The organism is Achromobacter sp. NPDC008082 (genome assembly GCF_042957345.1).
Lineage (GTDB): Bacteria > Pseudomonadota > Gammaproteobacteria > Burkholderiales > Burkholderiaceae_B > Achromobacter > Achromobacter kerstersii_A.
Window position 1 is genome coordinate 1 of sequence record NZ_JBIBIB010000003.1, and the last position, 56901, is coordinate 56901.

49 protein-coding genes and 1 pseudogene (1 of these 50 only partly in view) are annotated in these 56901 nt (G+C 64.4%); 28 read left to right on the plus strand and 22 right to left on the minus strand.

Translation table 11 applies throughout. The annotated features are described in order from the left end of the window. The 4 genes and pseudogenes from ACFZAI_RS12230 to ACFZAI_RS12245 all read left to right on the plus strand — a co-directional run. Positions 1-606: pseudogene (locus tag ACFZAI_RS12230) on the plus strand (type VI secretion system tip protein VgrG); the annotation flags it as partial. Beyond that, a complete protein-coding gene (locus ACFZAI_RS12235) occupies positions 603-1541 on the plus strand; it encodes a hypothetical protein (RefSeq protein WP_391567118.1) in 939 nt (312 codons plus the stop codon). The pseudogene ACFZAI_RS12230 and the gene ACFZAI_RS12235, both read left to right, overlap by 4 nt. Next, on the plus strand, positions 1538-4840 hold the full coding sequence (locus tag ACFZAI_RS12240) for a T6SS effector BTH_I2691 family protein (RefSeq protein WP_391567120.1): 3303 nt from the start codon (positions 1538-1540) through the stop codon (positions 4838-4840). Before ACFZAI_RS12235 ends, ACFZAI_RS12240 begins: the two co-directional genes overlap by 4 nt. Positions 4841-5100: 260 nt before the next feature. Further along, positions 5101-5634, plus strand: a complete 534-nt coding sequence (locus ACFZAI_RS12245) for a DUF6708 domain-containing protein (RefSeq protein ID WP_391567121.1) — start codon at positions 5101-5103, stop codon at positions 5632-5634. A 77-nt stretch (positions 5635-5711) separates the two neighbouring features. On the opposite strand, the gene ACFZAI_RS12250 is transcribed toward ACFZAI_RS12245, so the two are convergent. Together ACFZAI_RS12250 and ACFZAI_RS12255 are read right to left on the minus strand one after the other, a co-directional pair. Beyond that, entirely contained in the window at positions 5712-6662 is a 951-nt protein-coding gene (locus ACFZAI_RS12250; RefSeq protein ID WP_391567122.1) for an adenosine deaminase, read from the minus strand. A 41-nt stretch (positions 6663-6703) separates the two neighbouring features. Further along, complete coding sequence (locus ACFZAI_RS12255; RefSeq protein ID WP_391567124.1) at positions 6704-7639, minus strand: LysR family transcriptional regulator; 936 nt, start codon at positions 7637-7639, stop codon at positions 6704-6706. 156 nt (positions 7640-7795) lie between these two features. Here ACFZAI_RS12255 and ACFZAI_RS12260 point away from each other — a divergent pair, with 156 nt between their 5' ends. From ACFZAI_RS12260 to ACFZAI_RS12285, 6 genes are all read left to right on the plus strand, one after another. Further along, positions 7796-8509 carry a hypothetical protein gene (locus tag ACFZAI_RS12260; RefSeq protein ID WP_391567125.1) on the plus strand — a complete coding sequence of 238 codons (714 nt, stop codon included), beginning with the start codon at positions 7796-7798 and terminating at the stop codon, positions 8507-8509. A gap of 70 nt (positions 8510-8579) precedes the next feature. Next, complete coding sequence (locus ACFZAI_RS12265) at positions 8580-9053, plus strand: sel1 repeat family protein (RefSeq protein WP_391567126.1); 474 nt, start codon at positions 8580-8582, stop codon at positions 9051-9053. 9 nt (positions 9054-9062) lie between these two features. Next, a complete protein-coding gene (locus tag ACFZAI_RS12270) occupies positions 9063-10439 on the plus strand; it encodes an MATE family efflux transporter (RefSeq protein WP_391567127.1) in 1377 nt (458 codons plus the stop codon). A gap of 79 nt (positions 10440-10518) precedes the next feature. Then, positions 10519-12111, plus strand: a complete 1593-nt coding sequence (locus ACFZAI_RS12275) for a lytic murein transglycosylase (protein ID WP_391567128.1) — start codon at positions 10519-10521, stop codon at positions 12109-12111. A gap of 98 nt (positions 12112-12209) precedes the next feature. After that, entirely contained in the window at positions 12210-12803 is a 594-nt protein-coding gene (locus ACFZAI_RS12280; RefSeq protein WP_391567129.1) for a GNAT family N-acetyltransferase, read from the plus strand. Positions 12804-12812: 9 nt separating this feature from the next. Further along, positions 12813-13004 (plus strand): oxidoreductase-like domain-containing protein, encoded by a 192-nt coding sequence (locus tag ACFZAI_RS12285; protein ID WP_391567130.1) that lies wholly within the window; start codon positions 12813-12815, stop codon positions 13002-13004. Positions 13005-13083: 79 nt separating this feature from the next. On the opposite strand, the gene ACFZAI_RS12290 is transcribed toward ACFZAI_RS12285, so the two are convergent. From ACFZAI_RS12290 to ACFZAI_RS12330, 9 genes are all read right to left on the minus strand, one after another. Next, positions 13084-13521 (minus strand): acetyltransferase, encoded by a 438-nt coding sequence (locus ACFZAI_RS12290; protein ID WP_054424794.1) that lies wholly within the window; start codon positions 13519-13521, stop codon positions 13084-13086. Positions 13522-13535: 14 nt separating this feature from the next. Next, on the minus strand, positions 13536-15275 hold the full coding sequence (locus tag ACFZAI_RS12295) for a peptidase M14 (RefSeq protein ID WP_391567131.1): 1740 nt from the start codon (positions 15273-15275) through the stop codon (positions 13536-13538). A gap of 70 nt (positions 15276-15345) precedes the next feature. Then, positions 15346-16215 (minus strand): ABC transporter permease, encoded by an 870-nt coding sequence (locus tag ACFZAI_RS12300; RefSeq protein ID WP_391567132.1) that lies wholly within the window; start codon positions 16213-16215, stop codon positions 15346-15348. Between the two features lie 5 nt (positions 16216-16220). Next, entirely contained in the window at positions 16221-17144 is a 924-nt protein-coding gene (locus ACFZAI_RS12305) for an ABC transporter permease (RefSeq protein ID WP_054424801.1), read from the minus strand. A gap of 140 nt (positions 17145-17284) precedes the next feature. Continuing rightward, complete coding sequence (locus tag ACFZAI_RS12310; protein WP_391567133.1) at positions 17285-18817, minus strand: ABC transporter substrate-binding protein; 1533 nt, start codon at positions 18815-18817, stop codon at positions 17285-17287. A gap of 53 nt (positions 18818-18870) precedes the next feature. Next, positions 18871-20724, minus strand: a complete 1854-nt coding sequence (locus ACFZAI_RS12315; RefSeq protein ID WP_391567134.1) for a dipeptide ABC transporter ATP-binding protein — start codon at positions 20722-20724, stop codon at positions 18871-18873. 9 nt (positions 20725-20733) lie between these two features. Beyond that, positions 20734-21246 (minus strand): winged helix DNA-binding protein, encoded by a 513-nt coding sequence (locus ACFZAI_RS12320; protein ID WP_391567135.1) that lies wholly within the window; start codon positions 21244-21246, stop codon positions 20734-20736. 44 nt (positions 21247-21290) lie between these two features. Then, positions 21291-23015, minus strand: a complete 1725-nt coding sequence (locus tag ACFZAI_RS12325) for an ATP-binding cassette domain-containing protein (RefSeq protein ID WP_391567136.1) — start codon at positions 23013-23015, stop codon at positions 21291-21293. 227 nt (positions 23016-23242) lie between these two features. Beyond that, the gene (locus ACFZAI_RS12330) at positions 23243-23728 is read right to left on the minus strand and encodes an Lrp/AsnC family transcriptional regulator (protein WP_391567137.1); all 486 of its coding nucleotides are present in this window, start codon (positions 23726-23728) and stop codon (positions 23243-23245) included. 127 nt (positions 23729-23855) lie between these two features. Here ACFZAI_RS12330 and ACFZAI_RS12335 point away from each other — a divergent pair, with 127 nt between their 5' ends. Continuing rightward, entirely contained in the window at positions 23856-25343 is a 1488-nt protein-coding gene (locus ACFZAI_RS12335) for an aminotransferase class V-fold PLP-dependent enzyme (RefSeq protein ID WP_391567138.1), read from the plus strand. A gap of 8 nt (positions 25344-25351) precedes the next feature. On the opposite strand, the gene ACFZAI_RS12340 is transcribed toward ACFZAI_RS12335, so the two are convergent. Beyond that, positions 25352-25741 carry a hypothetical protein gene (locus tag ACFZAI_RS12340; RefSeq protein ID WP_391567139.1) on the minus strand — a complete coding sequence of 130 codons (390 nt, stop codon included), beginning with the start codon at positions 25739-25741 and terminating at the stop codon, positions 25352-25354. 276 nt (positions 25742-26017) lie between these two features. Here ACFZAI_RS12340 and fmdA point away from each other — a divergent pair, with 276 nt between their 5' ends. After that, a complete protein-coding gene (gene fmdA, locus ACFZAI_RS12345; protein ID WP_391567140.1) occupies positions 26018-27247 on the plus strand; it encodes a formamidase in 1230 nt (409 codons plus the stop codon). Between the two features lie 10 nt (positions 27248-27257). Beyond that, a complete protein-coding gene (locus ACFZAI_RS12350; RefSeq protein WP_391567141.1) occupies positions 27258-27590 on the plus strand; it encodes an FmdB family zinc ribbon protein in 333 nt (110 codons plus the stop codon). A gap of 177 nt (positions 27591-27767) precedes the next feature. On the opposite strand, the gene ACFZAI_RS12355 is transcribed toward ACFZAI_RS12350, so the two are convergent. Both ACFZAI_RS12355 and ACFZAI_RS12360 read right to left on the minus strand, forming a co-directional pair. Continuing rightward, positions 27768-28262: a hypothetical protein gene (locus tag ACFZAI_RS12355; RefSeq protein ID WP_391567142.1), complete on the minus strand. Its 495-nt coding sequence runs from the start codon at positions 28260-28262 to the stop codon at positions 27768-27770. A 67-nt stretch (positions 28263-28329) separates the two neighbouring features. Then, a complete protein-coding gene (locus tag ACFZAI_RS12360; RefSeq protein WP_391567143.1) occupies positions 28330-29883 on the minus strand; it encodes an LGFP repeat-containing protein in 1554 nt (517 codons plus the stop codon). Positions 29884-30025: 142 nt separating this feature from the next. On the opposite strand from ACFZAI_RS12360, the gene ACFZAI_RS12365 reads away from it, so the two are divergent. After that, a complete protein-coding gene (locus ACFZAI_RS12365; RefSeq protein WP_391567144.1) occupies positions 30026-30946 on the plus strand; it encodes a LysR family transcriptional regulator in 921 nt (306 codons plus the stop codon). Here ACFZAI_RS12365 and ACFZAI_RS12370 read toward each other — a convergent pair. Both ACFZAI_RS12370 and ACFZAI_RS12375 read right to left on the minus strand, forming a co-directional pair. Next, positions 30943-31692: an ABC transporter substrate-binding protein gene (locus ACFZAI_RS12370; protein WP_391567145.1), complete on the minus strand. Its 750-nt coding sequence runs from the start codon at positions 31690-31692 to the stop codon at positions 30943-30945. The genes ACFZAI_RS12365 and ACFZAI_RS12370 overlap by 4 nt on opposite strands. 112 nt (positions 31693-31804) lie before the next feature. Beyond that, the gene (locus ACFZAI_RS12375; protein WP_391567146.1) at positions 31805-32230 is read right to left on the minus strand and encodes a copper resistance protein NlpE; all 426 of its coding nucleotides are present in this window, start codon (positions 32228-32230) and stop codon (positions 31805-31807) included. A gap of 198 nt (positions 32231-32428) precedes the next feature. On the opposite strand from ACFZAI_RS12375, the gene ACFZAI_RS12380 reads away from it, so the two are divergent. Together ACFZAI_RS12380 and ACFZAI_RS12385 are read left to right on the plus strand one after the other, a co-directional pair. Then, positions 32429-32662: a DUF3820 family protein gene (locus tag ACFZAI_RS12380; protein WP_054424837.1), complete on the plus strand. Its 234-nt coding sequence runs from the start codon at positions 32429-32431 to the stop codon at positions 32660-32662. A gap of 342 nt (positions 32663-33004) precedes the next feature. Beyond that, positions 33005-33346 carry a hypothetical protein gene (locus ACFZAI_RS12385; RefSeq protein WP_391567147.1) on the plus strand — a complete coding sequence of 114 codons (342 nt, stop codon included), beginning with the start codon at positions 33005-33007 and terminating at the stop codon, positions 33344-33346. 62 nt (positions 33347-33408) lie between these two features. Here ACFZAI_RS12385 and tssM read toward each other — a convergent pair whose 3' ends face one another. Genes tssM through tssH form a run of 5 tightly spaced genes read right to left on the minus strand, consistent with a single transcriptional unit; the run spans position 33409 to position 43792 of the window. Continuing rightward, entirely contained in the window at positions 33409-37371 is a 3963-nt protein-coding gene (gene tssM / locus ACFZAI_RS12390; protein ID WP_391567148.1) for a type VI secretion system membrane subunit TssM, read from the minus strand. A 15-nt stretch (positions 37372-37386) separates the two neighbouring features. Continuing rightward, positions 37387-38844 (minus strand): type VI secretion system protein TssA, encoded by a 1458-nt coding sequence (gene tssA / locus ACFZAI_RS12395; protein ID WP_391567149.1) that lies wholly within the window; start codon positions 38842-38844, stop codon positions 37387-37389. Continuing rightward, positions 38832-39635 carry a type VI secretion system-associated protein TagO gene (locus ACFZAI_RS12400; RefSeq protein ID WP_391567150.1) on the minus strand — a complete coding sequence of 268 codons (804 nt, stop codon included), beginning with the start codon at positions 39633-39635 and terminating at the stop codon, positions 38832-38834. The genes tssA and ACFZAI_RS12400 overlap by 13 nt, the downstream gene beginning before the upstream one ends. Continuing rightward, positions 39632-41185, minus strand: coding sequence for a sigma 54-interacting transcriptional regulator (locus ACFZAI_RS12405; protein WP_391567151.1), 1554 nt, complete (start codon positions 41183-41185; stop codon positions 39632-39634). Before ACFZAI_RS12405 ends, ACFZAI_RS12400 begins: the two co-directional genes overlap by 4 nt. A 9-nt stretch (positions 41186-41194) precedes the next feature. Then, on the minus strand, positions 41195-43792 hold the full coding sequence (gene tssH / locus ACFZAI_RS12410; protein ID WP_391567152.1) for a type VI secretion system ATPase TssH: 2598 nt from the start codon (positions 43790-43792) through the stop codon (positions 41195-41197). Between the two features lie 241 nt (positions 43793-44033). Between tssH and tssB the strand changes: the two genes are divergently transcribed. The 12 genes from tssB (at position 44034) to ACFZAI_RS12470 (ending at position 56728) form a co-directional block, all read left to right on the plus strand. After that, positions 44034-44543: a type VI secretion system contractile sheath small subunit gene (gene tssB / locus ACFZAI_RS12415; RefSeq protein ID WP_391567153.1), complete on the plus strand. Its 510-nt coding sequence runs from the start codon at positions 44034-44036 to the stop codon at positions 44541-44543. Between the two features lie 47 nt (positions 44544-44590). Beyond that, on the plus strand, positions 44591-46063 hold the full coding sequence (gene tssC, locus ACFZAI_RS12420) for a type VI secretion system contractile sheath large subunit (RefSeq protein WP_391567154.1): 1473 nt from the start codon (positions 44591-44593) through the stop codon (positions 46061-46063). A gap of 13 nt (positions 46064-46076) precedes the next feature. Further along, positions 46077-46505, plus strand: a complete 429-nt coding sequence (gene tssE / locus ACFZAI_RS12425) for a type VI secretion system baseplate subunit TssE (RefSeq protein ID WP_391567155.1) — start codon at positions 46077-46079, stop codon at positions 46503-46505. A gap of 29 nt (positions 46506-46534) precedes the next feature. Further along, a complete protein-coding gene (gene tssF / locus ACFZAI_RS12430; protein WP_391567156.1) occupies positions 46535-48301 on the plus strand; it encodes a type VI secretion system baseplate subunit TssF in 1767 nt (588 codons plus the stop codon). After that, positions 48265-49284, plus strand: coding sequence for a type VI secretion system baseplate subunit TssG (gene tssG / locus ACFZAI_RS12435; RefSeq protein WP_391567157.1), 1020 nt, complete (start codon positions 48265-48267; stop codon positions 49282-49284). Before tssF ends, tssG begins: the two co-directional genes overlap by 37 nt. After that, on the plus strand, positions 49281-50660 hold the full coding sequence (gene tagH / locus ACFZAI_RS12440) for a type VI secretion system-associated FHA domain protein TagH (protein ID WP_391567159.1): 1380 nt from the start codon (positions 49281-49283) through the stop codon (positions 50658-50660). The genes tssG and tagH overlap by 4 nt, the downstream gene beginning before the upstream one ends. After that, entirely contained in the window at positions 50657-51820 is a 1164-nt protein-coding gene (tssJ, locus tag ACFZAI_RS12445) for a type VI secretion system lipoprotein TssJ (protein WP_391567160.1), read from the plus strand. Before tagH ends, tssJ begins: the two co-directional genes overlap by 4 nt. Beyond that, positions 51817-53154 carry a type VI secretion system baseplate subunit TssK gene (tssK, locus tag ACFZAI_RS12450; RefSeq protein WP_391567161.1) on the plus strand — a complete coding sequence of 446 codons (1338 nt, stop codon included), beginning with the start codon at positions 51817-51819 and terminating at the stop codon, positions 53152-53154. Before tssJ ends, tssK begins: the two co-directional genes overlap by 4 nt. Position 53155: 1 nt before the next feature. Next, positions 53156-53983 carry a type IVB secretion system protein IcmH/DotU gene (icmH, locus tag ACFZAI_RS12455; protein WP_391567162.1) on the plus strand — a complete coding sequence of 276 codons (828 nt, stop codon included), beginning with the start codon at positions 53156-53158 and terminating at the stop codon, positions 53981-53983. 201 nt (positions 53984-54184) lie between these two features. After that, entirely contained in the window at positions 54185-55438 is a 1254-nt protein-coding gene (locus ACFZAI_RS12460; RefSeq protein ID WP_391567163.1) for an Hsp70 family protein, read from the plus strand. A gap of 314 nt (positions 55439-55752) precedes the next feature. Beyond that, positions 55753-56340: an NUDIX domain-containing protein gene (locus ACFZAI_RS12465; protein ID WP_175169406.1), complete on the plus strand. Its 588-nt coding sequence runs from the start codon at positions 55753-55755 to the stop codon at positions 56338-56340. Between the two features lie 13 nt (positions 56341-56353). After that, entirely contained in the window at positions 56354-56728 is a 375-nt protein-coding gene (locus ACFZAI_RS12470) for a 2Fe-2S iron-sulfur cluster-binding protein (protein ID WP_391567164.1), read from the plus strand. A gap of 22 nt (positions 56729-56750) precedes the next feature. Here the strand turns inward: ACFZAI_RS12470 and ACFZAI_RS12475 are convergent, their stop codons facing one another. Continuing rightward, positions 56751-56901, minus strand: partial view of a hypothetical protein gene (locus ACFZAI_RS12475; protein WP_391567165.1) — the 3' portion only. It continues 272 nt past the right edge of the window; only the last 151 of its 423 coding nucleotides appear in the window; the start codon falls outside the window, past its right edge; the stop codon is at positions 56751-56753.

Here is a 56901-nt window from a genome sequence, read left to right on the forward strand (position 1 = left end):
GAAGACGAACGGGACCAGGAAGAGATCTACGTCCATGCGCAAAAAGACCAGAACATTCATGTGAACCACAACGAAACCACCTTCGTCGGCCATGATCGCAGCGAACAGGTGGAGCATGACGAAACCATCGTCGTCGGTCACGACCGCAAGGAAACGGTGGGCAATGACGAACACGTGCACATCGGGCACGACCGGCGTCACGATATTGGACAGGATGACTTTCTGACGATCGGGCGCAATCACACGGTGATGACGGGCAAAGACCGCACCGAACACGTCGGCAACAACCGGCGTGACAAGACTGCGGCCAACCACTGGATCGACACCGGCGGGAATGTGGAACACACCGTGCAGGGGCATCATCAGCTGCATGCGGGTCAGCGCATTGCGCGCAAGACGGTGGTGTATGAATTGCAGTCCGCCCAGCGCGCTGTCATTAAAGGGCCGGGCGGGACGATCACGATTGATGGTTCAGGCATTACGTTCGAGGGCGTGGCGATCCACTTGAAAGGCCCGATTTCGCAGTCGGGCGGCGGCGGCAATTCGGTTTCCATGGCGGGGCAGTCGGTCGAAGGCCTGTTGGCGGACTGCCAGGAGCGTTCGTGATGGCCACTACAGTCATCGCAGAACGAATCGCCGCGCACAGGGCGCCTGACGATTTCGTCTATTTGCTCGTCGACCCGCTGGCGGGTTGTGCGCCGGAGTATGCGCTAAGCCCGTCATCGCTTGCGGCCACGTTGGGCGAAGACGCGCTCGTCAGCGTCCCCAGGCCGGACCTGGCGCATACGGTTGGAGCGTGTCCGATCTTGGTCCGGTTGGCTGGGCCGGGCCACGCGCCCGATGCGGATCTTCTGGATCGAACGGAACAGCTTGCGCTGGCCGAGACCGGCCATCGCAAGCGATATGGCTGTGGATGCCTGCTGAGCCCGCTGTCCGCCGACGCCTTGGCCGAGCATATTGCGGCGCGCTGTTTGACGTTCTCGGCCAGCGCGTCGGGCGGCATGTCGCCATGGTTCGAGCCGTTGCGGCTGGAGCTGCTCGCCGCCGCGATGCCCGACACGCTGAGCAGTGCGTTGTGGCCGATCCGCACGTGGCTGCTGCCCACCAGCTGGGGAGAAATCGCCATGGTGAACGGTGCGCCGGGCGCGTCATCCCTGGTTCCCGCGATTGCGTGCGATGCGCAGAGGGATGCAGCGCTCATCGCGTTGCTGTTGTCGGCATGGCGTCGAGCGTTGCAAGCGCCGCTGTCGTTTGCGCCCAGGCCATGGCAAGGCAGAACGCTGCTGCCGCCGCAGGCCGCCGCGTCGGCATTTCGCATGATCCGGCAGGCGCGTCAACGTGGCGTCACGGACAGCAAAGACCTGCTGGCACTCGCCCTGCATCAAGAGACGATTCATCCGCAGTTGCTGCGGTTTGAACCGTTGCGTGACGCATTGCATCGCGCGACGCCCGGACACGCATCCGGCGTACTGGCTGCTTACGGCAACGTGGCGTGGAGCCGCATCGCCGCCTACCTGAACGAAGCGGGGGAAGGCGCATGACGCTCAGCCAACAGCTTATCGACATCGTCGAAGAAACCATGCCCTTGCCGCCCGGCAGCTGCAACGCCTGCGAACGCAACGGCTTGCCGATCCTGCTGCTGCGCCCGGCGGTGGTGGCACAGAGTTCGTTCTTGCGCGCGCGCCATGCGCTGTCGCATCCCAGTCTGCAAGCGTCGCTGCGCATCTTGCGCAAGGGCTATGTCTATGTGCTGCTGGACCGCAGGGTCTGGCATGCCTATCAAGTCACTGACGCAGGCCATATGCGGCATTTCAATCCCTATGAAATGCCCCGCACCGAGCCCGCGCCGTTGGCCGAGCGCTGCATCCAGGCCGCGCACAATCTTCCGGCGTCATTCATCGGTATCGACATTGATAAGTACAAAATCGCCTGGATCGCGTATTCGCAAGACCCATGGCCAGCGGCCGTGCTGGACGCGTACAAGTCCGGCACGGGCTTGGCCGCTGATTACGCCCAGCGGTTTGTCATCGTCGACTTGCCGAAGCTGCGGGACGATCCCACGGCCGGTGGCACCGCGCTAGGCTTGGAACATACGCATCGGTTGAACGAACACGTGGCCGAATACGCCAGCGGCGTTGATGACTTCGGCAGTGTGCACGGCTGGTCATCGCGCGGGGAACAAGCCGCAGGCATGCGCAATTACCTGACGCTGATGGAACGGCAACACCGCTTGCCCCAAGGCGTAAGCGCGCTGATCCTGTCCGATCCCATCGGCATGGCGGAAGAGCTCAACAACGTCCGGCTCGCCGCCTACACGCAAAAGCGATTGTGGGCCGAGGCGCCGGAACGCCGGTACGCCTATTTGACCTCGCAGTGCCTGCTGGCGATTCAGCAACTGTACGCCGTACAGGCCGACGCCGAGACGATGGCTAGCACCGTGTCATTGATGGACCTGATGCCCAGCGAGTCCGGCACGCCGCCCGTGTTCCGGGACCCCGAGCTTGATCGGCAAGAGCGCATGCAAGCCAAGATCACCGACCGCGTCGAACGATTGAAGGAACGCTATTGGGAAACGAATCCGCCCACCGAACCGCGCCGCCAAGGCCGGGCAAGTTTTCAGGCGCGGTACGACCGGGACATCAAGCGCTTTGAAAACGACATCGACGCGTATGGCAAGGATTGGGCGCAGGTGATCGGCAGCGCGGCGTGGAAGCGCATCGTGGCGATGGATTATTCCGACACCGATGAACGTTCGCGGCAGTTGCGCTTGATGACGGTGAGTGCTTGTTTGGACGGCGGCATCACGGATGCCATGCCGGCGTCTGATGCCAAGTCGGATGAACCCGAAACCCTGGGCCCGACCGGCACCGCGTGGCGCGCGCTGCTAAGCGATCCCAACAGCGCCGCCTATCTGGCCTTGAACGGCCATCAAACCTTTTTGCAAACCACCTTTATTCCGATCTTCGGCGCGGGAACCGTGGCCAATGACGCCGGTAAAAAATACTTTGACGCCGTCAAAAGCATCATCAGCAGCAAGGAAATCGGCGCATGGCGAGAAGGCCGCGCCGCCGACGCCGCCGACCAACTGCTCACCGCCATGCACGGCGCCAGCAAGCGTCTGCATCAACACCTGAACGCCGGCTCCAAAGCCGCCGTCGACGCGGTCCAGATGAGCGGAGCGTGGCTGTACCGCAATGCGCAGATGACCCAGGTGGTGATTCAACTCACAGTGGGGGAGCTGCTGTCCATCTGCGCGGAAGAACTGCAACGCGCTGCCGAAACCTTGCGACAAGACGCCGGCCGGCGCGTACGCGCGTTTGTCTTCGCAGGCTTGATCAGCATCCCTGATCCAGCGGTGCGTAACGTGTTGATCGATGTGACGCTGTGGGTGGAAGGCAGTGCGGAAGACGTCAGAAAGCGAATCAACGCCTTCGCGACCGTCGCGGGAAATCAAGTAGAAAGCGCCGCGCGCCAAATCGGAAGCGTTGCGCGCCAAGTGGAAAGCGTTGCGCGTCACGTGGAAGGAGCCGCCCGCAAAGCAGAAGATGCGGCGCAAAAAGCGGCCCACGGCGCAATGCGCAAGATCTCGGCCGGCATGAAAAACCTGGAAGCCCCTGCTGCCCATTTGCTGAAGGGCTTGGAGCTAAGCGCGGCGCACGCGCAGGAGTTCGCCAAGAACAGCCTGACGAGCCTGAAGCGATTGTCGGTGGGATCGGGTTATGGCGCGCTGTCGCTCGTTAGCCTGTATTTCCTGCATGACAGCGTGCGTACCAGCCTGGACGCGGCGCGCGAGACCGTTGGGGCAAGGCACCCCGAAGCGATGGCCGCGTTGTACGGGGCGGGAGTGGGGTTGCTGGGAGCGGGCGTGGAGGCGGGTGGGTTGACGCTAAGGATTGGCGCGGAAAGCGTGCAGCCGTTTATGCGACGGGTGGCGGCGGCCGACGGCGGGGCGGTGGCGCGGGCGATTGGGATGGGGAAGAACCTGATCAAGGCGGGGGGAGTGATAGCGGCGTTGGGAGGGGTGGCGGATGGGATGGCGAGTTTTGCGGCGGAGAAGCGCGCCAACAGCGTAGGTGATATCAGCGCAGGACGGAGGTATCTGATTAGCGGCTCGCTTTCGATCGGAGGTGCAGTCTCTAGCGCAATAGGGGCCGCGAGGGGAGGTGCATTGCTAGGGGCGCTGGGTATTGGCATCGCACTCGGAATCACTGCATTTGTAATAGGAAAAATAGCCAAGAGATTGGAGTCGGATAGTTTCGAGTTGTGGGCCCGTTGCTCCTACTTCGGTAGGGCAGAGCGTGAACGACGCTGGGAAAATGCCGATCAAATGGACGCGGCAATGTCGGCATTGAATGCGGCTTTCATCGGCATGGACGCGACCCTGGGCTTTCATTCCGCCCAGCGCGCAATGGACGCAGATACGCTTTTGACGGCGGATATTTTGGTAATAAAGGCAACGGGTGGGATCGAATCGGGAACAGAGCTTGGCTATCGCATCGTGCTTCCTGGCTTCGATCCAATGATTTCGCGCTTCGAATTCAAGCTTCTGGTAGAACGCTTCGGCGTTGAACGTGGAGGGCGGCGTCTTCCAAAGTTGTCAGAGGATGTGCTGGCCGCTATGCATCACAACAGCACGACCGGAGCACCCACTTTGGGACAGTTTAGGCATCTGACTGCGAATGATCAGCGCTTACCAACTCAGGAGCTGCCAATTCTGAGTTGCCGGTATTGGCTTGGGCCATTGCACAGCATTAAGAGCGCTACAGCCGAAATTACATTTTGGCCAGATAAGGACGACCTTACCGGCTACGCCCGCATCAGCATGACCGAGGAAGCATAATGGCCAGATCAAAACTCCATCCGCCCTGCGCAGGATGGCAACGCGATCTACCGGGACCTAATGATCCCCCCGAGGCTGCGGCAACGTTGCGGGAGGACGCGCCCAACCATGTTGATGACATATATATGGAACTGTCGAGGCGTTCGTCCACCATTCGCGGCTTGTTGCTCTTGTTTGTGCCACTTTGCGCATATTTTCTAGGAAGGCGACCACTTATTCTCTTAAGTCGAGGAGGGGTTGAACACAGCTTTGACTTCATAGTGACAGAGCTGCTGTTCTTCGGAATACTCTCCACGACGGCCTACCTCGCTTATCGCTTCGACGTCTCCCCCCCACGCGACCTCCCCATCCGCTTCAACCGCGCCCGCCGCCGCATCTACGTCTACGGTTTCCACATGGTCTGGTGGAACCCCTTCACCCGCTGGTATGTCACCACCGCCAGCTACCCCTGGGACGACGTCCGTGCAGAAGTCTGGGAACAATGGGGCGCGACCTCCGGCGGCGGTTTGATGATCAAGTGGGGCGTATCGATTGCCATCGTCAAACCCAACACCAACGACGTCATCGAACGCTTCCACCTCAGCACCTACAACCAAGACCTGGACAACCTCTGGGCCTACGTCTGCACCTACATGCAGCAAGGCCCGCAAGCCTTGCCGCTGTGCGACATCGAACCGCGGGATGCGAACGACGTGCCGGCGTACAACCTGGCGTTGCGTTGGGCGCCCCGGGTGGAGTGGCCGGAAGCGATGGATAAGGAATCGCGCAGCGCGCCGTTAGCCGTGCGCCCTTAGCCGTGCGCCCTTAGCCGTGTGCCGTTAGCCGCGCTGGTGGCCCCGCGCCCTTGGCCATCCGCCTTCCGTCCGGCCCTTTACTTCGCGATGCGCGCATCCAGGCTGTTGTCCGCCAGGGCCTGCGCCTGGGCTTTCGACATGCCCAGATGTTCATACAGCGCGTGGAAGTTCTCGTTGACGTAGCCGCCGAAATACGCCGGGTCGTCGGAATTGACGGTGACTTTCACGCCGGCGTCCAGCAGCGACAGAATATTGTGCTCGCGCATGTGTTCGAACACGCGCAAGCGGGTGTTGGACAGCGGGCAGACGGTAAGCGGGATTTGTTCGTCGATCAGGCGCGCGATCAGGTTTGGGTCTTCGGCGGCGCGCACGCCGTGGTCGATGCGCAGCACCTTCAGCAAGTCCAGCGCTTCCCAGATGTATTCAGGCGGGCCTTCCTCGCCCGCGTGGGCCACGGCGGGCAGGCCTTCGGCGCGGGCGCGGTCGAACACGCGTTGGAACAGGCGCGGGGGAAAGCCTTTTTCGCTGCTGTCCAGGCCGACGGCGATGAAGGCGTCGCGAAAGGGCAGGGCTTCTTCCAGCGTGCGCATGGCTTGCGCTTCCGGCAAGTGGCGTAGGAAGCTCAGGATCAGTCCGCTGGTAACCCCAAGTTTTTCGCGGCCGTCTTTCAAGGCCTGGCTGATGCCGTTCAACACGACGGCGAAGGGTACGCCGCGGTCGGTGTGCGTTTGAGGGTCAAAGAAGGGTTCTGTGTGCACGACGTTTTGTTCGCGGCACTTCAGCAGGTACGCCCAAGTCAGGTCGTAGAAGTCTTGTTCCGTGCGCAAGACGTCTGCACCCCGGTAATAGAGGTCCAGGAATTCCTGAAGATTGCCGTAGTTGTAGGCGCCGCGCAGGGCGTCGATGTCTGGCCAGGGCAGCGCCACGCCGTTACGTTGCGCCAGCTGGAACAAGAGCTCGGGTTCGAGCGAGCCTTCCAGGTGCAGGTGCAGTTCCGCCTTGGGCAGTGCGTTGAGCCAGTCGTACATGGGTGCTCCGATCAAAAAGGTAAAGCAAAAACGTGGGCCGCTCAGGCGGCCAGGGCGATGTGGTCTGCCTGGATGGCAAGCTGCATTTGCGCCGCAAAGGCGCGTGCCTGGCGGGTGCTGGGGCGGTCGCGGCGCCAGATTGCGGCAAGCGGCGATTTCCGCAGGGCGGGGCGGGCCGGCAGCATGAACAGTTCGCCGCGCGCTTGCTGCACGGCGGCGACGCTGCCTGGCAGCATCCACAGGGTTTGCCCGTCCCGCAGCATTTCGCGGCCAAATTCCAAAGACAGGGCGCCGATCATATCCGGAATTCGCAGGCCGGCCTGGCGCAGTGACATTTCCAGCTCGCCTCGGATGCGGCTGCCGGGCAATGCGGTGAGCCAGGGGTAGGCGACATAGTCGGCCAGGGTGGTGTCTGGCACGCCCGCCAGCGGATGGTGGGTGGCGCAGCCCAGCACCACCGAATCTTCCAGCAAGGTGGTTGATCGATAGATCTGCGGGTTGACGGTGGATGTGAACCGGCTGATCAGCACGTCCACGCCGCCCGCGTCCAGATCTTCGATGAGCCTTTCGTGCGTGCCGATCTCGATGGTGAGGGTGATGCGGGGATAGGCTTGGCGGAACGCGCGGGCGGCTTCGGCCACGGGCCAGCCGGCGAACATGGAAAAGCATCCGACGGTCAGGCTGCCTTCATCGCCGCGCGATACCGCGGCCAGATCGATCTCTGCCTTGCGGAAGTCGGTGAGCAGCAGGCGGGCGTGACGGCACATGGCCTCGCCCAGCGGCGTACAGGTGGTGCCTTTGGCGGTGCGTTCGAACAGGCGCGCGCCAACCACTTCTTCAATTTCTGCGATGGCGCGCGACAGCCCCGATTGCGTGCTGTGCAGCTGCGCCGCCGCCTTGGACAAATTGCCCAGCTCGGAAACGGTCAGCACGATTTCCAGGTGCCGGATGCGGAGTTTGCCTCGGAACGGTGTCATGGCGCGGATCGGTGGCGATGTGCCGATTATTCTCTCCCGCCGGACGCTTGGCAACGGCGGGGCGGGATTCAGATATAGTTCGTCGCCGGGCAAACCGTGGGCGTCGCCATGCGAACCAAGGGATAACGCGGGGGCCGGAAAGGGAGACAGCGAGCCATGAATTCGACGATATCCGTCAAGCGGCCGCGGCGTGTGCTGCGGGTGGCCGGGGCGGGCGTGTTAGTGACAGCCTTGAGTGCTTGCGGCGTGTCGCGCGTGGACGAGGTGTCGGTCAAATGGCCGTCGTTCAAAAGCGGAACGCCGGTGGTGTTGCCGTCCGATCCGGCGCAATGCCCGGACCTGACGGGCACGTACCGGGCGCAAGGCGAATTCCGTTCGGGCGACCGCGAGACCACGGCCCTGAACGACCTGCGCAACTTCTTTTTGTATACGCTGGATCTGCCGGGTATGCGCGATACGCTTCTGCCTGAGTGGCGCTCGACGCCCGAGGCCACCGTGGCCTTGGCCCGCGTGGAAGGTGGATGGCGCGTGTCGGCGCAAGACGGGCAGGGCGCGCGTTCGACCGCACAGTTGCCGATGCTGAATGGGGCGCAGGACCCCGCCGCCTTGTCTGGCGACGCCAACGCCAACCGGCCCGACGGCGTCCGTCGGCACACCGGTTGCACGCAAGGCCGCTTGTGGGTCAGCGTGCGCAACGACTGGCGCCAGTACGAATCCATGGGCGTGATGCGGCACGTGGCAATATTCCGTCCGGACGCGGGTGGTTTGCTCGTGACCGTGCAACGGGAATCCGACAGCATCGGTATGCTGCCCTGGTATTCCAACGAAGGCAGCGTGTCCCAGGTTTGGTTTGCACGGGTCGCGCCCTGACGCCGCGGTTCCGGCATGTTGTGCGGCGTCCGCGGCGCGTGACGCGCTGATGACATTGGGCAATTGCGCCATGATGGAGTTGTCCTGTTCCGCAATCACCCCTTACGCAATTACCCCTTACGCAATCACCCCTTACGCAATCACCCCATTCCGCCATTCCCCCTGTTCCCCCCTCGCTTCAATGACTCGTAAAAATCTGATCCTTGCGTTGTTGTCCCTGCTGGTTTTCGTCGTGCTGATCGCACTCTTTTGGCGTGATCAATTTGCGCATACGCCGCCGTCCCTGCGTTCCCTCGTCGGTGACCAGATAGAAGGCGACATGCAGATCTACGGGGAGTCGCCGCGGCAGGATGCGCTGGCCCAGCGGGCGTTGCTGGCCGACGCGCAGCGGGGCAACCCAGACGCGCAGTTCATGCAGGGCATGATGCTGGAGCCGGTCGACATGAAGGAAGCGATGCGCTGGTATGAGGCCGCCGCCGCGCAGGGCGACGAAGGCGCGATCGCCCGCTTGCAGGCGCTGCGTGCGCAGCCCTCGGCCCGATAGGTCACGGCGTTGACCTTACCGGCCCAGCCCGCCACCGGCGACCCGCGCGCGCGCTTTGTGTCAGGGCCGCTGGGGCCGCACGTCTTTGAAATGATCATGACCGGCTGGGCCAGCATGCTCGCCGTGTTTGCGGTGGAGTTTCTGTCGCTGCTGTATCTGGGCACCTTGAAGGACGAAGCGGTGCTGGGCGCCGTAGGGTTCGGGTCGATGACGCAGTTCACGATTACGTCGATATGCATAGGCGTGACGGTGGGCGGCGCCGCGCTGGTCTCGCGGGCCTTGGGCGCGGGGGATGCGATGCGGGCGCGCACGCTGGCCGGCGCGTCGCTGGTGTTGATGGCGGGCGCGGCGCTCGCGGCCGGGGCGATCTTTCTGGCGGCGATCGGGCCGTTCACCGCCGCCATCGGGCTGGAGCAGGACGTGCGCGAACACCTGCTGTCCTACGTCCTGATCACCACGCCGTTTGCGATGGTGATGGGCGTGGGCATGATGCTGTCGAACCTGTTGCGCGCGTCAGGGCGCGGGCGCCAATCCATGTGGGTGCTGCTGGCCGGTACGGCGACGGTGGCGGTGCTGGACCCGATCGTCATTTTTGTACTGGATGGCGGCATGGAAGGGATTGCCTGGGCCAGTGGCGTGGGGCGGCTGGCCACCGTGGCGCTGGGCGCCTGGCTGGTGTTTGGCAAGCATCGTCTGGTGGTCTGGCCTGCCCGACGCGCGCTGCGGGCCGACCTGGCGGCCATCGGCAAGATTGCGCTGCCTGCTGCGCTGACCACCTTGGCGACCCCGGCGGCGGTCATCTTCACCGTGTCGACCTATGCCAGCTTCGGGCCGAGCGTCATGGCGGGCGCCACGGTGGTCGATCGCGTGCTGCAACTGGCGTATTCGCTGTTCTTCGTGCTGCCGGGCGCGATTGGCCCCATTCTTGGGCAGAACCTGGGAGCGGGCCAATGGGACCGCGTGAAACAGACTGTCAGCATCACGACGCGTTGGGCATTGTTCTATGGCTTTGCCGCAGCCGCCGTGCTGGCCGTGCTGGCGCCTTGGGTGCCGGACTGGTTCCAGGTCACCGGGCCGGGGCGCGACCTGATCCTGTTCTTCTGCCGCTACGGCAGTTTTGCGTGGGCGGTGAACAGCCTGTTCTTCGTGTCGATCGCCGTATTCAACAACCTGGGATACGCCACATATTCCACCGTGATCGGCTGGCTGCGGTCCACGGTGGGAACCTTGCCGTTTGTCTGGCTGGGCGCGCACTACGGCGGACCCGAAGGCGTGATGCTGGGCCAGACATTGGGCTTCGCGCTGTTCAGCGTGATCGCGATGGTCTACTGCCTGCGCGTGCTGCGCGCGCCGCCGGTTGTGCTGGGCGGGCGGCAAACCGCCTGATGGCTCAGCCGCCCCAGGGTTCGATTTCGGCGGCTGGTCGCGGTACGATCCGGGCTGACTTCGATTTTTCAGGAATACCATGCGTCAGCGTTCTTCAGGCTTTCGAATCGAACCCCTGTCCCGCGTGCTGCTAACCGCCGCCCTGATGGCGGCAGGTGCTAGCGCCGCACACGCGCAATCGCCATCGTCCGCGACGGGTTCGCGGGTGCAGACACCCGCAGCGCCGCAGCCCGCATTGACGCCCAAGCGCAGCTTCGACGACGTCGTCAAAGCGCAAGAGTCGGCCGCCACGCCGGCGGCGGCCCCTGCAACGGCGCCGGCCGCCGCGGCACCGGCCGCCACAGCACCGGCCACGGCACCCGCCACCGCACCCGCCACTGCGGCACCGGCCGCCGCGGCACCCGCTACCGCAGCACCCGCCACCGCGGCACCGGCCGCCACCGCTGCCCCCGCCGCGCCCACCGTCATCATCCCGAGCGAACTCGACACCAAGGCTTGCATCGCCAAGCTGCGCAAGGGCGCAACCGCCAACGGGCTGACCGTGGCCGATTGGGACAAGTACACCGCCAACGCCAAGCTGCTGCCCACGACGGTGGCGTCCGCCAAGGGCCAGCCCGAAGGGCGTGAGAGCTGGTGGGACTACATCGCCAAGACCGTCGATGATGAACGGGTCAACGATGGCCGCGCGGTGATGAAGAAGGTGGGGCCGCAGCTGGATGCGATCGGCCAGCAGTATCAAGTCGACCCCGCCACGCTCGTCGCCATCTTCGGCATCGAAACCAACTACGGCCGGCAGATCGGTAAGACCGATGTCTTGAACGCCTGGCTGACGCGCGCGTGCACCGAGAACAAGACGCTGTGGGAAAAGAATGCCTACGCGTCCGTCCGCCTGCTGCGCGACGGCACTGTGCCCGCCGATAACTTCGTGGGGTCGTGGAGCGGTGCGTTCGGCATGACCCAGTTCATCCCGACGTCCTTCTATGAATTGGCCGCCGATGGCGACGGCGATGGCCGGATCGATCTCTACAACTCCTTGCCTGACGCGCTGGCGTCCACGGCCAACCACCTGCGCAAGCGCCGCGCCAAGTGGACGCATGGCTTGCCGGCAGTGGTGGAAGTGCGCGTGCCGGCCGAGCTGGCCGCGGCGATTCCGCCCGAACCCGACGCGGAGTACGTGGGCTCGCAAGACCGCCGCACCATCGCGCAGTGGGCGCAGGCGGGCTTGAAGCAGGGCGACGGTTCGGTGTTGAAGTTGCCGTCGGGCAATGACGAGCAGGCCTATCTGTTCGCGCCCACCGGTTCCAAGGGCCCGGTGTTCCTGGCGACGGTGAACTTCGACGCCATCCTGCATTACAACCAGTCGCGCCGCTATGGCTTGGCCGTGTCGCTGCTGCTGAACCGCTTGCAGGGCCGCCCGGGCATCATCGCGGCCTGGCCAACGGACGACCCCGGCCTGTCCCGCGCCGAGATCAAGCAATTGCAGGAAGAGCTGTACGGCCGTGGCTATGACGTGGGCGAAGCGGACGGCATCCCCGGCGCCAAGACGCGCGACGCCGTGCGCGCCGAACAGGAACGCCGCAACCTGCCGCAAGATGGCCGCGTCGGCAAGCGCATCCTGGATGCGCTGAAGGCCGACAAGCCTGACGCGTTGCGCGCGCGTCCGTCCAAGTAAGCGGCGATAGGCGCTGCGCGGTATCTGCCACAAAGGCGGATGCCGCGCGCGGCCAAGCGCCGCTATGATGGAGCGTTTCCTTCTTTGTCGTATTTGTCATGCCGCACGCCGTCTTTCCTGACATTTTCCTGACTCCCCGGTTGCGTGCTCAGCGCATGCGGCAGGGGCATTTGCCCTTCATCACTCAGATGCACGCCGACGCCGACCTGATGGCGACGATGGGCGGCACCCGTGATGCCGCCGCCAGCCGGCTGTATGTGGCGCAGAACGTCTCGCATTGGGCGGAGTACGGCTACGGCATGTACGTGCTTGATGATCGGCGCACGGGCGCAATGGCGGGGCGTGCCGGCCTGAAGTACACCGTGTCCGACGAGCAGGGGGCGATAGAGCTGGCGTACGCGTTTCAGCCTGATTGCTGGGGCCAGGGTTATGCCGGCGAGATCGCGGCTGCGCTGATCGCGTTGGGATTCAAGCTGCTGCCGGTGGAGGTGTTGTCGGCCGTGGCCATACGCTCCAACGTGGCCTCGCGCCGCGTGCTGGAGAAGACCGGTTTGCGTTATGTGGGTGAAAGCGTGGCCGCGGGAAGTGCGTCGGATGAGGACAATATCAAGGTCCGCTACGAGATCCGCCGGGCCGAATGGCGGCAACGTCAGGCGCAGGCGGGCGCAGCATCGCTTGCGCAGCAGCGTTAACATTCCCGCATGAGCGCGACGACTATTCCCGACGACGACCCGCAGCCCGTTCCCCCGGAACGCCCCGCACCCGAAGAATGCTGCAACAGCGGCTGCATCCCTTGTGTCTACGACATGTACGACGAGGCGATGGAAAATTATCGCCAGGCGCTAAAGGCGTGGCGAAGCCGGCACGAAATGGCCGGCTCGCCGGGCGGATAAGCGGGTAAGCGGGTAACCCAATATCCGAATAACCGGATAAGCGGATACCCGAATCACCCGGTATCCGCTGAACCGGCGACTACCCCGCCAGCGTCATATGAATGATCGGGAACGGCCGCCCGGCGTCGTCGTGGGCGGAGCGGCCCACGTCCACAAACCCGTAGTGCTTGTAAAACCCATGCGCCTGCGGGTTCTGTTCATTCACGTCCACCTGTAAGGTGCCGTGCAGCGAACGCGCAAAGTTCAGCAGGCGGCGGCCCGCGCCTTTGCCGCGTTTGTTGGCGTCCACGAACAGCATTTCGACCTTGTTGCCCGTCAGGCCCATGAAGCCGGCGACTTCGCCGGTGTCGTCCTCACAGACCCACACGCGCACTGACGGCAGATAGGTGTTGAGCACCTGCGGGTACATGGCCTGGATTTCTTTTTCCGTCAGGAAAGAATGCGTGGCGCGCACCGAGCGGAGCCAGATGTCCGCCAGGGCCAGATCGTCGCCGTGATTGCGTTCTCGGATATTCATTTTCTTATTGATGCTTACAGCCCTGAACGGTACAGCTCGGTGGCCGCCAGGACGGTTTCCATTTGCACAGTATGCGCGAAAACGAAGCGGTCGCCGTAGACCGTTTCATCTGGAAATTCCGAAATCAGCGCCAGCGGCAGTTCCTCGCGATTGCCTTCCGTGATCTGCACCGGGATGCCATTCATGACGTCGAAACCGCTTTCCAGCGCATGCGCATGAAACAGTTCCAGCTGGCGCGCGTTGAATTCCACCAGGCCCGGCACATTGCGGGCCAGCCGGGCGGTGACGCCTTCGATCAGGCGGCGCGCGCGTTCGCCCCAGCCCGGGTGATGGCGCAGCACCAGGAAGAAGCCCTTGGGCACCGTCCACAATTCGAAATTGCGGGGCAGGTAGCCCGACAGCGGACGCGTCCATTCATGCGCGGGGTAGCCGTGCAGGTTGATGTGCAGCTGCGCGCCGCTGATCGCCTGCGCCTGGTGGCGGCCGTCGCGTTCAAAGTACGGCGCGTGTTCGCGGTATGCGATGTCGTCGCCCAGCGCGCTGTAGCGCGAGGCGTGCAGCATGTGGCGCGGATGGTGTTCGCGCAGCCGGTTAAAGAGCGCGTAACCGTCGGGGTTTTCGGCGGCGATCAGCGCGAAGTGCGCATTGCCGCTGGCAGCCAGCGCTTGCGCCGCCCGCAACGCGCCAACCACGCCCGACGTCTCGTTGGCGTGTTGCGCACCCGAGATGAATACCGCCGGACCCGGCCCGCGCACATAGGTGCCCAGCACCGGGCGGCCCTGGCGCGACACGGCCTGGAAGTCGTCTCCGCCAAACGCCGCCATGCAACCGGCAATCTGCGCGGCCGACAGCGGTTCACGGCGCGCCGCGAGCGGCGCATCCGGCAGCACCGGCGTGACGGGGGCAACGGCGGCGAACGGCTCCAGCGAGATCTGCACGCGCGCCGCGCCATCGTGGCGGCGGATGTCGGGAATGATCTGGCCGGGCTGCAAGCCCCGGTCACCGGACGGGCGGCCGGAATGTTGCTGGAAGTGTTCCAGCAACGAAAAATAAATATCTTCGTGCAGCGCTTCAAACGTGCTGACGATTTCTTCGTCCACCGGCAAGGCGAAGTCCATGCCGGGCAGGTCAACGCGAATTTCCAGGCGGTCGAAGTAGGGCTCGTGCGCGCCCCAGGCGTGGTTGCGCACCGTGTCGACGATGCTGCGGAATACCTGCTGGTATTCGGTGGTCTGGGCGGCGTCGGTCTGAATGGCGCCCTCGGCGTCGCGCACGCGCAGCCAGCCCGTGGGTGACAGTTCCGGCTTGCCGTCCTGCGCATGGCCAACGAGGTTGGGGGCGAAGACGCGCGTATCCACGCGGCGGCCATCGGCATAGGTCAGCGTGACGTCGTAGTGCAGGTCGGACGCGCCGGCTTGCATCGTGACGCGCACGCCTTCCATCAGCGCGACGAGCGGGTAGGCTTCGAGCGTGAAGCGCTTGGCCTGCGCGTGTTCGTGCAGCGGGTAGCGCACCAGGGCGGAGACCAGTCCGTCGCGGTCGGCTTCTTCCAGGAAGAAGTGCACCAGCGGCTTGTACGCGCTGCGAAAGCGCGCCGTGACGCCCGCCTGGGCCAGCCGGGCTTCCGCCGCGCGGCGGGCATCCACGCCTTCAAACAGCCAGCCTTCCACGACCGCGCCGCGCCAGGCCGGGGCCATGTAGGCGTGCGTCCAGGCGTCCAGCGTGCGGTCGAATGTTTTTTCAAGCAAAGACATGCTTCATGTTCCTTCGGGTTCTTGCGTATCTGATGCACAGACAAATGCCCCTTGCGGGGCATCTGATCTTTTACACCTTTCCGGTCGGGTCCAGACGGTCTCGCAACCAGTCGCCCAGCAGATTCAGGCCCAGCACGGTCAGCATGATCGCCAGACCCGGGAAGACGCTGACCCACCATGCGGTCTGCATATACGTGCGGCCATCGGCCAGCATGCCGCCCCAGCTGGGAATCATCGGGTCCACGCCCAGGCCCAGGAAGGTCAGGCTGCTTTCCAGCAGGATGTTGTTGGCGACGTTCAGCGTCATCAGGATCACCAGCGGGCCCAGCAGGTTGGGCACGATGTGGTGGCGGATCATGGCCAGGTCGCGCACGCCGAAGGCGCGGGCAGCCAGCACGAACTCGCGTTCACGCAGCGCCAGCACTTGGGCGCGGACCAGACGCGCATACTGCACCCATTGCGACACGATCATGAAGAAGATCACGTTGAACAGTCCGCCGCCCAGGATGGCGATGAACGTGATGGCCACCAGGATGAACGGCAGCGCCAGTTGCACGTCGGCAAAGCGCATGACGATCATGTCCCAGAAGCCGCGGTAGTAGCCGGCAATAAGGCCCATGACGATGCCCAGCAGCGCGCCGCCAATCACGGACGCAAAGCCCACCATCAGCGAGATCTTGCCGCCGACGATGACGCGGGCCAGCACGTCGCGGCCCAGCGGGTCGGTGCCGAAGGGATGGGCGGCCGACGTGAACGGCGCCATCAGGCGGGCGGCCAGGTCCATGGATTCGCCGCCATCGGGGAAAATCCACCCCGATGTCAGCACCAGCAGGATCATGACGCCGGTCAGCACCGCACCCAGCACGAATTCCAGCGAACGGTAGCGGCTGCGCGGCTTGATAGGCTTGGGCGCGGCGGCGGTAGTAGGGGTTGTCTGCATAAGGCTTACCGCGTGCGGATACGGGGGTCGACGATGCCGTAGGCGATGTCGACGATCAGGTTGACCAGGACGATGACGGTTGCCAGCACGGTGACCGTGCCTTGCAGAACCGGGTAGTCGCGGCCGGAAATGGCGTCAAACGCCAGCGTGCCCAGGCCGGGCCAGTTGAAGACCATTTCAATCACGACGATGCCGCCGATCAGGCCGCCAAATTGCAGGCCCAGATACGTGATGAGCGGAATCGCGCAATTGCGCAGCGCATGCTTGTACAGCACCACGCGTTCCTTCAGGCCCTTGCTGCGCGCCACCATGATGTATTGCGCCGACAGCGTTTCCAGCATCGTCGTGCGCACCAGGCGGATGTTGGTGGCACTAAGAATGATGGCCATCGTCAAGGACGGCAGCACCAGGCTGGCCGGGCCGCTCCAGCCCGATGGCGGCAGCAGCGGGAACGTGATTGACAGCAGCAGCACCAGCATCAGCGCCAGCCAGAAGTTGGGGAACGACAAGCCCACCAGCGACAGGATGCGAATGGCCTGGTCGGTGGACTTGCCGCGCTTGATGGCCGCCTGGATGCCCAGCGGCAGCGAGATCAGGATGGACACGATCAGCGACGTGAAGGCCAGCATCAGCGTGGCGGGCAGGGCGTCGCCAATCAGCTTGGCGACAGACGTGCCCCCCATGAAGCTGCGGCCAAAATCGCCGTGCAACAGGCCCTGCATGTATGACAGGTATTGCTCGTGGAACGGGCGGTTCAGGCCCAGCGCCTGGCGGATGTTGGCCAGGTCTTGTTCAGTGACGCTGCCCGAACCCTGGCTGAGCATCAGCGCGGGGTCGCCGGTCAGGCGTACGGCATAAGAGACAAGCAGTGTCACGGCGACAATCACGAAGACGGCCTGCAACACGCGTTTAATGAGAAATCCGGTCATGAGGCGCCGCCCCGGTTTGCACCCGGGCGGATCAGTAATGTTAATGCTGCGTTGCCCCGCCTGGAAGGTGCCGCGCGGCCGGCTGTGCCGGGCCGCGGGCATGCCCCTTGCGGGGGAAGCGCGCGAGCGCTTCGGGGGATTTACTCCACGCTGGTGTCAAGGAAACGGAAGCGGATGTCACCCGGAACTTCCAGATTCTTCACGCGCTTGTTCACGCCCACGATGGTGTTCAGGCTGTACAGCGGCAGCTCCAGCGCCTGGTCGGCGACATACGCGGCGATCTCTTGCAGCATGGCTTCGCGCTTCTTCACGTCATAAACGGTGCGTTGCGCTTCCAGCATGCCGTTGAGCTTGGCGTCGTTGTCATACGGGTTCCACTTCTGGCCCGTGTGATACATCAGGTACGCGGTGTTGTCGTAGTCATACGTCCAGCCGCCCCATTGGTTCTGCCACATCTCACCCGTCTTACCACCCGGGATGATGTCATTCAACAGCACGCCGGTTTCATACGGCTTGATGGTGGCGCGCACGCCCACGGCTTGCAGGTAGCCCGACACGGCCTGGGCCACTTCGCGGAAGTTGGAATCGCTGCCGCGCACGTCGATCTGCACGGTGGCGCCCGGCTTCACGCCGGCCGAGGCCAGCAGCTTCTTGGCTTCGGCGGGGTTGAAGGGCAGGGGCTTTTGCTCGGGGTTGTAGCCGAACGATTGCGGGCCCTGGAAGCTGGCGATGACTTTGGCCTGGCCCAGCAGCAGCTGCTTGACGATGGCTTCGCGGTCGACCGCCATGATGAGCGCGCGGCGCACGTCACGGTTCTGCGTGATGCCGCCCGTGGTCTTGTAGCGCAGGGCGAAGGCGACGGGGCCGCCGGTCGAGATGACGTCGGCGTTGCCGGACTTCTTCACGGTCTCGATCAGGCCCAGCGGGATCAGCGTGGCCACGTCGATGCGGCCGGCTTGCAGCTCGGCGACTTGCGTGCCGGGTTCGCTGATGAAGCGGTAGACCACCTTGTCCAGCTTGGGCTTGCCGCCCCAGTACTCATCGTTGCGGGCCAGCGTCACGTTGACCTTGGGCTGGTAGCTTTCAAACTTGAACGGGCCGGTGCCGACGGGGTTCGTGTTGAAGTAGTCCTCGCCCTTTTCCTTGATGTACTTCGGCGGCACGATCATGGCGCCGTAGCCGGCCAGCTTGGTCAACAGAACCGGGTCGGGCTGCTTCAGGATGAAGTCCACGGTGTATTCGTCCACGACCTTGATCTCGCCGATGGAGTCGTAGTTGGACTTTTGCGGGCCCTTGGCGCCTTCGGCGCCCAGCAGGCGTTCGAACGTGAACTTCACCGCTTCGGCGTTGAAGGGTTCGCCATTGTGGAACTTGACGCCTTCGCGCAGCTTGAAGCGCAGACGCTTGTTCTCGTCCAGGTACTCCCAACTGGTGGCCAGGCCCGGTTGCAGCTTCAGGTCGGCGCCGCGCATCGTCAGGCCGTCATACAGGTTGCCGCCCACGGAACCCCAGAAGGTCACGAAGGTGTCGATGGGGTCCCAGCTGCCCGGGTCCTGGTTGATGGCCACGCTGAGCGTGCCAGCGGCATGCGCGGTCGAGAAGACGGCGGGCATCGCGCCGCCCAGCGCCAGGGTCAGGGCGGTGGCGGTGAAGGTGGTGCGTAGGAATTGCATGTTCGCTCCAGGGACGGGAACTCGGATCACACCGAGGAAAAAAGAGGTTGTCTTCACGCCGCGCGGGCCACTTGATGGCCGGGCGCGAATTCGATCAGGGGAATGATGGCCGGCTCGTCGCCCACGCGGCGCACCGGGCTGGGGATTTCGCCTTCGATCAGCGACGTATCAATATGGCGGCCGGGCTCGGCCACCGGCACGGCGGCCAGCAGCTTGCGGGTGTAGGCATGCTGCGGCGATTCAAAGATCTGCCGGCGCGTGCCCAGTTCCACGATCTGGCCCAGGTACAGCACCGCCACGCGATGGCTGACTTTCTCCACCACCGCCATGTCGTGCGTGATGAACAGGTAGGACAGGCCGCGGTCTTTTTGCAGATCCATCAGCAGGTTCAGAATCTGCGCCTGAATGGACACGTCCAGCGCCGACACGGATTCATCGGCAATGATCAGCTTGGGGTTGCTGGCCAGCGCGCGCGCGATGCACACGCGTTGGCGCTGGCCGCCCGAGAATTCATGCGGGTAGCGCTTGGCGTGCTCGGGCTTCAGGCCCACTTGCTCCAGCAGTTCGCCCACGCGGCGCGCGATGGCGTCTTCGCCATGCAAAAGCCCGTGCGTGCGGATGGGTTCGGCAATGCTGAAGGCCACCGTTTTGCGCGGGTCAAGCGACGCGTACGGGTCCTGGAAGATGTACTGGATTTCCTGGCGCAGGCGTTGGCGGCCTGCGGCGTCCATCGAGAAAATGTCCTGGCCGTTGTAGCGCACGGCGCCTGAGGTCGGCGCGACGAGCTGCTGCAAGGTCTTGCCGATGGTGGACTTGCCGCTGCCCGATTCGCCCACCAGCGCCAGCGTTTCCCCGGGGTAGACGTCAAAGCTGACTTCTTCCACGGCGTGCACGCGGTGCGTGACGCGGCCGAACAGGTTGTGGCCCACGTCAAAACGGGTGGTCAGCTTGTCCACGCGCAGCACCGGTTCGTCGTAGCGCGCGGTGTCTTGCTCGCGGGTTTCGCCCACTTCGCGCAGCGTGTCGCCGTCCAGCACGGTTTGCGGCGTGCGCAGCGGCAGGTCGCGGCCGGTCAGGCTGCCCAGGCGCGGCACGGCGGCCAGCAACGCGCGCGTGTAGGGGTGCTTGGGCGCATTGAAGATTTCGTCAACGGTGCCTTGCTCGACCTTTTTGCCGCGCAGCATCACGACCACATCGTCGGCCATCTCGGCCACCACGCCCATGTCGTGCGTGATGAAGATGACGGCGGTGCCCAGGTCGCGCTGCAATTCGCGGATGGTGTTCAGAATCTGCGCTTGGATGGTGACGTCCAGCGCGGTGGTGGGTTCGTCGGCAATCAGCAGGCGCGGCTGGCACGACAGCGCCATCGCAATCATCACGCGTTGGCGCATGCCGCCGGACAGTTGGTGCGGGTAGCGGTCCAGCAATTGTTCGGCGTCGGGCAGGCGCACTTTCTCAAGCAGCTTGCGCGCCGATTGGCGCGCGGCGGAACGCGACAGCTGCTGGTGCAGCATGATGGCTTCCACAATCTGGTCACCGATCGTGAACACCGGGTTCAACGACGTCATCGGCTCTTGGAAGATCATCGCGATGTCGTTGCCGCGAATGGCGCGCATCTGCTCGTCGCTGGCTTTGGTCAGATCGGTTTCGCGGCCCTGGTCGTCGCGAAACAGGATCTGGCCCGTGGCGATGCGGCCGCTGGAGTAATCCGTCAGCCGCATGATCGCCATGGACGTCACGGATTTGCCCGAGCCGGACTCGCCAACGATGGCCAGCGTTCGGCCCGGCCGGACATCGAAGTCCAGGTTGTCGACGGCGCGGAACACACCGTTGTCGGTATTGAAGTCAACCGATACGCCGCGCACGGATAGCAGCGGGGCGGAGGAGGCGGGGGTAGTGCTAGACAACGTGGATTCTCACAGCGAGGTGGCGGCGCGGGCTGCCTGGTCGTACAGGCCCGAGAGCGCGCGCAGGGTGTTGGCCAACTGGTGGCTGGCGTCGTCCGCCGCGGGCGAGTCGATGAACGATTTGACGAGGCATTGCTCGCGCACTTCGGCGTAGCGCTGAATGGCGGCGGCGCCGGCGTCGGTGGTGGTGTAGAAGACTTCCTTGCCCGTCTTTGCGCTTTGCACCACACCCAGCCGCTCCAGTTTCTTCAGCGAATAGTTCACCAAATGCGTGTCTTCAACATTCAGCGTGAAGCAGATGTCGGCCAGCTTCTTGCCGCGGCCGCGGTGGAACACGTGGTTCAGCACCAGGATGTCCAGCGAGGTCAGGTCGGGCAAGCCCGCGCACGCCATGCAACGCACCATCCAGCGATTGAACGCGTGCGACGCGATGATCAGGCCGAATTCCACCTCGGACAATTGCGGGGCGGACGTGGCCAGATGGGCAGAGGAAACAATGGCGTCCCGAAGGGATACAGACATGGGCAGGCGGACCAGGGACGGATCGATGACAAAACGTTGGCGAATTATTGACGATTTGTTGGTATGGCGGCATTCGGGATAACCCCAGGAAATATAGGATCGTCTTCGAACAACGACCATTTGCCGTCCTGCTCCCATCGCAATTGGTGCGTGGGCGCCAGCGCCGCCAGGAACTCGGTGTCGTGCGACACGACGATCAGCGCGCCGGGGTATGTCGCCAACGCTTCCTCCAGGGCTTGCGTGGCGGCCAGGTCCAGATGGTTCGTGGGTTCGTCCAGCAGCAGCAGCTGAGTGGGGTGTTGTCTCCATAGCGCGCAGGCCAGGGCGGCCTTGATCCGTTCGCCACCGCTTAGCGTGGCGGCGGGCGCGTCAACCAGGGCGGGGCCAAGGCCCAGCAGCGCCAGCCGGCTGCGCAGTTCGCCTTCGGGCAGCGTCGCGCGTAAGGCGTTCAGCGTCTGCAATAACGACTGCGCGGCGGGCAAGCCCGAGGCGCGCTGGTCGAGCAAGGCGGCCGGCACGCGCACGTCGCACGTGCCGCGCAGGGGCGCCAAGTCCCCCGCCAGCATCGACAGCAGCGTGCTCTTGCCGCAGCCGTTCGGACCAAAGATGGCGAGCCGGAACGGGCCGCTCAGGCTTAGCGTCAAGGGCTGCGCGTTCAGCGGATAGGGCGGCGTGGCGTCTTCCAGATGCAAGACCCGCCGTCCCCGAGGCACGGCCGTGTCGGGCAGCGCCAGCGCAACGTCCGGGGTGGCGGCGACGCGCTTGGCGGCTTGCGTGACCGCGTCGTCCAGCGCGGCGGCCGTTTCCTGGCGCCGCAACCGGTCACGGCCCGCATGGCCTTCGGCGCTGGCTTTCTTCATGCCCAGCAGGATGGCCGCCTGATTGGTGTCTCGCGCATTTCGCGCATTGCGGGCGCTGCGCTGCTGTTGCGCGTCGTGTTGGGCGCGCAGCGCACGCCGCCCCGCCGCGCGTTCGTTGCGGGCATGCGCCAGCGCGGCCTGGGCGGCGCTCTGCTGCATGTCGCGCTGCGCGCGCCACGCACGGTAGTTACCGGCGTGCCCACTGAGCGTGCCGCGGTCCAGTTCAACGATGGCCGACATGGCGTCGAGCAAGCGGCGGTCATGGCTGACGACGATCAGCCCGCCGCGCCAGGCGTGGATTCTCTCCATCAGCCAGTCGCGCGCGCGCGCGTCCAGATGATTGCTGGGTTCGTCCAACAGCAGCCCGTCCGCGGCTTGCAAGAGTGCGCCCGCCAGCGCCACCCGGGTCAGCTCGCCGCCGCTTGCCGCGTGGGCGGGGTGTTCCGGCGCCCAGGCGGGCAGGGCGGCGTCCGCCAGCATGCGAGCCCAGTCTTGGCGGATCAGCCAATGGCCTTCGGCCAGATCGAAATCCGCGCCGTGGGTGCTGCCCGCTTCGATGCGCGAGAGCGCACGAAGTATCTCGCCGATGCCGGCGACGTCAGCCATCGTGGCGTCTGGTGCAGGCGTTTGGATTTGGGGAAGATAGGCGATTTGCCCGTGACGCACGACGCTGCCCGATTGCGCGGGCAGGCTGCCTTGCAGCACGCGTAACAGCACGGACTTGCCCGCGCCGTTGTGGCCGATCAGGCCCTGCCGCGTAAGCGCGAAGTCATGGCTGACGTCATCCAGCAAGACGCGGCCATCGGGCAGCGCGAAGCTGACGTGCCGCAAGCTGATGAAGGAAGACGCCGACGGCGGCGTGGGATGCGCCGGGTTCGGCGTCGTGGGTGCGTAGGAAGACTGGGCCATGGATAGCTCTCCGGGTCGACAAAACGCTTTGCGCGCAAGGCGGCAAAGGGCGACAGGGGGGAGGGCTTAAAGAATCATGGCCGTGCGGGTCTCCAGGAGGGCAGCCGTAGGTTGGGCAGGGGTAAGTGTAGGCGGGGGTAAGTCTGGGCAGGGGTAAGTCTGTGCAGTGCTAAGCCAGGGCGGTTCGAACCAGCCTGCCCGCGAAAGTTCCCCCGCTACCGGCTCGTTCAGTCTTCCAGCATCCGAAGGTCCGGCGGCCGGTTTTCAATAATGGCCTCCATGCTAAAGAACCCAGTCACGGTCGACAACTCAAAATCCGTGATCAGCCTTTGATAGAAGCGGTCATAGCCCGCCATGCCCCGGCACACGACCTTGATCAGGTAATCCCAGTCGCCGCCGATGCGATAGAACTCTGTCACTTCAGGCAGGCGTTCAACGTGCTGGCGGAACCCGTCGGCCCAGGCCTTGGCGTGGTGGCTGGTTCGGATCATCACGAACACCGTCAGGTCCAGGCCCAGCGCCACCAGACTGACCTCGGCGCGCGTGCCGCGGATGATGCCGGCTGCGTTCAAGCGCTGAAGCCGGCGCCAGCAGGCGTTCTGCGACAGGCCCACCCGATCCGCCAGCTCGCGTTGGGACAGCGCACCGTCTTTTTGCAGGCAACTGATAATGCTTAGATCAAGCTTGTCTATTTTTTCAAGTTTGTCGTTCATATGATCTGTTTTAGCGCGTTTTAAGCAAAAAAACGGTGATGTTTCAACTTGGCATCCATCGTATGATATTTCGCATCACATCGCACATTGCGCGTTCCCTCGCGCACCGCTCCGGAAATCCCATCTCATGACTACGCACCACGCAACGGCTCCCGTATTGACCGGGCCGTTGCAGCAGTTTCAAGACAGCCTCAACACCGGCGATATCGCCGCCGCGCTGGCCGATGGCCTGATCGGCAAGGACGCGATGATGGATGGCCCCTTTGGCGCCAAGCCGCTGGTCTACGCCGACTATGTGGCGTCGGGCCGCGCGCTGATGCAGGTTGAGCGCTTCGTGCTTGAGCATGTGCTGCCGTACTACGCGAACTCGCACACCGAAGCGTCCTATTGCGGCGGCTTCATCACGCGCCTGCGCCGTGAAGCGCGCTCGGCCGTCGCCCAATGCTGCGGCGCCAGCGATGAACACGCGGTGATTTTCGCGGGCTCGGGCGCGACAGCCGGCATCAACCGCCTGGTGCATCTGTTTGGCGTCGACGCGGCGGTGCGGGCGGGCAGAAAGGTGCGCGTCATCATCGGCCCGTACGAACACCACTCGAACATCCTGCCCTGGCGCGAATGCGGCGCCGAGATCATTGAATTGGCGGAAAGCCCCGAAGGCGGTCCCGACCTGGCCGAACTGGCCACGGCGTTGGCCGTCTCGGACGACACGCTGGTTGTTTGCGCGCTGTCGGCCGCTTCCAACGTGACGGGCATCGTCGCCGACGTGCCTGGCATTACGCGGATGGTGAAGCAATCGGGCGCGAAGATGCTGTGGGACTACGCGGGCGGCGCGCCCTACCTGCCCATCCGCATGTCGCCCGCCAGCGACGCGCAGATCGACGCCATCGTGTTCTCGCCGCACAAGTTCATCGGCGGCCCCGGCGCGTCTGGCGTGCTGATCGTGCGGCGCGATGCCGTGGTGACGGCGACGCCCACCTGGCCGGGCGGCGGCACCGTGAAGTTCGTGTCGCCCACGGGCCATGATTACAGCGGCAGCCTGGAATCCCGCGAAGAGGCGGGCACGCCGAATGTGGTGGGCGATATCCGCGCGGCGCTGGTGTTGCTGGTGAAGAACGCGCTGGGCGCGGACGTCATGCAGCAGCGCAACGCGCACTTCGTGCAGCAGGCGCTGGCCGCCTGGAAAGACAACGAACACCTGGAATTGCTGGGGTCCTTGACCGCTGCTCGTCTGCCGATCTTCTCGTTCCGCGTGCGCAACGGCAAGGGCGGCTACGTGCATCAGCAACTGGTGACGCGCATGCTGAGCGACCGCTTCGGTATTCAGGCGCGTGGCGGCTGCGCGTGCGCGGGGCCTTACGTGCATCGTCTGTTGGACATTGACGCGGAACAGTCGCAGCAGATGCGTCAGGCGATTCTGGATGGCCGCGAAATCGAAAAGCCCGGCTTTGTGCGCTTGAATTTCAGCGTGCTGCTGCCGGACGCCAAGGCGGCCTTCATTCTGGAATCGGTGCTGGCGCTGGCGTCGGATGCGACGGAATTCGAAAGCCTCTATGGCTTTGATCCCAGCCGCGCCATCTTCAAGCCGCTGAGCGCCCGCCTGGAAGTCGCGGCCTGATAGTCAGATCAGTCCTGCATTTGCTTGCCGCAGGTGCGTATCCAGGCGGCCTTCAGATCGGTAAGTTCGTCTGACGCCTGGGTCAGCGTGCGCACCACGCTGTCTGAAAACGTCACGCCCTTGCGGCGGCACGCTTCGAAGTCATCGCTTAGCGCGAAGCGGGCGTCCAGCAAGTCCAGCCGGCCTTGGCAGAGTTCGCGGTTCAGTTGCAGATCGTTGGCGGCTTCGCGCGTGCGCTGCACGTCTTGCGCGCGCTTGATGCTGGCCAGGCCTTCATCAATGCGGTCGGCGCAGTCGTCGGCGGCGTGGGCCGGGGCGGCGGAGAATGCGGCGGACGAAGCGGCAAGGGCGGCGATGATCAGAAGGGCGGCACGGGGCCGGCGGGGCGTTGCTGCCATGCGTAAAACCTTGGTGTGGCGGTAAGAATGCTCTGCATCATAACTGCTGCGAAATGGTGCCGCGTCATGTTGCGCCTCGCTTTCGGCACTGCATGGAAAACCAGTATGGCAAATCGCGGCAACGCGTCTACCATCGCTGACAGGTCAACGATCCCTATGCGCTGACCCAGAGATCCAACCCAGAGATCCAACCCAGAGACCCGACTCGCAAGGGATTGGACGCGCATCCGGCTGAAGTTCTGTTTTATCAACACGTTACGTTGGAGATGAAAGAGAATGGCGAACACGCTCATCGAAGTCGATCTGGACCAATCCCCTTACGAGAACCCGAAGATCCACAACCGTTGGCATCCCGACATCCCCATGGCCGTCTGGGTGAAGCCAGGCGACGATTTTGTGCTGGAAACCTATGACTGGACCGGCGGCGCAATCAAGAACGACGACAGCGCCGACGACGTGCGCGACGTGGATTTATCGACCGTGCACTTTTTGTCTGGCCCCGTTGGCGTCGAAGGCGCTGAGCCCGGCGACCTGCTGGTCGTAGACCTGTTGGATATCGGCGCCAAGCCCGATAGCCTGTGGGGCTTCAACGGCTTTTTCAGCCGCAACAATGGCGGCGGCTTCCTTACTGAACATTTCCCGCATGCGCAGAAGTCCATCTGGGATTTTCACGGCATGTTCACGTCGTCGCGCCACATTCCTGGCGTGAATTTCGCAGGGCTGATCCACCCCGGCCTGATCGGCTGCCTGCCCGACAAGAAGCTGCTCGACACCTGGAACCGGCGTGAACAGGCGCTGATCGACACCAACCCCAATCGCGTTCCGCCCTTGGCGAATCCGCCTGCGCCCAAGACGGCGCACATGGGGGCGCTGCAAGGCGCCGAGCGGGACAAGGCGGCGGGCGAGGGCGCGCGCACCGTGCCGCCGCGCGAACACGGCGGCAACTGCGACATCAAAGATCTGTCGCGCGGCGCCCGCGTGTTCTTCCCGGTGTATGTGAAGGGCGGCGGCCTGTCAGTGGGCGATCTGCATTTCTCGCAAGGCGATGGCGAGATTACTTTTTGCGGCGCCATCGAAATGGCGGGGTGGGTGCACATGCGCGTGTCGCTCATCAAGGGCGGCATGGAAAAGTACGCCATCAAAAACCCCATCTTCAAGCCCAGCCCGATCACGCCCGCCTATAAGGATTACCTGATCTTCGAAGGCATTTCAGTAGACGAAGAGGGCAAGCAGCATTATCTGGACGTGAACGTGGCCTACCGGCAAGCCTGCTTGAACGCCATCGAATACCTGAAGAAGTTTGGCTACTCGGGCGCGCAAGCGTATTCGTTGCTGGGGTGCGCGCCGGTGCAGGGGCATATCAGCGGGGTGGTCGACATTCCGAACTCGTGCGCCACGCTCTGGCTGCCCACTGAAATCTTCGACTTCGATATCCAGCCCTCGGCGGCAGGTCCCATCAAGCACATCAAGGGCGGGGTGGACATGCCGCTGTCGCGCGACCGCTAGGAGACTCACGATGCCCATGTATGACTACGCATGCGGCGGCTGCGGCGAATTCGCCGCGTTGCGTCCGCTGGCGCAATGGCGCGACCCGGCCGCCTGCCCGCAATGCGGGAAAATGTCGGGCCGCATTATTGGCGGAGCGCCTGCCATTTCGGCGCTGTCTTCCGCCGTGAACCGGGCGCGCGCCGTCAACGAGCGCAGCGCGAACGAGCCACGCAGTTCGCGCGCCGGCCACGGCATGAATTGCGGATGTTGTTCGGGCGGACGCGCATCCGGCAAGACGCGCACTGCCGCCGATGGCGCAAAATCATTCGCGGGCGCCAGGCCCTGGATGATCAGCCACTGACGTTGCAGGCGTTTCAACGGCAGGCTGTCTGCCTGCCTGTCTGTCTGTCTGCCTGCCTGTCTGTCTGACCGCGGCGCGTCCCGTTTTTGCCCGGGGCGCGCCGTTTTTCATGCGCGGATACGTGGCCGGATCAGCCGGGTGACCAACTGGCATGTCCGCGTGTAGAGGAAATGACGCCTAATTCGGCAAGGTCTCGAAATCCAACGCAAATGCCGGCATGCCGGACGCATACACCTGCAATTCCACACGGCGGTTCTCCGCCCGCTGCGCTTCGTTGGCCGGCGTCTTGTTGATCAGCAGCGCAGCCCCTTGAGCATTCCTGATGGTCAGGATGCGCGGCCAGGTTGCGCTGGCGTCCGGCGGCCCCACCAAGGCCGTCAATTGGTCGGCGAGCCATTGGCCCGCGCTGACGACCCGTTGCATCGACGCGTCGAGTTCGCTCTGGCGCCGTTGGTCCGGCGACATGTCCTGGCGATCCTGACGATCCGAGTGCGCGGTCACCACAAGGACCGCCGTCGCGCCTGGATGTTGCATGGCCGTGCTCACGCGCTGCACCAGCGCGGCCACCGCTTGCTGATCCCTGGCCGGCGCGCGCGCCAGGCATGCCCCGAAATCGGACTCACCGGATCGGTAGCCCGACAGCACATACAACGATTGATTCCAGTTGGCCATGGGAGGCTCCCTGAATTCGCCGGCGCCGCCGGCAGAGGTAAGGCGTCCAATGATGGCGATGCCACCGCTAGCGCGGGCGGATCGCGCTACGCGCAACAAGCTGATGGGCCGCGATGCGTCCGGGGTTTTTCAGTACATCGTTCATCTTCACCCCGGCGTTTTCCAGATCGAATCGCAGGATGATCTGGCTGGGCGGCCGTTGGTCAGACACTTTGCCCGTCTGCTGGTCCCACCACAGTTGCCCGCGTTCAAAGATGCTGATCCGGTCCAGCCCATCCGCCCGCATGCCTTGGATGGTCGCCTCGTCGGTGCGGGGGTATCCCAGCGGACCATCGCAATGCCCGCGCTTGAGGTATTCCTGGAATATCGCGCCGTACACGACATGCGCGCCCAGGTCGGGGTGCCAGAATATGCCGCCCGTCGGCCCGTTAGCGTTGGCAAACAGCTTGTACCTGCCCCCACGCGGTCCCCGGGCGTACTTGGTGATGGGCGTTGCCAGGTTGGCCTCTGGCACCCAGGGCGCCGCCCGTTCGTCGTGGTCAAGAATATCCCGCCACTTCACCTGTAGCGGGTCGCCCGCATCTTCCTTGCGCTTGGGCAGTTCAACCCTGACGGGCTGCGTGCCTTCCAGCGTGCAATGGGACAGATCCCGCGAACACTCGCCCGCCCGGGCAGCCAGCTTGGGCAGCAGCGCGTCCACGTCGCGGTACGCCGCTTTCAGTTTTTCAATGTCTGGCGTCTCGAACTGTTCCGGGTAACGCAAGATGAAATCAAGATGCGAGCGCAGCGCGATGCCCTCGACGATGCGCTTGCCGCATTCCTTGATGGTGTCGTCGCGCACCGCGCGTTCGGCCCAGCTTGGCCCGGCCGGCATGGGCAGATAGCGGAACTCTTTAAGCGTGCCTTTGAAATCCACCGGATCATCCCTGACCGCCTTGTTGAAGTTTCGGTACAGCTCTTTCAGCTCCTGCATGTTGGTCGGGTTTTCCTGGCCCGACCCACCCGCCATGACCACGCGTATCTGCATCGACGACCGCTTCTTGGCTTCTTCGATGGTGTTCTGGAACGCGATATTGATGTCGCCGCCGGCCATGAAATTGCCAATCGACATGTCCAGCGATGTCTTCAGCGCCGAGCGGCTGGTTTCATCGAAGGTCTCGAACACGAACACGCCGTAGAAGTCGCCGCCGCTGTACACCTCGTCAATGAAATAGTCTCCGTACGTCAGACGGAATGCTTCCGGGTCGTTGCGATAGGCCTGTGCGGCGGCCGGCGTCAGGCGCGCGCCCGCCATATGGCGCGGCGCATTACGCACGCTAGCTGAAAACAGGATGTAGAGGGAATAGTGATTCACCGAATGCTGCTGCGCCAACGAGAACTTGGCGTTGGCCTCGCCCACCGGCAGGTAATGCACGCTAGCCGCGACCGACAGGTTCATCGATTCCATCAGCGATTCTTGCGATTCAATGATGCGCACATCTGATGTGACGAACTGCCCGCCCTGGCCATCGCTGCCCTGCACAACGGCGTCAAAATCGATGGCGGTGGCGCGGGCCTCTTCGGTCAGACCGTCTACCCCGATGCCAAAACGCATGCCTTCGGTCAGGTTGATCACTTTCATGACATCCTCCTGGGCGCGCGGGCCAGAGGGTTGCGGCCGCGCCTGATAGAGATAGAATCAGATTGCCTTCGCAGCCATTATTCCGAAGGCCGTCTTCCGTGGCGATCCCTGCCGGCGGTATTTCAGAATTACGCATTCTGCAATGACGGACATTCAACAGCTGCGGGTCGTGGTGGCAGTGGCCGATGCCGGCGGGTTCGCGCAGGCGGCCCGGCAATTGGCGATTTCCGCGCCGGCGGTCACACGCAGCATCGCCGGCCTGGAACGTCAACTGGGCGTGCGCCTGATTGAACGCACCACCCGCAAAGTCCGCCTGACCGAGGCCGGCCTACGCTTCACCGACGACGCCCGGCGCATTCTGGCCCTGATCGGCCAGGCCGAAACGACGGCGCGCACCGCGCAAGCGCTGCCCGAAGGCGAAATTTCCATCACCGCACCTGTTTCGTTCGGCCGCCTGCACGTGGCGCCGCTGCTGCTCGACTACCTTGCGGCCTATCCGACCATGCGCGTGCGGGCGTTATTCACGTATCAGGTGCTTAATCTGGTTGCCGACGAGATCGACGTGGCGGTGCGCATTGGCCACCTGTCAGACTCCGGCCTGACTGCCGTGCACGTCGGCGCGCTCAGGCATTTGGTGGTGGCCTCGCCAGACTATCTGGCCAGGCACGGCGAGCCGCGCACGCTCAATGACCTGTCCACGCACCGCGCCGTGGCGATGGCGTACGACGTGCGCATGGCCCAATGGCTGTTTCCCGCGCCCAAGGGCGCGCGCACATACCAGCCGCCGCAACCCGACATCCGCTTGACCGTGAATTCGCAGGAAGTGGCGATTGAGGCGGCGCTGGCCGGACACGGCTTGATTCGGGCGCTGTCGTATCAGGTGCAAGATCTGCTTGCGCAAGGGCGGTTGCAGACGGTGCTGACCGACTATGAACCTGCACTGGTACCCGTGCATCTGGTCTATGTGGGCGGCGGCAAGGCCCCGGCGCGCGTGAAATCTTTCATCGAGTTCGCGGCGGCGCGATTGCGCAAGAGCCCGGCGTTGAAACAGCGCGGCGTTTAAATGTTTGTTGACGCTTCCAGCGGCGCAACCGCCGCGCCCTGGATCTTGTGGCGCGTCAGCGCTTCGGCCACAAATCCCGACTTCTTCATCGCTTCCACATAGGCGGCCAGATACGCGCTGGCCTTGTCGCCACGGCTCTTGGGCACCCCCATGGCCTGGCGGATCAGCATGAAGTGGCCGTCCAGCAAACGCAGCCCGCCCAGACGCTTTGCATCCGCTTCCAGCTGCTGCTTCACGCCAGCGGCCACTTCCATGTTTTCCTGCATGAACGTGTCCACGACGGCGGGAGACGTCGGGGCGCGGAAGATCTCGGCTTGCTTGAGTTCGCGCGTCAGGTAAAGGTCATAGGCGCTGCCCTTGCCGACGACGACGCGCTGGCCTTGGGTGTCCACCTGATCCATGGCGGTGATGGGCGAATCCTGACGCACCAGGTACGCGCCTTCGATCACTACGTAGGGCGCGGTGAAGGCGATCTGCTCGCCGCGCAGCGGGTCAATGGCGAAGAAGCCCACGTCCGCCTGTTCGGCGGCCACCGCGTTGACGGATTCGCCGGCGGACTTGAACACCACGAGTTCCAGTTTCACGTCCAGGCGCCGCGCAAGTTCCGTGGCCAGGTCCACCGATACGCCGCCGGGTTTGCCGGTGGCGGGGTCGGTGTTGGCCAGGATGGGGTTGCCCAGGTTGATGGACGCGCGCAGCGCGCCGGTGGGGGCGAAGGCGGAGAGCAGCTCGTGGTCGGTCTTCATGGCTTCCTTGGGGTGGGGGCAGCGCGCCAGGCGTAGGCGATTGCAGAAGAATAGCCGGAAGCGTGGGCGTTGCGCGATGTCCGGCTTGCGCTCACATCGCGCTGAAAGTTTGCTATTGCGCGCGGCGCAGCACGTAGTGGGGGGCGAGCGGGCCGGTCGGGCGCGTGCCATCGCGATACAGCATCGTGACCTGGTTCTCACCCACGAAGTAGCGCTGGCTGTCGCCTGCGGCGTCCAGGCGTATCGTGCTGCCATCGGACTCCCAGTTGAACGTGCCGGTCACGATTTCCGGCTGCGGCTCGCGGTCCAGGTATTGGGTCTGGCGTTCGTAGCGGTCGCCCTTGAACAAGGTCAACCGGGTCTTGATGCCCGGGCAGTCCGCGCAAGGCAGCGTGCCGTCATAGCTGCCCGGCCAGTCCAGCGCGTTGCGCGCCGTGTGATTGTCCGCCGGCGTATCGCGGGCATTCGGACTTTTCGACGGGGCGCAGCCAGCAAGCAAGGCAAGGCTCAGGGTGCAGGTCAGGGTGGTTTTCATCATGGCGAGCTCCTGTGGATAAACGGGTTCACGATACGGACAGTAACGGGCCCATGCTGAAACGGGATGTAAAGCGGAAGTGCGCTACGCTTGGCGTCTTTCCAGCCAGGTTCGCGCGCGCCGACTGCCCGCTCGACTGCCCGACTGCTTGACCGCTCGACCGACCGCCCGACCGACCGCCCGCCTGCCATTGCCGACCCTATGGACCCTGAACTGTTGAATTTGCTGGTGACCCGCGACATGCCTTTCGGCAAGTACAAGGGGCGCCTGATCGCCGATCTGCCGGGTCCGTATCTGGCGTGGTTTGCTCGCAAGGGGTTTCCGCCCGGGGAACTGGGCCGCTTGCTGGCCTTGATGCATGAACTGGACCACAACGGCTTGTCGTCGCTGCTGGCGCCGCTGCGCAAATCCCGGCCCGCTTCGCCGCGCGGGTAAGCCGGCTTGGGCATTGCCGGCGATGCATGTCCGGCGGCGTTTTGCATGCGATGGATGGACGGCGGCGTCTGGCCATTGCAGCCCGCTTCGAAACCTAGGGAAACAACTCTGGAAGGTGCTGCCGCATTTTGACCAGTGCCCGGCGCTACGATAGGCCGGCGCGCCAGGGTGGACCCCAGGCCAGGGCGGACCCAACGCCAGGGCGGACCCCGCGCAAGGGCTGACCCCCGCGAAAGGGCGGACCCCGCGCAAGGGCTGACCCCCGCGAAAGGGCGGACCCCGCAAAAGGGCGGACCCCCGCATCCCCGGCTCCGCGCGCTTGTTCATCGAAGAGAGGTTGCCATGAAGAAACACCCCATCACCGCCTTCCTGCTTGCCGCCGTGTGCACCGCTGGCGTCGCTGGCGCCGCGCAAGCCCAGTACGCTCCGGCCGCCCCAGCGTCACAGGAAATGCAGTTTCCCAGTATGCCGTCCAAGGACGGCAGCCAATCGCCGCCGTCGACTTTGCGCATGACCGTCACGCCGGAACAGGCCCCGCCTGCGGTGATCCGGGACTCGGCGGAAAGCCAGGCGCAGTATGTGCGCTGCCGCGAGGTGTCTGACCGCGCGGCCGTGTCGAATGCGCAGATGCAGGCGGGCGTGGCGCAATGCCTGAAAGAACTGGAGCAGCGCCGCCAGCAATAAGCGGCCGCGCTGTTGGCAGTCTCCCGCGGCGCGGCGCGCATTCAACGGCCACCCGAAAGCACTTATCGCGCCGCCATTTCGATACCCCTTCGGGCTGGCCCGGCATCGGCCTTCGGGGGCGATTTCATCGGCCCCTTGGGCGGCGCCGCGCGCGGGCCTGAGCGGGTGCCGGTGATGGGAGTTGGCTTCGGAGCGCCGCGCGGCGCGGCCTTTGGCAGGCCGGGCTCAAGCGGCGGCGAAGCCGGCGCGGCCACGGAAGCCTCGGCCAGTAACGTGCGTGGCAACGCGAAGCCGTCGAAGCTGGCCTGCGTGAACGGGTTGTTGGATTTTTCGGCGGTGATCCGGTAGCGCATCGCGCCGTCATTGGCCGAAAAACTCAAATCAACGCTGTTGGCCGTCGCGCTTTCCAGCCGCGCCTGACTCAACAGGCGAAACATCGACCACGACCCCCGGTACGCCAGACCGCTGCTGGTGCCGGTTGCACCTACCAGCGTGATTCGGCTTTCGGTGGAGTCGCCCAGGTTGTTGGGCCAGATCAGGCCGACGCTGTTGCTGGCGCCGTGGCGATAGGCAATCAGCTGGCCTTCGACGCTTAGCACGCTGCTGCGCCGGCTAGAGGTTAGCCCCAGCGGCGTGATGCTGAACTGCACGCCCAGCGCGCCGCGGCTGTTGAAGAAGGCGTCTCGGATGCGGTCGGCGGCTTCCAGCTGCGTCAGCACATCCATACGCACCAGGTAGCCACCGCGCCGCTCCGAATACAGCGCTTCAAGGTTCTCGTCAAAGAACCGCTTCAGATATTGCTCGTGGAACTGCGCCAGCCGGCCCTGCGGTCCGAAGAGTGCAGTGAAATCTTCCAATGACGCATCGACGCGGCTGGCCGGGTTGAACGGATAGCGGCTGGCCAGGCGCTCGTGGTAGTAGCGGTACACGTCGGTTTCCCAGCGCCGCTCAAGCTCTTTCAACGCTTCGATCAACAGCACTTGCGACGACTCGTCGGCCAGCTTCTTGACCTGCCGGTTCAACGGTTCCGGCAGCCCTGCCGCCACGCGTTGCAGGTTGGCGATGGGGTCGTCGCCCTTCAGCGCGAAGCGATCCAGCACCACCGCCAGCGCCGCCTTGCCCGGTTCGGGGCTGTCGTGCACACGCTTCATGGTTTCGTGCACGCGCGCCACGGCGGCCATGCTTTCGTCCAGATAGGAAGGCTTGTCGCCCTTGGCCACCAATAGTTCAGACAGCGGCGCAAACGGGCGCGCAATGGCGGCCACCTGCGGCACGTTGGCGCCTGTTGCCGCTGCCGTCGCCGATCCCGCTGCCGTGGATGTCGACCCGGCGGCGGACATCGACGCCGCCGCGCCGGCAGCCACGCCCCGATCGGCAGGTTCGCCCGCCGTGGCGACCGCAGGCAGTGGCGGATTCAGCACGGTGTTGTCGCGCACGGTTTCCACCAGCCGGCGCAACGGCGCCGCGGGGCTCGTCACGCTGCCCAGCACATCCACCGCCTGGCCCAGATCGTCAAAGTCCACCACTTCCAGATGGTTCAAGCTGCGCTGCCACGAGTTGATGTAATCGCTGCTGTAAAGCGCGCGCACGCGTTCGGCCAGCACCTGTTTGTCGGCTTCTGAATAATCAATGCGTTGGCGTTCGCCCAGCGTCCAGCGGTCGATCAGGGCAAGGTCGGTGAAGTCTTTGCCGTGCGCCGCGAAGTAGTTGTGATAGCCCGTGGCCGTCAGCAGCGGGTCGATGCGTGTGGCGGGATCGGTCTGGGCGGGCTGGGGCGCGGCCGCCTTGTAGACGATGTCGAAGGCGGGGCCGACTTCATTGCGCAAGTCCAGCGGCGTGTGCAGCATTTTCCCGGCTTGTTCGCGCATGGTCATGTAGACACGCTGCGGCATGGGGATTTGACGCAGGCGCTGCTGCACTTCCTCGACGCGTGCGCGATGCTGCGGCAAGACCGCATCCGCGTACGCCAAGGCGTAGTCCAGATGGCGGCGCAAGCCGTTTTGCACGGCGCCTTCACCGGGAAACGCGGCTTGCCATTGCTGCGTCATCCAGTCTTCCACGATGGGCGAACGGCGGTTGTGGCGATCTTCGATCATGCGGTAGACGCGCAGCGCCGCCAACTGCTGATTACTGCCCGAGGGCGCACTGTTGATGGCGTTCATGACACCGCTGGCCAGTTCGGGCAGAAAGCGCTTGGACAGCAGCTGCAGATAGGCCTCGTCAACCTTGGGGCCGATCTTGCGGCCTTGGTACAGGCCCAGCTCGGATACCAGCGGCCACGCCTGACGGTAGTCTCCCACCACGGCGACCGCGCTGCGTATCTGATCCAGCGGCTCGAGCAGGTTGCGCCCCGTCGGGTCGCTGCCGCTGTCGATTTTGTGCGTGCTGAATTCGCGGCTCTTGTCCAGCACCGCCATCGCCATTTGCCGGTTCACGCCGTGGTAGTGATACCAGCCGCCTGCCAGCAACAGGCTGCCCAAGGCCGCGACGCCAAAGCCCACCACCAGCGTGCGGCGTTTGTCGGCCATGACCTTCAGGTTGTCGCCGGCCAAGCCGGCCTCGGGGTAGATGACGCGCTGGAACACCTGCTGCGCGAAGTACACGACCGAGCGGCCACTGGGCTTTACGTTGGTGGCGGGCGGGGTCAGGCTGTAGGAAGCCGACGCCGCGCTGATGAAGGCGTCGCACAACAAGCCCTGCTGATACACGGACGAAAAATACACGCCGCGCGGCAAGGCGGGCGTGATGTAGCGGTCGCTGCCCAGCACGTCTTCCAGAAACCCCAACAGCACCGGCCGCATGCCCGCCAGCTGCCGCACCAAAGAGAACAGGGCTTCGCGGGCTTGCATGTTGGCCGCCTCCGGCATGGCGTCGAAGATCTGTTCATTCAGATGCTGGATGAAGCCGTCATAGCGTCCGGCCAGCTCATCAAGCCAGGCATCGTAGTCATGGACGGAATCCAACGTAAAGGTAAAGCCGAAAATATCTTCGCGCACGGCGCGCGGCAGCCGCGCGAAGAAAGGCTCGAAGCCATTGAGCAGATCGAATTTGCTCAGCACCACGTACAGCGGCGGGCGCGTCCCCAGATGGCGGCTGAGCTCGGACAAGCGCGTGCGCAGCAGAATCGCCAACGCCTTGCGGTCGCTGGCCTTCTGGTTCAGCAGCGTCACCAGATCCACCATCAACACCACGCCATTGAGCGGGCGGCGGCTACGGTTGCGGCCCAGCCAATCGACCAGACCGAGCCACAGGCGCGCGTGCGCGCCGATGGGCAGCGCCACCCGCGAGGCGGGGCGGGCGGGGCCGGCGGCGTCAGCGGTGGAATCTGGCGGCGCACCGCGAACCGGATCGGCCGCGGCGTTCGAGCCTGGGCCGGACTCAGGCCCGGCTGCGGTTTGGGCCTGCGGCTCAGGTGCAGACGCGGTTTCGATCTGGCTGATCAATTCGCCTGGCGGATCGATCAGCACGGCCTCGTCGCCCATCCACCAGTCGATGTCGTAAGCCAAGTCCGGGTCGGTAAACGCGCGCCTGGCCCCAGCCTTAACCTCGTTGCTGAGCGAGAAGCTTTGGCTGGAGCGGTTGATGAAACTCGTCTTGCCGATATTTTCCTGGCCCAGCACCAAATACCACGGCAGTTGGTACAAGGCGTTGCGGCCCTTCAAGTGACTGCGCAACACATGCAGGCTCTGATCCAGCGCGCGGTCCTGCGCCTGCACAAAGCGCAGCACCGGATCTTCTTCGCGCTGCTCGGCCGCGCCGCGTTCGGCTTCCAGGCGGTGGTTGCGGCGGCGTAGCGTCCAGACCCAGGCCAGCACCGGCAGCATCAGAACGACGAGCGTGCACAGCACGCGCATGGACAGATCCGCCAAGGGCTGGTGGTTGCGCCACGTCCAGTGCGGGCCTAGCCACCAGATGCCGACCAGTACGAAAAGGATCGCCAACGCGGCCAGCGCGGGCATCGCGCTCTTGAAATGGCTGGCTACCGGCAGACCGTAGCGCTTGAGATACGACCACACATTCTTCATCGGGAGACTCCTTCCTTAGCTCTTGCGGTCCGCCTGGGCGGCCGGGCGCGCGGGCAGGTATTTGTTCAACTGTTCGGACAACTCGGGCTCCCATTCGTGGGCGGGCAGCGTGTGCAGGGTGGTGCCGACGTTTGCGTAGAGCGTGTCCGCCAGCCAGGACAGGCCGCGCGCGGCCAGCAGATCAGCCGCGATGACGGCGGCGTATGAGCGCTGGCGCGGCGATTCGGAATGGCCCTGCATGTCCTGCAAGCGGCGCAGCACGGTTTCCACGCCTTCGGTGTCCAGCTGCGCGACCAGCTCTTCGCGCAACGCGCCGAATTCCTGCAAGGGGCCGCTGGCCGCGCCGTCGGCGTCAGCACCGCTTAGCCAGGCCAGCGTCTCGCTGTCCACAAAGGGGCGGCCGTCGTTAAAGCTCAGATCGACCAGCGAAGGGATGCGGCGCACGAAGCGTTCCGTGGCCAGCCGGATCGCCGTCGCCACATCTTTCATTTCCAGCCGCGCCGCCATGCCTGCCGCCAGAAAGCTGCCGCGTATCCAATAAGGCGAGGCGACAACGCTTTTCTCCACGCGCTGCAACAACGCCGGATTGACGGCATTGCCGGCCAATGCCTCGCTGTAGCCGTCCGCGATGTCGGCAGGCACCGCCATGAGTTCCGTGCGCATGCCATGCCGCGTGGGCGGCGCGGCATGCAGATGCGCCCACAGCGCGAAGCGGCGCAACTGGTAGCCGGTGGGGTCGTACGCATCCTGCTGGTTGACGAAGTCGGCCACCCCCAGCAGCGACCGCCGGTTCTCGCGTTCGTCACCCGGCTTCAAGCGGGTGTTGTCCGTGTTGAAGAACGCTTCGGTGATGGCCTGCCCGCCTTGTTGGCCAGCGCTTCGGGCGGGCGGCGGGCTTTCCGGAAACCGGGTTTGTTCAACGCGGCGCGAGAAGTGCGCTTCCAGCCCGGTCAGTTGCGCTTGATCCAGTTGGGCGGCAACGGCGCAGGCTTGCAGGCGGTCCAGCGCTTGCTGCGCGCGGGCATGATCCGCCTTGCTGAAACCGGCGGCGGGCAAGGCGTCCAACGCGCTGCGCAGACGCTCCGCCTGCACGGCGACCAGCCGGCGCTTGCCCAGGTAGCCGGTGGGGCCGGGCTTGGGGTGCCCGGTCTCCCAGAAGTGTTCGACCATGCCCGCCAATACCTCCGCGGCCTCGGCCCAGCGTGGCCAGGAGGGGGCTTTCAGCCGCGCGGATATCAAATGGCCGGCGATGCGGAAATGCTTGCATTGCGTGCTCAGGTATTGGCGCGACGCTTCATCGACGTACAGCCAGTCCAGCCGGGCTTCCTGCAAGCCGCCCAGCTTGATCATTTCGTGGTCGATCGCCTGAAAAGTTTCATCTTCGGGATCAAAGTGGCCCGCCGGATGGCGCGCGTCCAACGGGGCCAGCAACGCGTCGATTGCTAGAGGGGCGTAGTCCGTCACCAGTGACATGCCTCGCGCTGGCGGGCCAGCAGGGCCTGCAAACCGGTGGCGTTGAACGTCAGGCCGTTCAAGGGGGCGTAGTCGCTTTCCACCCGCAACTGCGCGCCGGCCACAAAGGGGCGCAACTGTTCAATGGCCACCAGGCCGCGGCCGGCATCCACGACGTTGCCTTCATCCAGCACGCGCCATCGCCGGGCGGCGGACAGCGGGCGTTCATCGATGTGAAGACGGATGCTGATTTGATCGCGTTCGATCGGCTGCTCGGCCACCAGTTGCAGGCGCGAGATATTGGACAGGCAACTGATCGCCAGATACGTGGGCGGGCCGGCGGCTTGCGCGGGTGCGGAGATCATGACCCGGTGTTGCCCCGCCTGCTGGTCCAGCGTGTGAGACAGCAGAAATTCGGTGTCGCCGGCCTGGCGCGAGGCTTCGTTCATGCGGACAAGATCGGACGCCAGCGTGGTCCCCGGGGTGGTCCCCAGGTTGGGAGCGGGCAAATTGGGCGGTGGCTGGTCGGCGGTGACGGGCGGTGCGATGTCGAGGGCCAGCGCCGGCTCATCGGGCAATAGGCCCGGCAGGCCCATCGGCGCGGGGTCGATTGACCCCGTGCGTTCCGTGCGCTCAACCGGACGGGGTGGGGTGCCCGCCTGCGCGTCAAAGCAGGCCAGTCTTTCAATGGCCGAGATGATTTGCGTGCAGGCGGCGGCGTCGGGGCCGGACACGGACACCGCGTGGCTGGCCGACGGCGCCAGCAACAACGGCGTCAGCAACAACAGCGGCAAAAGGGTGAAACGCTTCATAAGGGGTGGTCCTCCCGGTCCAGATTCCAGGCTTGGCAGCGGCGTGCCAACGTACGTTTGGGGATACCCAGGCTCTGCGCGGCGCGGCTGCGAGATCCATTGACTTGGCGCAGCCGGGTTTTGATTACCAGGCTTTGAAAGGTGTCCAGCGCCTGGGGCAGGTTGTCGGTATGCAGCAGCCCGTGCAGCATGGCGCTGCCCGCGTCGGCAAGAGGCGGGGCGTCCAGGTCCGGCTGCGACAAGTCCAGGATGCCGGCGCTGATCGCTTGCCCGGGCGGGGTGCGTTCAGCCGCCACAAGCACCATGCTGCGCAACTGCCGGACATTGCCGGGCAAGGCCTGCGTCGCCAACATCGCCAGCGCTTCTGGCGTGATGCCGGCGACGCGGGTCTGGCGTTCACGGTTGTGCTGCAACACCGTATGAAAGGCCAGCGCGGGAATGTCCTCGGGGCGGTCGCGCAGTGCGGGCAGCGCCAGCGTCAGTTGCCGGATGCGGAAGTACAGGTCTTCGCGAAAAAGCCCATCGCGCACGCGTTGGGGTAGCGGCTGATGGGTGGCGCAGATCAGGCGAAAGTCGGAACTCAGAAGCGGCCGATATTTCTTTTCGTTCAACAGGCGCAGCAGCGTGCCTTGCAGCGCCAAGGGCATGTCGCCGATTTCGTCCAGGAACAGCGTGCCGCCATCGGCTTCGGCAACCAGTCCGGACCTGGCCTGCATGGCGCCCGTAAACGCGCCGCGGACGTTGCCGAACAGCTCCGCTTCAATCAGTTCTTTCGGGATGGCGGCGCAATTGACCGGCACGAACTTGCCTCGGCGCGGCGAGGCTTGATGAATCAGCCACGCGGCATGGTCTTTGCCCGTGCCGGTTTCGCCGGTCAGCAAGACGGCCAACGCGGAATCCGCAAAGCGCAGCATGTCTTCGCGCATGCGCCGGGCCGCAGGGCTTACGCCGATGAACTCGGCCGCCAGCAGGCGCGCCGCGCGCATCCGGCCTTGTTCGACGGCAGGCTCCACGTGCTGGCTGCGTTGGTAGCGCGCGTCATCGGCCGCATTCACCTGCCGATGCAGACGCGCGTAAAGGGATTCGTGGGCCGCAAGCAGGGCGCGCCAGAGCGGGTCATCGCGCCACGCCGACAGCACCGCGGGTGGCCCGGCCAGCGCAAGCACGGTCAAGGGCTGGCGGCGCTCGTCGCGCTGCGGTATGGCCAACAACCCAAGTTGCGCACCCAGTTCGTCGCGCAGCCGTTCAAAGCCTGCGCCCACATCCACCAGTGCGGACATCTGATCGATCAGACAAGGCTTGGCGCTGGTCAAGGCGTAGACCAGGGGGTCGTCAAGAGCATCCATGCTGATGTCGGGAAGGGGATTGGCCGCCGACCCCGCCTGCGCAAGCGGAAACAGCCGGTCTCCTGTGGCGTCACGGGCATACAGGCATGCGCCGGCCATGCCCGCCACGTTCAGGCACGCGTCGAGGAATACGCGCGACAGCGCGTCCACACGCGTCGCCATGGCCATGTCCCGGGCGAAATCCGCCACGCGTTGCGCATCCATGGCGGCCCTTCAATCCAGCGTGGCGGCGAAACCGCCTCGCGACCATTCCAGCCGGGCGCTGTCAAAAGAGCGCCCGGCGGCCATCCGTTGCAGCACCGCCAGAGAAAGCGGCGGCAAGAGTTCGCCGTCGAGGGTGGCGTCCAGCAGACGCGCGCCGTTCTCGTGGCGCGCGCAGCGGCTGCGCAGCTCATCGCGCGCGCTGGCGCTCAGATGCAGCGCGGCGTTGTAGCGCGTGGAGAACTGAGCGCGCAAACGTTCCAGCCGGCTTTGGATGATTTGATCCAGCACACTTTCGTCCAGATAGCGGTAAGGCACCACCTGCATGCGCGCAAGCAATGCCGGCTTGAAGAAGGCGGCCAGCCGCGCGCGCAGCGCGTCTTCGGACAAGTCGGCCAGATCGCCGTCTTGTTGGTCGAACCCGAGGTTGGAGGTCAGGAAGAACAGCACATTCTTGCAATCAATCTGACGCCCTTCGCCGTCAGCCAGTTCGCCCTTGTCGAATGCCTGGTAGAACAGGCTCATGACTTCGGGGTGCGCCTTCTCGACTTCGTCCAGCAACACCACCGAATAGGGCTGCCGGCGAATCGCCTCGGTGAGTACGCCGCCTTCGCCATATCCGACATAGCCGGGCGGCGCGCCCAGCAGGCGCGACACCGTATGCCGCTCCTGGAATTCGGACATGTTGATCGTGGTCAGGAACTGCCTGCCGCCGAATAGTTCGTCGGCCACCGCCAACGCGGTTTCGGTCTTGCCAACCCCGCTAGGCCCCACGAGCAGAAATGCGCCCAGCGGCGTGCCGGGTCGGCGCAAGTCGGCCATGGCCGTCAGCAGATGCTTGTGCACGCGATCGATGGCGCCGTCCTGCCCCTTGATGCGTTCACCCAGGACGGCAGGCAAGCGGGCCAGACGCTCCATCTGGCCACGATTGAGCGTGGTGGCGGGAATGCCGGTCCAGTCGGAGATGACCTGGGCGATCTGCGCGTGGCCGACATCAGCATGCAATAACGCGCCGTCGCGTTGAACCGCCTTCAGCGCCGCCACCTGTAGACGCAATTCACCGGAGGCAGGGTGGGCCGGCGAATCCGGGTCATCGTCATCCAGCGCGCCGCGCAAGCGCAAGATGTCATCGACCAGCGCCTTCTGCTGTTCCCATGCCTGTTGCAGCTGCGTGATGCGGCCCGCAAGCGCGGCGGCGTCGGCCTCGAGTTCGGCCAGACGGCGTGGCGCGGCGTCGCGGCCGGCGCGAGCATCGCGATGCAACTGCTGGAGTTCGGCCGCGATTTGCAATTGTTCGTGCTCCATCGCCGTGAGCCGGCGCGGAGGCTCCGCCAGCGCCGTCGCCACGCGGGCGCTGGCGGTGTCCAGCACATCAATGGCCTTGTCGGGCAATTGCCGCCCCGACAGGTAGCGCGCCGACAACGCCACGGCCGCCTGCAAGGCGTCGTCGCCGATGTAGACACGATGGGCCTGTTCGTAAAGGCGGCGCAAGCCACGCAAGATGTGAACCGCCTGTTCCTGGCTGGGCTCGTCCAGCTTCACCAGCTGGAATCGTCGCGTCAGCGCCGGGTCTTTCTCGACGTATTTTTTGTATTCGGTCCAGGTGGTGGCGGCGATGGTGCGCAATTCGCCGCGCGCAAGCGCCGGCTTTAGCAGGTTGGCGGCGTCGCTGCCGCCGGCGGCGTTGCCCGCGCCGATCAGCGTATGCACTTCGTCGATGAACAGGATGATGCGCTGGGCCGATGCCTTGACCTCGTCAAGCACGGCCTTCAAGCGCTTTTCGAATTCGCCCTTGACCGACGCGCCCGCCTGCAACGCGCCCAGGTCCAGCCCCCACAGCGACACGTGACGCAAAGGCGCCGGCACACGTTCTTGCACGACGCGCAACGCCAGGCCCTCGACCAAGGCGCTCTTGCCCACGCCCGCGTCGCCCACCACGATGGGGTTGTTTTTGCGGCGGCGTGACAGGATGTCGATCATCTGGTCGATCTCGGCGTCGCGGCACAGCACGGGATCGATCTTGCCCGCACGCGCCTGGGCGGTGAAGTCGTGGCCAAACTTCGCCAGCGCGCCGTCCGATGACACCGAAGCCGAATTGACCGCGCCGGCGCCTGCCGCGGCGTCGCCCGAGGGGGCTTCGCAGGAGTGTTCAAACAGGCTGGTGAACTGTTTGCGCAAGGTCTCGCGGTTGACGTGCTCGAACAGCGTAATCGCAGATAGGGGCAGATAGCGCCCCGGATTGAGCAGCGCGGCCAGCATCAGGCTGCCGCCGCGCAACTGTGTGTGGCCAAGTTCCAGTGACGCCAGCAGCCAGGCTTCTTGCAGCCATTCGATCAGCAGCGGCGAGAACGTCGGGTATTGGCCCGGCGTGTCACTGCGATAAGGGCTGTCATTGGCCAGCGCCTGCCGAACTGAATCGGGGTCAAGGTCAGCGTGCTTGATCAGCACGCGCATATCCGACAAGGGCTGGCCGATCAGTTTGAACAGCACGTGCGCCACGGTGATCTCGGCGCAATGCTGGCTGATGCACAGGCTGGCGGCTTCTTCCAGGGCCTGGCGGCTGATCGGGTTCAAGCGCTGGATCAGGGCGGAGAGGTCAATTCTGATCATTGGGTCGCACGCGTTCGCTGAATCCACAACGAGACCACGCCACTCGAATTAATTCCATAGGAGGACTATGAAACCGCGCCCGAAACGCGTGCACCGTGTCAAAGACGTCTCACTTGGCGCAGGGGCTTACGCACATTTAGTAGTCGTCCTATTGCGACTCAACCTTCGGCCCTCTTAGCATCAGTCCACGGGTTCGAGGCCGCCCCAAAACGGCTTCGCAAACTCTCCACAGGAGCTTTTCATGGCGAAGAAAATGGTGTCCGTCGCCCCGCCGGAACGGATCAACATCAAGTACGTGCCCGCCACGGGCGACCAGCAGGCCGAGATCGAGCTTCCCCTGAAATTGCTGATCACGGGCGACTTCAAAGGGCATGGCGAAGAAACGCCGCTTGAAGAGCGCCCGGCCGTACGCATCGATAAAGACAACTTCGACGATGTCATCGCCGAAGCTGGCATCGCCTTGACGATGCAGGTGCCGTCGCGGCTAGGAGAAGCCGGCCAGGAAGACGACACCTTGAACGTGTCGCTGGACTTCAAACGCATGCGTGACTTTTCGCCCGACGCCATTGCGCGGCAGGTGCCGGAGTTGAACAAGCTGCTGGAATTGCGTGAAGCGCTGGTGGCGCTGAAAGGCCCGCTGGGCAACGTGCCGGCGTTTCGCAAGCAGCTTCAGACCTTGCTGGCCGATGACAAGGCGCGCACCGCGCTGGCCAAGGAGCTGAATCTGGTCCTGGAAAGGCCGGCCGCCTGAGCCCGCCGTTTCGCTGCAATGCCAACCCGCAAAACAAGGATATGAGCATGAAGGCTCAAGCTGCCGCCAAGCTAGATGAAAGCCAGACGATCGGCCTGTTGGACCAGATCATGGCCCAAACGCGCATCGAACCCAGCCACGAAGGCTATGCCGTTGCCGAACGCGGCGTCGCGGCGTTCATTTCAGAAATACTGAAAACGCAGGAACGCGAGCAGCCCGTCAACAAGCAGCTGGTGGACCAGATGATCGCGCAGATCGACCGCAAGCTTGGCTTGCAGATGGACGCCATCTTGCACCAGCCGCCGTTGCAAGCGCTGGAATCAGCATGGCGCGGGCTGAAGCTGCTGGTTGACCGCACCGACTTCCGCGAAAACATCAAGATCGAAATCCTTCACGTCACGAAAGAAGAGATGCTGGAAGACTTCGAAAGCGCGGGCGACATCACGCGCAGCGGTCTGTACAAGCACGTCTACACGGCGGGGTATGGCCAATTCGGCGGCGAGCCGGTGGCCAGCATCGTCAGCAACTACACGTTCGGCCCGTCGTCGCCCGACATCAAGCTGCTGAGCTATGTGGCGTCCGTGGGCGCCATGTCGCATGCGCCGTTCCTGGGCGCGGCGGGCGCAGAGTTCCTGAACATCGATGGCTTTCAGGAACTGCCCAACCTGAAGGAAGTGCGCGACATCTTCGAAGGCCCGCGCTTTACGAAATGGCGCGGCTTGCGCGAGTCCGAAGACGCGCGCTATCTGGGCCTGACGATGCCGCGCTTCCTGCTGCGGCAACCCTACGATCCGCTGGAAAATCCCACCAGCAGTTTCGTCTACCGCGAAACCATCGACGGTGAGCACGACAACTACCTGTGGGGCAATACGTCGTACCTGCTCGCCAGCCGCATCACCGACAGCTTCGCCAAGTACCGCTGGTGCCCCAACATCATCGGCCCGCTGTCTGGCGGCGCGGTGGACGATCTGCCGGTTCACCTGTACGAGTCGCTGGGTCAGCTGCAAGCGAAGATTCCCACTGAAGTGCTGGTGTCCGACCGCAAGGAATTCGAGCTGGCCGAAGAAGGGTTCATTGCGCTGACGATGCGCAAAGACAGCGACAACGCTGCATTCTTCTCGGCGAACTCGGTGCAAAAGCCCAAGCTGTTCCAGAAGACGCCGGAAGGTCAGGCCGCGCAAACGAACTTCAAGCTGGGTACGCAGTTGCCCTACATGTTCATCGTCAACCGTCTGGCGCACTACATCAAGGTGCTGCAGCGCGAGCAAATTGGCAGCTGGAAGGAACGCCAGGATCTCGAACGCGAATTGAACACGTGGCTCAAGCAGTACATCGCGGATCAGGAAAGCCCGTCGGCGGATGTGCGCAGCCGCCGCCCGTTGCGCGCCGCGAAGGTGCAGGTGCAGGACGTCAGCGGTAACCCCGGCTGGTATCAGGTGTCGCTCGCCGTGCGTCCGCACTTCAAGTACATGGGCGCCAACTTCGAACTGTCGCTGGTCGGCCGTTTGGACAAGGAATAAGGAGGCGCCCGGCATGCCGAGGTCGCGGGGGCAGGGCAGTTTGTTTGAACGGCTGGCGCCCGACGCCCCGCCTCGGCGCAGCCGCTCCCGGCAAGAGCTGGCCGCCGAGCGCGTCCTTGCCATCAAGCGGCATCTGGAACGCATCCTCAATAGCCGCCGGGGCTGCTCAATGAGCAGCCCCGGGCTGGGCTTGCAGGACTTCAACGACGCGTCGATGGGCAGCGCCGACTTGCTGTTGCAGGTCAGCCAGGACATCCGGGCCTCGGTCGCGGCTTACGAACCCCGGGTCCGGGTGTTGAGCGTGCGGTCGCGGCCCGATCCTGCCCAGCCGCTCAGCCTGAATTTCAGGCTGGATTGTCTGGTGCCTATCTTCAATAAAGAAGAGCAGGTGGAGATCGATCTGGTGATTCACCATCAGGACGGCTACACGCGGATCGTTTGATCCCCGGGGTGCCACGGAGGCGGAAAGATATGCCGTTGCGAGGAAAATTCCGCGAGGAGATCGACTATCTGCGCAGGCTCGGACGCGAATTCGCGCGCGATAACCCGCAGCTGTCGCAATTCCTGGGGGACGAGGCGGCTGACCCGGATGTCGAACGGCTGCTGGAAGGGTTTGCGTTTCTGACGGCCAAGCTGCGCTTGAAGATCGAAGACGACCTGCCCGAACTTACCCATTCGTTATTGCAGCTGCTGTGGCCCAACTACTTAAGGCCCTTGCCCAGCGCGACGATCATGCGGTTCGACCCGGTGGAACGCGCCATCACGACGCGTCAAGTCATCCCGAAGGGCACGCGCGTGTTGTCGCGCCCCGTGGACGGCACCCGATGCCAGTTCCGCATCAGCACGGATGTGGTGATTTATCCGCTTCATATCGTTGACGTCAGCGATGCCCACACGCGCGAGAAGTCCATCTTGCGCGTGGACCTTGCGCCCATTGCCGGCAACGCCATTGATACGTTTGACTGCGACAAGCTCGATTTCCACCTGAGCGGCGACGACACCACCGCATTGACGATGTACCTGTGGCTGTCGCGCTATCTGGGCGACATTCGGCTTGAAATTGGCGGCCACATGCGCACGCTGTCCGCCCGGCAGGTGACGTTTCCTGGCTTCTCGCCTGATGAATCGTTGTTGCCCTACCCGAAGAACGTGTTCGACGGCTATCGGATTCTTCAGGAATATTTCATCTTCCCGCGGCGCTTTCTGTTCTTCAGCTTGGCTGGCCTGCGGGCGCTTTGGCCCGAAGGCACCACGCAGCGGGTGCGCTTCGAATTCCATTTCAACCGCCCGATGCCCGTGGACATCCGGCTGCGCCCAAGCGATTTGTCCTTGTATTGCGCGCCCGCCGTCAACCTGTTCGAGCAAGACGCCGAACCCATCAACCTGAACGGGCGCGCGGTGGATCAGCGGCTGATGCCAGGCGGGCAAGACCCCGGCGCGTGTGAAATCTTCAGCATTGATGAAGTCACCGGCTGGCAGCGGGTGGCGGACGGACAACGCGGACGCTTTCTGCGCACGTTTCATCCCTTTGAATCCCTGCAACACGAGATCGAACATGCGCAGGGACGCAGCGCGCTGTACTACCGCAGCCGGATCGAGAATGCGGCGAACGAGGAAGGCGTTGTGCACCGGATTGCATTCATCCGGGGCGATGAAACCGACTACATCGACGAAGACGAAACCGTGTCGCTGGCGCTGACCTGCACCAACCGCGATTTGCCGCTGGCGCTCGGCGTGGGCGACATCTGTGTGCAGACGCAGACGACGCCTACCTTCGCGACGTACACCAACATTACGCGTCCAACCCCGTCTTACCGGCCCGTGCTGGACGGCGCGCTGCAATGGACACTGATCTCGAACTTGTCGCTGAACTACCTGTCGTTGCTGTCGACCGAACCCTTGAAGGCCGTGCTGCGCGCTTACGACTTTGCCGCCCTGCACGACATTCAACACGCGCGCGCCGGCAGCAAGCGTCTGGACGGCATTGGCGACGCCGTCACGCAGCCGGCGGACCTGTTGATGAAGGGCCTGCCCATTCGCGGGCTGAAAACGCGTTTGAAGCTGGACCCCGCGGCGTTCCTGTGTGAAGGCGATCTGTATCTGTTCGGCACGGTGCTGAGCCATTTCTTCGCGCTGTACGCAAGCATCAATTCCTTTCACCTGCTGGAAGCGACCAACACCGGCAATAACGAGCACTACGAATGGCCATTGCAGACCGGAAAACAACCGCTGATCTAGCGGACCTTCTGCTGGCCAGTGCAAAGAACCATGACTTCTTCCGGTTGCTCGAGCAACTGCACGGCCTGCACGAAGATGACCTGGAATCCCGGGACACCCACGAGCCCGAGCGCCAGCGTGTCCGTCTGAGCAGCTACGCGGGGCTGGGCTTTCCGGCATCGGACGTGGCTTTCGCCGAACGCATGCCGGAAGGCGCCCGCAGCGATTATCACGTGCAGGCCACGTTCTTCGGCATGCATGGCCCGGACTCGCCCCTGCCGGGCTACTACCTGGACCGGCTCGCCTACGAATACGGCCAAGGCGTCGGTATCCGCCCGGCGTTCCTGGATTTTTTCAACCATCGCCTGCTCACGCTGTTGCATCAAGCCTGGCGCAAATACCGCTACTACGTGCGATTTCGCCGGGAAGCGCACGACCGCTTCTCGCGCTATGTGTTCGCCATGGTGGGCTTGGGGGATGTTGAGCTGCGCGGCGTGACGCCTATCCCCTGGAGCCGCCTGCTCAGTTACGCGGGCGTGATCGCCAGCCGGAGCCGTTCACCGCAGGTGGTGGCGGGCATTGTGTCGCACTGCTTTGACCTGCCGCAGGTGCAAGTGCGCGAGTTCGAGCTGCGCTACATGCATGTGGCCGAGCCGCAGCGCGTGGGGCTGGGGCGGCGCAATGGGGTGCTGGGCGACAGCTTTGTCATCGGCGGCCGCGTCCGCACGCGCTACAGCAAATTTTCGATTGTGATTCCCAACCTGGATCAATCCCGCTTCCGGGAATTTCTGCCCAGCGGCGAGAACTTCGAACGCTTGCGCAAGCTGATCGATTTTCTGCTGCGCGACCCGGCGGCCTATGACCTTGAGCTGGGCTTACGGCATGACCAGGTGCCGCCGTTCAATCTGGGGCGCGACACCGGCGCGCATCTGGGCTGGACCAGCTTCGTCCAGCACACGGCGGCACGCCGGCCGTTCATCGTACGCATAAAGGCCCGTCTATGAAACCCGAATTGCTTCCGAGCCGGCTGGCGCTTGTCGTCACCAACCCCGAACATCTGCAACATGGCAGCACGCCCCGGCACGGCTTTGACGCCGTGGGCGGAACCATCGGCGGCGAGGGCGCCGATTGGGCGCTGACCGACCCAGCGGGCCGCATCGAGCGCATCCACTGCGAAATCATCTACGAAGACGCCGCGTTCTGCATCGTCGACCGCAGCGGGAAAACGCGCGTCAACGAGGCCAACCAGCCGCTGGGCGCGCAGGTGATGGCGAAGTTGCGGGACGGCGACGTCTTGCACATCGGCCCTTACCGGGTCGCCGTGCATTTGCACGATCCGCATCAAGAGCTGTTGGAGCCGGGGCGGCATCTGGCGCAATACGGGGTGGGCGAACTGTTGAGCAACGCGGCGGACGGCCATGATGGCCTGCCGTCCGGCGCCTATGTCTTTGAAACCGAACACGCGGAGGCCCCGGTGGACGCCACCTATCTGGCGCTGAGCGCGGCGCAAGACGCGCATGCGGACAGCGACCCCTTGCGTGCCTTGGATGCGGCCTTGCGCACAAGCGAACTCCCCCCTGTTGTGATGGACCCTTGGGATGTGCGCCGCGGCGCCGCCCTGGCCCCTGCCCAGGCTGATCTTGCCTCGACCCGGTTTGAAGCCGTGACCGGAACGCCCCTGCCATTTCCTGGAGATCCCCGTATGCCGACATCACATGACCGGCCCGATGCCCACAGCGGAACCCGCACTGGGTCGCCCTATCGACTGCGTAACCGGCAGGCCATGGCGGCAGACCCGACCGACGCTGTGGATGCCTTGATGCAAGGCCTGGACGTTCCATTGGGGCCGCTTGACCCGCAAGCGGGGCAGACGCTGTTGTTGGAAGCCGGTCAGGCGCTGAATGCGGCCATCAAGGGCATCGCCGAGTTGTATGCGGACCAGGCAGGTGCGGCTGCGCCTCGCAAATTGCTGGGACGCAGCTTGCAGCCGATTGAAGACAATCCGCTACGGCTGGGCCAGAGCTACGCCGACACCGTGCGGGCGATGTTCGCCGCCAATCGCAGCGTCGTGCACCTGTCTCCTAAAGATGCGGTCGACGAAAGCCTGGCGCAGTTGCGCACGCATCACGACGCGGTGACCCAGGCGATCGAAGCGGGTCTTCAAGCGCTGTTGCGAGCCTTTGCGCCGTCGGTGCTGATGCAGCGCTTTCGCCGCTACCGCCCTGATCAAGATGCGCCCGCCGCCGACGACTGGGCATGGGGCATGTACACGCATTACTACGACGAGTTGGCGTCAGCACGTCAACGCGGGTTCGAGAAGCTGTTCTGGGAAGTGTTCGAACAAGCCTACGACCGGGCGTTGCGGGTGGAGGCCGAATGAAGCGGATGGTTCCTGCCTTGCTGGCGACCACGCTGCTGGCGGCGTGTGGCACGGTTGCCGATGTGGTGACGAAGACAGGGAGGGTGCTGATGGACCCGTCCATCCCGATCGGGCCACCCGACGAACAGCTGTCGTTGATCGGGCTCAGCCTGTACGCGGCGGCAGACGTCAATCCCAACCCGGCCAGCATGCCCGATGAAGAACCCGAATCCGCTGCGGCGCCGTCCAACCGGGAAGCGGGGCCTTACGAGGTCAAGCTCAATAGCGGGAATCGCGAAGAGCTGATCGAGCATCTGCGCGGCTTGCTGGACGAACTGGAAGAGGGCCGGCCCTCGCTGCATCCGTTGCGGCGGGTGGACACGGGCCCATCGACGATCCAGCGCATGCCGGGTAAAGCCGCCGCAGAACCGGGCGCGGCGGATGCCGTGGCGAAGCTGGACCTGTTGCTGGCGATAGGCGTGTCAGAGCACTTCGTGCCGGGCCGGCAGTTTGGCTCGGGCAAGCAGGTGATCGAACAGGGGTTTTCCGGTGTGCCGCTGCCGCTGGGCGGATTGGCCGGGCGGGGTCCGCAAGGGACGGGCGGGTCAGCAAGGCTGGGCGGGTCAGAAAGACAGGGCGGGTCAGAAAGGCAGGGCGGGCAGGGCGGGTTGGAGATGCCCAGCGCGTCCGGCGATCTTAGCGGGGCAGGCAAGTCTAGCGGGGCAGGCGAGTCCAGCGAGGCCGGCGGGCTGGGCTTGGGGCAGTACAGCCGCGCGCATAGCTTGCCCACCATGGAACCCACGCCCGCGCCGCGCGGCGCGCCGACGCCGATTGCGTTCAAGGTGCTTCAACTGAAAGACGATTCCTTGCTGCTGAACACCGATCCGGACCAATTGGCCCGGGACTTGAAGAAAGCGCTGGGCAGCACCTATGTGGTTGAAGACGATTACGTGCTGCAACCCGGCCAGTTCAAGTTCATCGACTTTGTCCGGATCGAACCCGCCACGCGCTATGTGGCGATCATCGCCGACTTTCACGATCCGAATGGCGCGGTCTGGAAGCATGCATTCCGGCTGGAGCCCACGGGCCGGCGCTACGCCTTGCTGATGACGCTGCATGGCAACCGCGTGGCCATCACCGATGAAAGCTACCGTCCGCCGCAACCGAGATCCCAACCATGACTTCCCGCAATCCCGTTATCTGGAGCGAAGGGCTGTTCGTCAAGCCCCAGCATTTCCAGCAGCAGACCCGCGCGCTTGAACACCATGCCAACCAACGCATCGCGGGCGTCAGCGAGCATCTTTATGGCTTGAGCGAGCTGGAGCTGAACCAGGAATACCTGAGCTTTGGCAAGATCGCCATCGTGCGCGCGCGCGGCGTCATGCCCGATGGCACGGTATTCGACATCCCGAACGATCAGCCGCCGCCCACGCCGCTGGCGGTAACCGATACCTCGTCCGTCAACCAGACCGTCTACCTGACCTTGCCGCTGCGCTCGGATGGCGTGCTGGAAGTGCAATGGCCAGACACCTACGCCAACGCGCGCTACGTGACGCGTAGCGAAGAGGTGCGCGACACGCATAGCCACGAAGGCGATTACGTGTCGATGGATGTGGCCGCCCCGAACTTGCAGCTGACGCTCGAACGAGAAGACCGCAGCGCATTTACCGGCGTGGCGTTGTGCCGGCTGCTGGATCGCCGTCCAGACGGCAGCTTGCTGCTGGACGATGCGTTCTACCCCACGGGCATGTCCATCAATGCGATCCCGCCGCTGAAACGCTACTTGGGGGAAATCGCTGGCCTGATGCGCGAGCGCGCGAAGAACATCGCCGAACGCATTGGCTCGCCGGGGCAGGCCGGCGTGGCGGACGTCACCGACTTCAATCTGCTGTTGGCGTTGAACCGGCTGCATCCGTGGTTTCTGCACTTGTCGCGCCTGCGCCATCTGCACCCCGAGCAGCTCTACATCGCGTTCAGCCAGGCCTGCGGCGAATTGGTCACGTTCACGGACGAAGGCCGGTTGCCGCAAGAATATCCGGCCTACCGGCACGACGATCCCCGGCAATCGTTCCGCATGCTTGAGGACACGTTGCGGCGTACGCTCAGCACCGTGTTGCAGCCGCGCGCCGTGTCGCTGCCGATCGAGCGCCAGCAGTACGGCGTATTGACCGCCGCGGTGCACGACCGCAGCCTGTACGCAGATGCCGATTTCGTGCTGGCCGTGCGCGCCCGCATGCCGCTGGACCGCTTGCGCCAGCAGTTCATGCAGCAGGCGAAGGTGGCCTCGATGGAAAAGCTGGGCGAACTCGTCAGCCTGCAACTGCCCGGCATCCCGCTGCAACCGCTGCCGGTCGCGCCGCGCCATTTGCCGTTCCATGCCGGCTTTACCTATTTCCAGTTCGACCGCAGCCATCCTTCGTGGCAGATGCTTCGGGATACGGCGGGCTTCGGCCTGCATATCGCCGGCGACTACCCCGAGCTGGAGTTGCAGCTGTGGGCCATCAGGAGCCAATGACATGAACACGACCTCTACCGCCGAGCGCGGCGACGCCGAATTCCTGCGCACGAGCGTCACGGCAGCCGTCCACGACAAAGAACAGATAGGCTTCAACACCATTCAAAACCTGGATGCGGACGAAGACCTGGCGTTCCAGCTTCGCGGCCATGGCTATAACCCGTTGGTGGACGCGGCCTTGCCGCTGTTCGGCATGGTGATCCGCGTGCGCAAGATGACCCATCACGACTCCATCGGCAAGCTGTATGCCACCGTGCGGGACCAGATTTCCGTGCTGGACGAAGAAATCCGCCAGCACGGCTATGACAGCGCAACGCAACTGGCGTATCGCTATGCGCTGTGTACGTTCATCGATGAAGCGGTGATGGGAACGGTGTGGGGGGCCAACTCGATCTGGGCCGAGCGCTCGTTGCTGAGCGTCAACCATAGCGAGACCTGGGGCGGCGAGAAGTTCTTCACGGTGCTGTCGCGCATGATGATGGACCCCACCCGATACCGCGACGTCCTGGAATTCAAGTACCTGTGCCTGTGCCTCGGGTTCAAGGGCAAGTACGGCTTGCAGCACAACCAGAACGATGCGTTGCAGACCATTCTTGTCAAGCTGCATCGCACCTTGCGCGAGCTGCGCGGAGAAACGCCGGAGTCGCTGACCGACGCCGACGCCAATATCGCATCGCGCCGCTATCGGGTGGGGCGCCAATGGCCGTGGTGGACACCATGGGCCAGCGCGCTGGTCGTGCTCTCGGGGGTGTACGCCGCCTTTGCGCTGAATTTGGGAAGCACGACGGATGTCGTGCTGCATGCGTTGGACGGGGTATTGAAGAACTGATGGCAGGGTTCACGGGCTTTCTGCTTGCATCAATGCGGGCTGGACGGCAAGGGAGGCGTGCATCCATGCGGGCCGGACGGCAAGGGCAGCGTGCTGTGATCAAAGGGCCAGATGACCGCGTGGGGGACGGGGCATGACGGCTGTCTCTCGTCGAAGCGAGTACACTTGTCCGCCGTTTTGCTTTCAGCCCCAGAATTCTCCATGATTTCCTCCGCATGCGGCGTCGACTTCGGCACCTCCAACTCCACCGTAGGCTGGAGCCGCCCCGACCAGCGCGCGCTCCTCGCCCTGGAAGACGGCAAGACCACCTTGCCGTCGGCCATTTTTTTCCATGACGAAGACGCCGAGGTCAGCTATGGCCGCGCCGCCATTTCCGACTATCTGGCCGGCTACGACGGGCGCTTGATGCGGTCGATGAAAAGCCTGCTGGGCAGCTCGCTGATCGATGGGTCCACGGAAGTGCAAGGGCGTTCGATTCCGTTTCGTGTGTTGTTGACGCGCTTTATCGCCGAATTGAAGCGGCGCGCCGAAACGGCCGCTGGCCGGGATTTCACGCGGGCCGTGCTGGGCCGGCCAGTGTTCTTTGTGGATGACAACACCGCCGCCGACCAGACCGCGCAAGACACGCTGGGCGAAATTGCGCGCAGCGTCGGCTTCACCGATATTGAATTCCAGTTTGAGCCGCTGGCCGCCGCATTCGATTACGAGTCGCAGATCGACCGTGAAGAGCTGGTGCTGGTTATCGACATCGGTGGCGGTACGTCGGACTTTTCTTTGATTCGTCTGGGACCGGGCCGCGCCGCCAAGGCGGATCGCCGGGAAGACATCCTGGCCTATGGCGGTGTCCACATCGGCGGGGTGGACTTCGACAAACAACTAAGCCTGGCGCACGTCATGCCCTTGCTGGGGCTGGGCAGCCAACTGCGCAGCGGCAAGGATGTGCCGTCCACGCAGTACGGCAACCTGGCTTGCTGGCACACGATCAACCAGGCTTACACGCGCAAGGCCGCAGAGCACTTTGCGTACATCCGGGCCGAAGCGGGCGACCGCGAGAAGATCGATCTGCTGTTGAATCTGGTCAAGCAGCGGGCGGGCCACTGGGTGGCGGTGCAGGTGGAAGAGGCCAAGATTGCGCTGTCGGAAACGCCCTCGGCGCGCATTGATTTGTCGCGCATCGCGCCGGAGCTGGGCGTGGACGTGACGCGTCCGTCATTTGACGCCTGTGTGGGCCGGCTGATCGAAAAGGTCGAAACCACCGTGGGCGCGCTGCTGCGCGATGCAGGCGTGGCCACGGCGGATGTGGACACGGTGTTCTTCACCGGCGGCTCCAGCCGCGTGCCGCGCTTGCGCGAAACGGTGTCGGCCCTGGTGCCGGGCGCGCGCAGCGTGGAAGGCGACCTGTTTGGCAGCATCGGCGCCGGGCTGGCGCTGGACGCCCGCCGCAAGTTCGACTGATCGGCGCTGCGCCAGGCGCGGCCGGTCCGGGGGATTGAGCGGCGGGCGGCGGCAGGCACCGGGCGGCTGGCGGCAGGCAGAAGGCGGCGAGCATCGGGTAGCAAGCAGCAAGCAGCAGGCAGAACGCAGAAGGCGGCAGGCAGCAAGCAGCAGGCAGCCAGCAGTAGGCAGCAGGCAGCAGGCAGCAAGCAGCAAGCAGCAAGCAGCAAGCAGCAAGCAGCAAGCAGCATGCAGCGACCTGGGCAGATGGTAAGCTGCTTGGCTTGCGCCCGGCGCGTTGCGCCGCGCCTTGTCTACGATTCCGACACGCCCTCATGACCCGCCCATCCGAACCCCATCTTGTTGAAACGCTGGTCACCAGCGAAGCCCCCTACGAGGGCAGTTTCCTGAAGATCCGCCGCGACACGGTCAGCCTGCCCAATGGCAACACGGCTACGCGCGAGTACGTCGTGCATCCCGGCGCGGTCGTGGTGATTCCGTTGCTGGACGACGGCCGGGTGTTGCTGGAGCGCCAGTTCCGCTACCCCATCGGCCGCGTCATGACGGAATTTCCGGCAGGCAAGCTCGACCCGGGCGAAGACCCGCTGGTATGCGGCAAGCGCGAACTGCTTGAGGAAACCGGCTATACCGCCGACCAATGGGCGCATGCCGGGGCCTTGCACCTGGCTATCGCCTACTCGACAGAAATCATTCATATCTTCTTCGCACGCGGCTTGCGCGCCGGGCCGCGCCAGCTGGACCAGGACGAATTTCTGGACGTGATCAGCGCTGACCCGGCCGAACTGCTGGCCGCTTGCAGCAAAGGCGAGGTCACCGACGCCAAGACCTTGACGTGCGTGCTGTGGATGCAGAACGTGCTGTCGGGCGCCTGGAAGCTGGACTGGCAGGACAACGCGGGCTGAGCCGCCTGCGTCAATGCGCCGCCTGCTTGCTTCCATCGTGTCCGCTTGCTCAGCGCCCGCTTTCCCCGTTCTGGTCCAGCCCGCCGGCCTGCGCTTTGAGGCAGGCGCGGACACTTCCTTGCTGATGGCCGCGCAAGGCGCGGGCGTGAAGCTGCCGAGCTCATGCCGTAATGGCACTTGCCGGGCGTGCATGTGCCTGCTGCTGGAAGGCTCCGTGGACTACCTGATCGAATGGCCCGGCCTGTCGCGCGACGAAAAAGAAGAGGGCTGGATCTTGCCCTGCGTGGCGCGTGCGGCCTCGGCGCTGGAGATCCAGGCGCCGCTGGCCGGACCCATTGAACCGGCCGCAGCGCCGGCCGAGCGGCCGCTGACGGGCGCTCGGCGCTAGGATGGCGTCCAGCCCCAAGCAGCTATCCAGCGCGCTTACGGCCCCCGGCCAGGTCGCCGTTCCGAGCGCTTAGCGCCATCGGGAACAAGCCCGCCGCCATGCCGGCCGCCATGCCTATCACCATGCCGGCGAAGGGCGGCGCGCTGCACGCAAGCGCCGCCATCGCACCCAGC

What these genes read in the sequence shown, in the direction of transcription:
- ACFZAI_RS12240 (WP_391567120.1), top strand. Translation starts at nt 1,538, where the DNA reads ATGACGCTCAGCCAACAGCTTATCGACATCGTCGAAGAAACCATGCCC.
- ACFZAI_RS12250 (WP_391567122.1), bottom strand. Translation starts at nt 6,662, where the DNA reads ATGTACGACTGGCTCAACGCACTGCCCAAGGCGGAACTGCACCTGCAC.
- ACFZAI_RS12255 (WP_391567124.1), bottom strand. Translation starts at nt 7,639, where the DNA reads ATGACACCGTTCCGAGGCAAACTCCGCATCCGGCACCTGGAAATCGTG.
- ACFZAI_RS12260 (WP_391567125.1), top strand. Translation starts at nt 7,796, where the DNA reads ATGAATTCGACGATATCCGTCAAGCGGCCGCGGCGTGTGCTGCGGGTG.
- ACFZAI_RS12265 (WP_391567126.1), top strand. Translation starts at nt 8,580, where the DNA reads ATGATGGAGTTGTCCTGTTCCGCAATCACCCCTTACGCAATTACCCCT.
- ACFZAI_RS12275 (WP_391567128.1), top strand. Translation starts at nt 10,519, where the DNA reads ATGCGTCAGCGTTCTTCAGGCTTTCGAATCGAACCCCTGTCCCGCGTG.
- ACFZAI_RS12280 (WP_391567129.1), top strand. Translation starts at nt 12,210, where the DNA reads ATGCCGCACGCCGTCTTTCCTGACATTTTCCTGACTCCCCGGTTGCGT.
- ACFZAI_RS12285 (WP_391567130.1), top strand. Translation starts at nt 12,813, where the DNA reads ATGAGCGCGACGACTATTCCCGACGACGACCCGCAGCCCGTTCCCCCG.
- ACFZAI_RS12290 (WP_054424794.1), bottom strand. Translation starts at nt 13,521, where the DNA reads ATGAATATCCGAGAACGCAATCACGGCGACGATCTGGCCCTGGCGGAC.
- ACFZAI_RS12295 (WP_391567131.1), bottom strand. Translation starts at nt 15,275, where the DNA reads ATGTCTTTGCTTGAAAAAACATTCGACCGCACGCTGGACGCCTGGACG.
- ACFZAI_RS12300 (WP_391567132.1), bottom strand. Translation starts at nt 16,215, where the DNA reads ATGCAGACAACCCCTACTACCGCCGCCGCGCCCAAGCCTATCAAGCCG.
- ACFZAI_RS12305 (WP_054424801.1), bottom strand. Translation starts at nt 17,144, where the DNA reads ATGACCGGATTTCTCATTAAACGCGTGTTGCAGGCCGTCTTCGTGATT.
- ACFZAI_RS12310 (WP_391567133.1), bottom strand. Translation starts at nt 18,817, where the DNA reads ATGCAATTCCTACGCACCACCTTCACCGCCACCGCCCTGACCCTGGCG.
- ACFZAI_RS12320 (WP_391567135.1), bottom strand. Translation starts at nt 21,246, where the DNA reads ATGTCTGTATCCCTTCGGGACGCCATTGTTTCCTCTGCCCATCTGGCC.
- ACFZAI_RS12325 (WP_391567136.1), bottom strand. Translation starts at nt 23,015, where the DNA reads ATGGCCCAGTCTTCCTACGCACCCACGACGCCGAACCCGGCGCATCCC.
- ACFZAI_RS12330 (WP_391567137.1), bottom strand. Translation starts at nt 23,728, where the DNA reads ATGAACGACAAACTTGAAAAAATAGACAAGCTTGATCTAAGCATTATC.
- ACFZAI_RS12335 (WP_391567138.1), top strand. Translation starts at nt 23,856, where the DNA reads ATGACTACGCACCACGCAACGGCTCCCGTATTGACCGGGCCGTTGCAG.
- ACFZAI_RS12340 (WP_391567139.1), bottom strand. Translation starts at nt 25,741, where the DNA reads ATGGCAGCAACGCCCCGCCGGCCCCGTGCCGCCCTTCTGATCATCGCC.
- fmdA (WP_391567140.1), top strand. Translation starts at nt 26,018, where the DNA reads ATGGCGAACACGCTCATCGAAGTCGATCTGGACCAATCCCCTTACGAG.
- ACFZAI_RS12350 (WP_391567141.1), top strand. Translation starts at nt 27,258, where the DNA reads ATGCCCATGTATGACTACGCATGCGGCGGCTGCGGCGAATTCGCCGCG.
- ACFZAI_RS12355 (WP_391567142.1), bottom strand. Translation starts at nt 28,262, where the DNA reads ATGGCCAACTGGAATCAATCGTTGTATGTGCTGTCGGGCTACCGATCC.
- ACFZAI_RS12360 (WP_391567143.1), bottom strand. Translation starts at nt 29,883, where the DNA reads ATGAAAGTGATCAACCTGACCGAAGGCATGCGTTTTGGCATCGGGGTA.
- ACFZAI_RS12365 (WP_391567144.1), top strand. Translation starts at nt 30,026, where the DNA reads ATGACGGACATTCAACAGCTGCGGGTCGTGGTGGCAGTGGCCGATGCC.
- ACFZAI_RS12370 (WP_391567145.1), bottom strand. Translation starts at nt 31,692, where the DNA reads ATGAAGACCGACCACGAGCTGCTCTCCGCCTTCGCCCCCACCGGCGCG.
- ACFZAI_RS12375 (WP_391567146.1), bottom strand. Translation starts at nt 32,230, where the DNA reads ATGATGAAAACCACCCTGACCTGCACCCTGAGCCTTGCCTTGCTTGCT.
- ACFZAI_RS12380 (WP_054424837.1), top strand. Translation starts at nt 32,429, where the DNA reads ATGGACCCTGAACTGTTGAATTTGCTGGTGACCCGCGACATGCCTTTC.
- ACFZAI_RS12385 (WP_391567147.1), top strand. Translation starts at nt 33,005, where the DNA reads ATGAAGAAACACCCCATCACCGCCTTCCTGCTTGCCGCCGTGTGCACC.
- tssM (WP_391567148.1), bottom strand. Translation starts at nt 37,371, where the DNA reads ATGAAGAATGTGTGGTCGTATCTCAAGCGCTACGGTCTGCCGGTAGCC.
- tssA (WP_391567149.1), bottom strand. Translation starts at nt 38,844, where the DNA reads ATGTCACTGGTGACGGACTACGCCCCTCTAGCAATCGACGCGTTGCTG.
- ACFZAI_RS12400 (WP_391567150.1), bottom strand. Translation starts at nt 39,635, where the DNA reads ATGAAGCGTTTCACCCTTTTGCCGCTGTTGTTGCTGACGCCGTTGTTG.
- ACFZAI_RS12405 (WP_391567151.1), bottom strand. Translation starts at nt 41,185, where the DNA reads ATGGATGCGCAACGCGTGGCGGATTTCGCCCGGGACATGGCCATGGCG.
- tssH (WP_391567152.1), bottom strand. Translation starts at nt 43,792, where the DNA reads ATGATCAGAATTGACCTCTCCGCCCTGATCCAGCGCTTGAACCCGATC.
- tssB (WP_391567153.1), top strand. Translation starts at nt 44,034, where the DNA reads ATGGCGAAGAAAATGGTGTCCGTCGCCCCGCCGGAACGGATCAACATC.
- tssC (WP_391567154.1), top strand. Translation starts at nt 44,591, where the DNA reads ATGAAGGCTCAAGCTGCCGCCAAGCTAGATGAAAGCCAGACGATCGGC.
- tssE (WP_391567155.1), top strand. Translation starts at nt 46,077, where the DNA reads ATGCCGAGGTCGCGGGGGCAGGGCAGTTTGTTTGAACGGCTGGCGCCC.
- tssF (WP_391567156.1), top strand. Translation starts at nt 46,535, where the DNA reads ATGCCGTTGCGAGGAAAATTCCGCGAGGAGATCGACTATCTGCGCAGG.
- tssG (WP_391567157.1), top strand. Translation starts at nt 48,265, where the DNA reads ATGGCCATTGCAGACCGGAAAACAACCGCTGATCTAGCGGACCTTCTG.
- tagH (WP_391567159.1), top strand. Translation starts at nt 49,281, where the DNA reads ATGAAACCCGAATTGCTTCCGAGCCGGCTGGCGCTTGTCGTCACCAAC.
- tssJ (WP_391567160.1), top strand. Translation starts at nt 50,657, where the DNA reads ATGAAGCGGATGGTTCCTGCCTTGCTGGCGACCACGCTGCTGGCGGCG.
- tssK (WP_391567161.1), top strand. Translation starts at nt 51,817, where the DNA reads ATGACTTCCCGCAATCCCGTTATCTGGAGCGAAGGGCTGTTCGTCAAG.
- icmH (WP_391567162.1), top strand. Translation starts at nt 53,156, where the DNA reads ATGAACACGACCTCTACCGCCGAGCGCGGCGACGCCGAATTCCTGCGC.
- ACFZAI_RS12460 (WP_391567163.1), top strand. Translation starts at nt 54,185, where the DNA reads ATGATTTCCTCCGCATGCGGCGTCGACTTCGGCACCTCCAACTCCACC.
- ACFZAI_RS12465 (WP_175169406.1), top strand. Translation starts at nt 55,753, where the DNA reads ATGACCCGCCCATCCGAACCCCATCTTGTTGAAACGCTGGTCACCAGC.
- ACFZAI_RS12470 (WP_391567164.1), top strand. Translation starts at nt 56,354, where the DNA reads ATGCGCCGCCTGCTTGCTTCCATCGTGTCCGCTTGCTCAGCGCCCGCT.